Origin of the sequence: Microbacterium sp. (assembly GCF_044508325.1) — a bacterium.
Lineage (GTDB): Bacteria > Actinomycetota > Actinomycetes > Actinomycetales > Microbacteriaceae > Microbacterium.
On sequence record NZ_JBIQHX010000010.1, the window covers coordinates 55,149 to 103,676 of the forward strand.

At 71.8% G+C, this 48,528-nt stretch carries 58 protein-coding genes and 1 pseudogene (1 of these 59 cut by a window edge); 34 read left to right on the plus strand and 25 right to left on the minus strand.

Annotation, left to right across the window (positions count from 1 at the left end):
- The 3 genes from ACIWQI_RS09900 to ACIWQI_RS09910 all read right to left on the minus strand — a co-directional run.
- Window positions 1-783, minus strand: partial view of an NAD(P)/FAD-dependent oxidoreductase gene (locus tag ACIWQI_RS09900; RefSeq protein WP_396657056.1) — the 5' portion only. Its footprint begins 423 nt before the window's first position; 783 of the gene's 1,206 nt are visible here — the first part of the coding sequence; it begins with the start codon at window positions 781-783; its stop codon lies off the left edge, out of view.
- A gap of 35 nt (window positions 784-818) precedes the next feature.
- Window positions 819-1,391 carry an OsmC family protein gene (locus tag ACIWQI_RS09905; RefSeq protein WP_396657057.1) on the minus strand — a complete coding sequence of 191 codons (573 nt, stop codon included), beginning with the start codon at window positions 1,389-1,391 and terminating at the stop codon, window positions 819-821.
- A gap of 180 nt (window positions 1,392-1,571) precedes the next feature.
- A complete protein-coding gene (locus ACIWQI_RS09910) occupies window positions 1,572-2,204 on the minus strand; it encodes a LysE family translocator (RefSeq protein WP_396657059.1) in 633 nt (210 codons plus the stop codon).
- 75 nt (window positions 2,205-2,279) lie between these two features.
- Here ACIWQI_RS09910 and ACIWQI_RS09915 point away from each other — a divergent pair, with 75 nt between their 5' ends.
- The 5 genes from ACIWQI_RS09915 (at window position 2,280) to ACIWQI_RS09935 (ending at window position 5,334) form a co-directional block, all read left to right on the plus strand.
- Window positions 2,280-2,732, plus strand: coding sequence for an OsmC family protein (locus tag ACIWQI_RS09915; RefSeq protein WP_396657061.1), 453 nt, complete (start codon window positions 2,280-2,282; stop codon window positions 2,730-2,732).
- Complete coding sequence (locus ACIWQI_RS09920; protein ID WP_396657063.1) at window positions 2,729-3,088, plus strand: hypothetical protein; 360 nt, start codon at window positions 2,729-2,731, stop codon at window positions 3,086-3,088. The genes ACIWQI_RS09915 and ACIWQI_RS09920 overlap by 4 nt, the downstream gene beginning before the upstream one ends.
- Window positions 3,085-3,762, plus strand: coding sequence for an ArsR/SmtB family transcription factor (locus ACIWQI_RS09925; protein WP_396657065.1), 678 nt, complete (start codon window positions 3,085-3,087; stop codon window positions 3,760-3,762). The genes ACIWQI_RS09920 and ACIWQI_RS09925 overlap by 4 nt, the downstream gene beginning before the upstream one ends.
- Window positions 3,763-3,842: 80 nt before the next feature.
- On the plus strand, window positions 3,843-4,430 hold the full coding sequence (locus tag ACIWQI_RS09930; RefSeq protein WP_396657067.1) for a carboxymuconolactone decarboxylase family protein: 588 nt from the start codon (window positions 3,843-3,845) through the stop codon (window positions 4,428-4,430).
- Window positions 4,431-4,440: 10 nt separating this feature from the next.
- Window positions 4,441-5,334 (plus strand): RNA polymerase sigma-70 factor, encoded by an 894-nt coding sequence (locus tag ACIWQI_RS09935; protein WP_396657068.1) that lies wholly within the window; start codon window positions 4,441-4,443, stop codon window positions 5,332-5,334.
- On the opposite strand, the gene ACIWQI_RS09940 is transcribed toward ACIWQI_RS09935, so the two are convergent.
- Window positions 5,324-6,115: a hypothetical protein gene (locus ACIWQI_RS09940; RefSeq protein WP_396657070.1), complete on the minus strand. Its 792-nt coding sequence runs from the start codon at window positions 6,113-6,115 to the stop codon at window positions 5,324-5,326. The two genes, ACIWQI_RS09935 and ACIWQI_RS09940, sit on opposite strands and share 11 nt — an antisense overlap.
- A 73-nt stretch (window positions 6,116-6,188) precedes the next feature.
- Between ACIWQI_RS09940 and ACIWQI_RS09945 the strand changes: the two genes are divergently transcribed.
- Window positions 6,189-7,682, plus strand: coding sequence for an MFS transporter (locus tag ACIWQI_RS09945; RefSeq protein WP_396657072.1), 1,494 nt, complete (start codon window positions 6,189-6,191; stop codon window positions 7,680-7,682).
- On the opposite strand, the gene ACIWQI_RS09950 is transcribed toward ACIWQI_RS09945, so the two are convergent.
- Window positions 7,666-8,313 (minus strand): hypothetical protein, encoded by a 648-nt coding sequence (locus ACIWQI_RS09950; RefSeq protein WP_396657074.1) that lies wholly within the window; start codon window positions 8,311-8,313, stop codon window positions 7,666-7,668. The genes ACIWQI_RS09945 and ACIWQI_RS09950 overlap by 17 nt on opposite strands.
- A 71-nt stretch (window positions 8,314-8,384) precedes the next feature.
- Window positions 8,385-9,101 carry a thermonuclease family protein gene (locus ACIWQI_RS09955; RefSeq protein WP_396657075.1) on the minus strand — a complete coding sequence of 239 codons (717 nt, stop codon included), beginning with the start codon at window positions 9,099-9,101 and terminating at the stop codon, window positions 8,385-8,387.
- Window positions 9,102-9,221: 120 nt separating this feature from the next.
- Between ACIWQI_RS09955 and ACIWQI_RS09960 the strand changes: the two genes are divergently transcribed.
- The gene (locus tag ACIWQI_RS09960; RefSeq protein WP_396657077.1) at window positions 9,222-9,878 is read left to right on the plus strand and encodes a nucleotidyltransferase domain-containing protein; all 657 of its coding nucleotides are present in this window, start codon (window positions 9,222-9,224) and stop codon (window positions 9,876-9,878) included.
- 10 nt (window positions 9,879-9,888) lie between these two features.
- On the opposite strand, the gene ACIWQI_RS09965 is transcribed toward ACIWQI_RS09960, so the two are convergent.
- Complete coding sequence (locus tag ACIWQI_RS09965) at window positions 9,889-10,782, minus strand: LysR family transcriptional regulator (protein ID WP_396657079.1); 894 nt, start codon at window positions 10,780-10,782, stop codon at window positions 9,889-9,891.
- A 159-nt stretch (window positions 10,783-10,941) separates the two neighbouring features.
- On the opposite strand from ACIWQI_RS09965, the gene ACIWQI_RS09970 reads away from it, so the two are divergent.
- The 8 genes from ACIWQI_RS09970 to ACIWQI_RS10005 are packed head-to-tail and all read left to right on the plus strand — an operon-like array spanning window position 10,942 to window position 18,060.
- Window positions 10,942-11,979: an amidohydrolase family protein gene (locus tag ACIWQI_RS09970; protein ID WP_396657081.1), complete on the plus strand. Its 1,038-nt coding sequence runs from the start codon at window positions 10,942-10,944 to the stop codon at window positions 11,977-11,979.
- A 34-nt stretch (window positions 11,980-12,013) separates the two neighbouring features.
- The gene (ligK, locus tag ACIWQI_RS09975; RefSeq protein ID WP_396657083.1) at window positions 12,014-12,706 is read left to right on the plus strand and encodes a 4-carboxy-4-hydroxy-2-oxoadipate aldolase/oxaloacetate decarboxylase; all 693 of its coding nucleotides are present in this window, start codon (window positions 12,014-12,016) and stop codon (window positions 12,704-12,706) included.
- On the plus strand, window positions 12,706-13,662 hold the full coding sequence (locus ACIWQI_RS09980) for an amidohydrolase family protein (protein WP_396657085.1): 957 nt from the start codon (window positions 12,706-12,708) through the stop codon (window positions 13,660-13,662). Before ligK ends, ACIWQI_RS09980 begins: the two co-directional genes overlap by 1 nt.
- Window position 13,663: 1 nt before the next feature.
- Window positions 13,664-15,031: a protocatechuate 4,5-dioxygenase subunit alpha/beta gene (locus tag ACIWQI_RS09985; RefSeq protein WP_396657087.1), complete on the plus strand. Its 1,368-nt coding sequence runs from the start codon at window positions 13,664-13,666 to the stop codon at window positions 15,029-15,031.
- A gap of 50 nt (window positions 15,032-15,081) precedes the next feature.
- Window positions 15,082-16,038 carry a Gfo/Idh/MocA family oxidoreductase gene (locus ACIWQI_RS09990; RefSeq protein ID WP_396657089.1) on the plus strand — a complete coding sequence of 319 codons (957 nt, stop codon included), beginning with the start codon at window positions 15,082-15,084 and terminating at the stop codon, window positions 16,036-16,038.
- The gene (locus tag ACIWQI_RS09995; protein WP_396657091.1) at window positions 16,035-17,021 is read left to right on the plus strand and encodes an aldo/keto reductase; all 987 of its coding nucleotides are present in this window, start codon (window positions 16,035-16,037) and stop codon (window positions 17,019-17,021) included. The genes ACIWQI_RS09990 and ACIWQI_RS09995 overlap by 4 nt, the downstream gene beginning before the upstream one ends.
- The gene (locus ACIWQI_RS10000) at window positions 17,018-17,716 is read left to right on the plus strand and encodes a substrate-binding domain-containing protein (RefSeq protein ID WP_396657093.1); all 699 of its coding nucleotides are present in this window, start codon (window positions 17,018-17,020) and stop codon (window positions 17,714-17,716) included. Before ACIWQI_RS09995 ends, ACIWQI_RS10000 begins: the two co-directional genes overlap by 4 nt.
- Before the next feature lie 14 nt (window positions 17,717-17,730).
- A complete protein-coding gene (locus tag ACIWQI_RS10005; RefSeq protein WP_396657095.1) occupies window positions 17,731-18,060 on the plus strand; it encodes a DUF2249 domain-containing protein in 330 nt (109 codons plus the stop codon).
- 12 nt (window positions 18,061-18,072) lie between these two features.
- On the opposite strand, the gene ACIWQI_RS10010 is transcribed toward ACIWQI_RS10005, so the two are convergent.
- The gene (locus ACIWQI_RS10010; RefSeq protein ID WP_396657097.1) at window positions 18,073-19,221 is read right to left on the minus strand and encodes an NAD(P)-binding domain-containing protein; all 1,149 of its coding nucleotides are present in this window, start codon (window positions 19,219-19,221) and stop codon (window positions 18,073-18,075) included.
- A 72-nt stretch (window positions 19,222-19,293) separates the two neighbouring features.
- Here ACIWQI_RS10010 and ACIWQI_RS10015 point away from each other — a divergent pair, with 72 nt between their 5' ends.
- The gene (locus ACIWQI_RS10015) at window positions 19,294-19,704 is read left to right on the plus strand and encodes an MmcQ/YjbR family DNA-binding protein (protein ID WP_396657099.1); all 411 of its coding nucleotides are present in this window, start codon (window positions 19,294-19,296) and stop codon (window positions 19,702-19,704) included.
- A 4-nt stretch (window positions 19,705-19,708) separates the two neighbouring features.
- On the opposite strand, the gene ACIWQI_RS10020 is transcribed toward ACIWQI_RS10015, so the two are convergent.
- On the minus strand, window positions 19,709-20,938 hold the full coding sequence (locus ACIWQI_RS10020) for an MFS transporter (protein ID WP_396657101.1): 1,230 nt from the start codon (window positions 20,936-20,938) through the stop codon (window positions 19,709-19,711).
- Window positions 20,939-21,102: 164 nt separating this feature from the next.
- Here ACIWQI_RS10020 and ACIWQI_RS10025 point away from each other — a divergent pair, with 164 nt between their 5' ends.
- Both ACIWQI_RS10025 and ACIWQI_RS10030 read left to right on the plus strand, forming a co-directional pair.
- Complete coding sequence (locus ACIWQI_RS10025) at window positions 21,103-21,339, plus strand: hypothetical protein (RefSeq protein WP_396657103.1); 237 nt, start codon at window positions 21,103-21,105, stop codon at window positions 21,337-21,339.
- Window positions 21,326-21,940, plus strand: coding sequence for a cyclodeaminase/cyclohydrolase family protein (locus ACIWQI_RS10030; protein ID WP_396657105.1), 615 nt, complete (start codon window positions 21,326-21,328; stop codon window positions 21,938-21,940). The genes ACIWQI_RS10025 and ACIWQI_RS10030 overlap by 14 nt, the downstream gene beginning before the upstream one ends.
- A 25-nt stretch (window positions 21,941-21,965) precedes the next feature.
- Here the strand turns inward: ACIWQI_RS10030 and ACIWQI_RS10035 are convergent, their stop codons facing one another.
- The gene (locus tag ACIWQI_RS10035) at window positions 21,966-22,307 is read right to left on the minus strand and encodes a TfoX/Sxy family protein (RefSeq protein ID WP_396657169.1); all 342 of its coding nucleotides are present in this window, start codon (window positions 22,305-22,307) and stop codon (window positions 21,966-21,968) included.
- A 100-nt stretch (window positions 22,308-22,407) separates the two neighbouring features.
- Between ACIWQI_RS10035 and ACIWQI_RS10040 the strand changes: the two genes are divergently transcribed.
- Window positions 22,408-23,100, plus strand: a complete 693-nt coding sequence (locus ACIWQI_RS10040) for a lipoate--protein ligase family protein (protein ID WP_396657107.1) — start codon at window positions 22,408-22,410, stop codon at window positions 23,098-23,100.
- Here the strand turns inward: ACIWQI_RS10040 and ACIWQI_RS10045 are convergent.
- The gene (locus ACIWQI_RS10045; protein WP_396657109.1) at window positions 23,061-23,558 is read right to left on the minus strand and encodes a tetratricopeptide repeat protein; all 498 of its coding nucleotides are present in this window, start codon (window positions 23,556-23,558) and stop codon (window positions 23,061-23,063) included. The genes ACIWQI_RS10040 and ACIWQI_RS10045 overlap by 40 nt on opposite strands.
- A 51-nt stretch (window positions 23,559-23,609) precedes the next feature.
- Here ACIWQI_RS10045 and ACIWQI_RS10050 point away from each other — a divergent pair, with 51 nt between their 5' ends.
- Window positions 23,610-25,715 (plus strand): S9 family peptidase, encoded by a 2,106-nt coding sequence (locus ACIWQI_RS10050; protein ID WP_396657111.1) that lies wholly within the window; start codon window positions 23,610-23,612, stop codon window positions 25,713-25,715.
- Between the two features lie 21 nt (window positions 25,716-25,736).
- On the opposite strand, the gene ACIWQI_RS10055 is transcribed toward ACIWQI_RS10050, so the two are convergent.
- Window positions 25,737-26,342 (minus strand): TetR/AcrR family transcriptional regulator, encoded by a 606-nt coding sequence (locus tag ACIWQI_RS10055; RefSeq protein ID WP_396657113.1) that lies wholly within the window; start codon window positions 26,340-26,342, stop codon window positions 25,737-25,739.
- A 106-nt stretch (window positions 26,343-26,448) separates the two neighbouring features.
- Between ACIWQI_RS10055 and ACIWQI_RS10060 the strand changes: the two genes are divergently transcribed.
- The 3 genes from ACIWQI_RS10060 to ACIWQI_RS10070 are packed head-to-tail and all read left to right on the plus strand — an operon-like array spanning window position 26,449 to window position 29,221.
- Window positions 26,449-27,141, plus strand: coding sequence for a DUF899 domain-containing protein (locus tag ACIWQI_RS10060; protein ID WP_396657171.1), 693 nt, complete (start codon window positions 26,449-26,451; stop codon window positions 27,139-27,141).
- 3 nt (window positions 27,142-27,144) lie between these two features.
- Window positions 27,145-28,491 carry an MFS transporter gene (locus tag ACIWQI_RS10065; RefSeq protein ID WP_396657115.1) on the plus strand — a complete coding sequence of 449 codons (1,347 nt, stop codon included), beginning with the start codon at window positions 27,145-27,147 and terminating at the stop codon, window positions 28,489-28,491.
- 55 nt (window positions 28,492-28,546) lie between these two features.
- A complete protein-coding gene (locus ACIWQI_RS10070; RefSeq protein WP_396657117.1) occupies window positions 28,547-29,221 on the plus strand; it encodes a DUF1345 domain-containing protein in 675 nt (224 codons plus the stop codon).
- A 58-nt stretch (window positions 29,222-29,279) separates the two neighbouring features.
- On the opposite strand, the gene ACIWQI_RS10075 is transcribed toward ACIWQI_RS10070, so the two are convergent.
- Entirely contained in the window at window positions 29,280-29,453 is a 174-nt protein-coding gene (locus ACIWQI_RS10075; RefSeq protein WP_396657119.1) for a hypothetical protein, read from the minus strand.
- A 99-nt stretch (window positions 29,454-29,552) separates the two neighbouring features.
- On the opposite strand from ACIWQI_RS10075, the gene ACIWQI_RS10080 reads away from it, so the two are divergent.
- Window positions 29,553-30,386, plus strand: coding sequence for an aldo/keto reductase (locus ACIWQI_RS10080; RefSeq protein WP_396657121.1), 834 nt, complete (start codon window positions 29,553-29,555; stop codon window positions 30,384-30,386).
- Window positions 30,386-31,420, plus strand: a complete 1,035-nt coding sequence (locus tag ACIWQI_RS10085; protein WP_396657123.1) for an alcohol dehydrogenase catalytic domain-containing protein — start codon at window positions 30,386-30,388, stop codon at window positions 31,418-31,420. Before ACIWQI_RS10080 ends, ACIWQI_RS10085 begins: the two co-directional genes overlap by 1 nt.
- Window positions 31,421-31,436: 16 nt before the next feature.
- On the opposite strand, the gene ACIWQI_RS10090 is transcribed toward ACIWQI_RS10085, so the two are convergent.
- Window positions 31,437-32,132 (minus strand): VOC family protein, encoded by a 696-nt coding sequence (locus tag ACIWQI_RS10090; protein ID WP_396657125.1) that lies wholly within the window; start codon window positions 32,130-32,132, stop codon window positions 31,437-31,439.
- Between the two features lie 100 nt (window positions 32,133-32,232).
- Between ACIWQI_RS10090 and ACIWQI_RS10095 the strand changes: the two genes are divergently transcribed.
- Window positions 32,233-33,324, plus strand: a complete 1,092-nt coding sequence (locus ACIWQI_RS10095) for a DNA glycosylase AlkZ-like family protein (RefSeq protein ID WP_396657127.1) — start codon at window positions 32,233-32,235, stop codon at window positions 33,322-33,324.
- A gap of 7 nt (window positions 33,325-33,331) precedes the next feature.
- Here the strand turns inward: ACIWQI_RS10095 and ACIWQI_RS10100 are convergent, their stop codons facing one another.
- Genes ACIWQI_RS10100 through ACIWQI_RS10115 form a run of 4 tightly spaced genes read right to left on the minus strand, consistent with a single transcriptional unit; the run spans window position 33,332 to window position 36,141 of the window.
- Window positions 33,332-34,078 carry an SDR family oxidoreductase gene (locus ACIWQI_RS10100; RefSeq protein ID WP_396657129.1) on the minus strand — a complete coding sequence of 249 codons (747 nt, stop codon included), beginning with the start codon at window positions 34,076-34,078 and terminating at the stop codon, window positions 33,332-33,334.
- Between the two features lie 7 nt (window positions 34,079-34,085).
- Window positions 34,086-34,316: a hypothetical protein gene (locus ACIWQI_RS10105; protein WP_396657131.1), complete on the minus strand. Its 231-nt coding sequence runs from the start codon at window positions 34,314-34,316 to the stop codon at window positions 34,086-34,088.
- Between the two features lie 45 nt (window positions 34,317-34,361).
- Window positions 34,362-35,369 carry a DNA-3-methyladenine glycosylase family protein gene (locus tag ACIWQI_RS10110; protein WP_396657133.1) on the minus strand — a complete coding sequence of 336 codons (1,008 nt, stop codon included), beginning with the start codon at window positions 35,367-35,369 and terminating at the stop codon, window positions 34,362-34,364.
- A 25-nt stretch (window positions 35,370-35,394) separates the two neighbouring features.
- The gene (locus ACIWQI_RS10115) at window positions 35,395-36,141 is read right to left on the minus strand and encodes a winged helix-turn-helix domain-containing protein (protein ID WP_396657135.1); all 747 of its coding nucleotides are present in this window, start codon (window positions 36,139-36,141) and stop codon (window positions 35,395-35,397) included.
- Between the two features lie 425 nt (window positions 36,142-36,566).
- Between ACIWQI_RS10115 and ACIWQI_RS10120 the strand changes: the two genes are divergently transcribed.
- The 3 genes from ACIWQI_RS10120 (at window position 36,567) to ACIWQI_RS10130 (ending at window position 37,832) form a co-directional block, all read left to right on the plus strand.
- Window positions 36,567-36,866, plus strand: coding sequence for a GNAT family N-acetyltransferase (locus tag ACIWQI_RS10120; RefSeq protein ID WP_396657137.1), 300 nt, complete (start codon window positions 36,567-36,569; stop codon window positions 36,864-36,866).
- A gap of 27 nt (window positions 36,867-36,893) precedes the next feature.
- Entirely contained in the window at window positions 36,894-37,322 is a 429-nt protein-coding gene (locus ACIWQI_RS10125; RefSeq protein WP_396657139.1) for a DUF1622 domain-containing protein, read from the plus strand.
- 87 nt (window positions 37,323-37,409) lie between these two features.
- Complete coding sequence (locus ACIWQI_RS10130; RefSeq protein ID WP_396657141.1) at window positions 37,410-37,832, plus strand: hypothetical protein; 423 nt, start codon at window positions 37,410-37,412, stop codon at window positions 37,830-37,832.
- 6 nt (window positions 37,833-37,838) lie between these two features.
- Here the strand turns inward: ACIWQI_RS10130 and ACIWQI_RS10135 are convergent, their stop codons facing one another.
- The 3 genes from ACIWQI_RS10135 to ACIWQI_RS10145 all read right to left on the minus strand — a co-directional run bounded on the left by ACIWQI_RS10135 (window position 37,839) and on the right by ACIWQI_RS10145 (window position 39,231).
- Entirely contained in the window at window positions 37,839-38,021 is a 183-nt protein-coding gene (locus ACIWQI_RS10135; protein WP_396657143.1) for a hypothetical protein, read from the minus strand.
- A gap of 95 nt (window positions 38,022-38,116) precedes the next feature.
- On the minus strand, window positions 38,117-38,839 hold the full coding sequence (locus ACIWQI_RS10140) for an alpha/beta fold hydrolase (RefSeq protein WP_396657145.1): 723 nt from the start codon (window positions 38,837-38,839) through the stop codon (window positions 38,117-38,119).
- Window positions 38,836-39,231 carry a hypothetical protein gene (locus tag ACIWQI_RS10145; protein WP_396657147.1) on the minus strand — a complete coding sequence of 132 codons (396 nt, stop codon included), beginning with the start codon at window positions 39,229-39,231 and terminating at the stop codon, window positions 38,836-38,838. Before ACIWQI_RS10145 ends, ACIWQI_RS10140 begins: the two co-directional genes overlap by 4 nt.
- 166 nt (window positions 39,232-39,397) lie before the next feature.
- Here ACIWQI_RS10145 and rmuC point away from each other — a divergent pair, with 166 nt between their 5' ends.
- Window positions 39,398-40,792, plus strand: coding sequence for a DNA recombination protein RmuC (gene rmuC, locus ACIWQI_RS10150; protein WP_396657149.1), 1,395 nt, complete (start codon window positions 39,398-39,400; stop codon window positions 40,790-40,792).
- A 16-nt stretch (window positions 40,793-40,808) separates the two neighbouring features.
- Here the strand turns inward: rmuC and ACIWQI_RS10155 are convergent, their stop codons facing one another.
- Window positions 40,809-41,471, minus strand: a complete 663-nt coding sequence (locus ACIWQI_RS10155) for a response regulator transcription factor (protein ID WP_396657151.1) — start codon at window positions 41,469-41,471, stop codon at window positions 40,809-40,811.
- Entirely contained in the window at window positions 41,449-42,891 is a 1,443-nt protein-coding gene (locus ACIWQI_RS10160) for a sensor histidine kinase (RefSeq protein ID WP_396657153.1), read from the minus strand. The genes ACIWQI_RS10155 and ACIWQI_RS10160 overlap by 23 nt, the downstream gene beginning before the upstream one ends.
- A 121-nt stretch (window positions 42,892-43,012) precedes the next feature.
- On the opposite strand from ACIWQI_RS10160, the gene ACIWQI_RS10165 reads away from it, so the two are divergent.
- From ACIWQI_RS10165 to ACIWQI_RS10175, 3 genes are all read left to right on the plus strand, one after another.
- Window positions 43,013-44,170, plus strand: coding sequence for a hypothetical protein (locus ACIWQI_RS10165; protein WP_396657155.1), 1,158 nt, complete (start codon window positions 43,013-43,015; stop codon window positions 44,168-44,170).
- Between the two features lie 28 nt (window positions 44,171-44,198).
- Window positions 44,199-44,555: a hypothetical protein gene (locus ACIWQI_RS10170; RefSeq protein ID WP_396657157.1), complete on the plus strand. Its 357-nt coding sequence runs from the start codon at window positions 44,199-44,201 to the stop codon at window positions 44,553-44,555.
- A gap of 151 nt (window positions 44,556-44,706) precedes the next feature.
- Window positions 44,707-45,027, plus strand: a complete 321-nt coding sequence (locus ACIWQI_RS10175) for a hypothetical protein (RefSeq protein ID WP_396657159.1) — start codon at window positions 44,707-44,709, stop codon at window positions 45,025-45,027.
- A 73-nt stretch (window positions 45,028-45,100) separates the two neighbouring features.
- Here ACIWQI_RS10175 and ACIWQI_RS10180 read toward each other — a convergent pair whose 3' ends face one another.
- Both ACIWQI_RS10180 and ACIWQI_RS10185 read right to left on the minus strand, forming a co-directional pair.
- Window positions 45,101-45,832: a hypothetical protein gene (locus ACIWQI_RS10180; RefSeq protein ID WP_396657161.1), complete on the minus strand. Its 732-nt coding sequence runs from the start codon at window positions 45,830-45,832 to the stop codon at window positions 45,101-45,103.
- A gap of 70 nt (window positions 45,833-45,902) precedes the next feature.
- On the minus strand, window positions 45,903-48,005 hold the full coding sequence (locus ACIWQI_RS10185; protein WP_396657163.1) for an NAD(+) synthase: 2,103 nt from the start codon (window positions 48,003-48,005) through the stop codon (window positions 45,903-45,905).
- Between the two features lie 82 nt (window positions 48,006-48,087).
- On the opposite strand from ACIWQI_RS10185, the pseudogene ACIWQI_RS10190 reads away from it, so the two are divergent.
- Window positions 48,088-48,528 (plus strand): annotated as a pseudogene (locus ACIWQI_RS10190) (DNA helicase); the annotation flags it as partial.

The following is a 48,528-nucleotide window of genomic DNA, read 5'->3' on the forward strand; positions in this document are numbered from 1 at the left end:
GGGCCCTTCTCCGGCCTGCACGCGCTCAGAGAGCGTCGGCGAGACCCGGCGCAGGAGCGCTGAGAACGCGGCATCCGGCCCGTCTCGTCGCAGTCGGCGCATCGCACCGGACGTCGTCGCGACGAAGACGCAGGTCTGGCCGTCGTTGGTGGGGATCAGACCGGCTGCCGCACCGGTGCCGTAGGCCCACTCGTATCCTTCGGCCGGCACCGCGAAGTGTCCGTACAGGACGGCACTGGCGTGGCGTCCGCGTCGCAGCGTCTCGGCGCCGCACTCGCGCGCGACCAGTGAAGCGAATCCGTCCGCGCCGATCGTGAGGGCGGCGCGCAGGGTCCGCTCCGGGCCGGAGCGCGCCGCCAGCGTGACGCCGGCGACGCGCCCCTCCTCCCGGATGAGGCTGCGCACCGCCGTCTCGGGCAGCACGACGGCCCCGGCATCCTCGGCGGCATCCAGAAGCAGTCCGTCGATGACGCGGCGGCGAGGTGCGTACAGAGCCGGCACCCCGAGTGAGGGACGGATGGTGACGTGCACCGGCGCGGTGTCCGGATAGTGGAACACGGTCGTGTGCACCGGTGGCGCGCCGGTCGCGGCGACGGCTCCGAGCAGCCCCCATCGATGCAGCTGCAGAACCCCCGCTCGCATCAGGCCGTGCGTCGAGACGGTGTCGCTGCCGCGAGCACTGCGCTCGACGACGGCGACACGCAGTCCCGCGCGTGCCAGCAGCAGGGCGGTGGATGCTCCGGCGATCCTGCCGCCCACGACGATGACGTCGAAGTCCGTCATGACGTGCCTCCCGTCTGGTCCGGCCGGCCGCGGTGCTACGCGACGCGCACGTCGACGTCGACCGCCGTGCCGTTGGTGAGCACGTCGTAGACCGCCGAGCGACGCTGCGACTGGGCGACGAGCTCGCGCACGGTCTGCTCGTCGGCATCCGCGTCGATCTCGAAGACCACGCGCAGGCTCTCGTAGCCGTTGCGCACCTCGCCGCCGCCGAGTCCCAGGATGCCGAGCAGGTCGATGTTCCCCTCGACCCGTGAGGTCACCGAGCGCAGCGTCACCGTGCGCGCCGCAGCGATGTTGGCGATGCCGGCGGTGAGGCACGCGGCGATCGCGTGCAGCAGGTACTCCACCGGCGTGGGTCCGTTGTCGGCGCCGACCAGCACCGTGGGGTGATCGGAGTCGACGACGGTGACGTGACGGTGCTCCAGCTCCTGCGTGGCGCCGTAGAAATCGGCGAACGACGAGCGGCTGTGCGTGCCGGTGACCCAGCTGTTGGTGGCGCGGAACGTGAACTTCGCGATCTCGGGCTGGGACTTGACCGCGTCGAGCGTGGCGAACAGGGTGGCGGTGTCGACGCCGTTGCGGTGCGTGTTCTCGGTTGCGATGGACATGTGTGCTGCTCTCCTTCATCGGTCGCCGGTGGCGACAGGTCTGCGGACCACGGGCGTGGTCGCTGCAGAGCACCGTGTCAGCCCGGTCTTCCCGCCGCCTTCCCCGCGTCGTCCGGGCAGGGATGCCGGGCGCGCCCGCGGGAAGCGGCGCGGAAGCCGCAGCGCAACGCCGTGGGCGTCCTAGCTCTGGGCTCCGGTGAGGGTGAGGGCGCCGCCCAGGCCGATCATCATGACGCCGCCGGTTCCGGCGAGGGTGGCCGTGCGCCGCGGCGAGCGGGCGAACCAGGTGCGGGCCGTCCCGGCCGCGAGCGCCCACACGCTGTCGCACGCGAGGGCCAGCGCCTGGAAGACGAGTCCGAGCGCGAGCAGCTGCGCCCAGGCGGGGCCGGTGGAGGGGTCGACGAACTGCGGCAGGACGGCGACGAAGAACGCCAGGGTCTTCGGATTGGTGAGACCGACGATGAACCCCTGCCGCAGCAGCGTCCACGGCGAGGCGGGGGCGCGGGAGGCGGCGCGCCGGCCGTCGTGGCGGTGCCGGATGGCCTGGATGCCCAGCCACACCAGGTACAGGCCGCCGAGGATCTTCATCACGGTGAACGCGACCACGGAGGATGCCACGATCGCCCCCACGCCGAAGGCCACCGCGACGATGGCGGGCACGGTGCCGAGGGCGTTCCCGACCACGCTGAGCACCCCCGCCCGTCGCCCGAGCGCGATGGAGCGCCCGATCACGAACAGCACGCTCGGGCCCGGGATCACGATGAGGACCACGGAGACGACCGCGAACGCGACGAGGTTCTCCACCGGGATCATGAGGGCACGATACCGCCGGCAGGTTACCCCGATGTTTCGGTGCCGGCCGAAAGATCCCGCTTCTACGCTGGCGACATGACCGACCACCACTACGCGACGAGCCTCGCCTGGACCGGCAGCACCTCATCCGGCTACGCCGCCTACGGCCGTGCCCACGACGTCCGGTTCTCGGAGGACGTGCTGACCCTGAGCGCCGATGAGGCCTTCCGCGGCGATCCGGCGCTGCCCAATCCAGAGCAGCTGCTGCTCGCCGCGGTGAGCTCGTGCCAGCTGCTGTCATTCCTCGCGCTGGCGGCGCTGGAACGCGTCGATGTGGTGTCGTATCGCGACGACGCCGCAGCGGTCATGCCCGCCGGCGCCGAGCCGATGCGGATCACCCGGATCGACCTGGCCCCGCGTGTCCAGGTCCGCGGCGCCGATCGCGACGAGGTCGTGCGCCTGATCCACCGCGCGCACGACACATGCTATGTCGCCAACTCGCTGTCGGCGGAGGTCGTCGTGGCCCCGTCGATCGAGGTGCTCCCATGAACGATCTGTCGATTCCGGTGACCGACATCGCCGCCGACGTCGCGCGCATCGGAGCGGTGCTGGGCGCCGCCGGCCTGGGGCTGGAAGGAGGAGGGGTGTGGGGTGCGCACGCCCACTATCTCGTCGAGGACGGGCCGTCGGCCGTCGCGGCCCTCGAGGCGGCGGGCATCGGCGGCGCGGTGTCCGCGCCGGCCCTGATCGCGCCGCTGCGGGCGGACGTGCCCGGCGAGCTCGGTCGCATGATGATCGCGCTGGCATCCGCCGGTGTGCAGATCAGCGCGCAGTACAGTGATCACCACAACCGGAAGGTGTTCGTCACGGCTGATCTCCGACGTGCGCGGGAGGCGCTGCGATGACCGAGCCTGGCGTGTCGGTCGAGGCGCTCGGGAAGGCGATCTCGGAGCCGCGCCGGCTGCGGATGCTGCAGGAGCTCCTGGGCGGCGTGCCGCTGCCGGCGGGGGCTCTCGCCGCGCGGATCGGCGTCGCGCCGTCGACGGCGACAGGGCATCTCGCGCGTCTGCAGGAGGCGGGACTGGTCCGGATCGAGCAGCGCGGTCGCACCCGGCTGGCGAGCCTGGCCGACCCGAGCGTCGCCGAGGCGGTCGAGGCCCTCCTGCGGATGAGCGCCGAACCGCCCGTCTCGTCGTGGTCGGCAAGCGATCGTCGTCACGCGATGCGCCGGGCGCGCTCGTGCTACGACCATCTGGCGGGCGATCTCGGCGTGGCCCTCACCGACCACCTCGTCGCCCGGGGCTGGGTGGATGCGGATGTCGGTGCGGCCTTGGCCGGTGCGGACCGGATCGGCGAGGGACTCGGGGTGGACCTCGAGGTCGGCTCGTCGCGGCGCCCGCTCGTGCGCGGATGCGTCGACTGGACCGCTCGTCGCGCGCATCTGGCCGGACGGCTCGGTGCCGCCGTGCTCACGGCGCTGATCGCGGACGGGTGGCTCGAGCGCCGTCGCCACGACCGCGCGCTGCGCGTCACCTCGCGCGGTGCCGACCGGTTCGCGGCGCTGGGCATCGCGGCCTGACCAGCCTCCGGCCGAGCACCTGTCACATCCTGCCGGCGGGCGGTGTCTCATGGTCGACAGCAGTTCACTGAGGAGGAGAAATGGCTGACACCACCCGCATCCCGCCCACCGAGGTCACCGGAGCGTACGGCGCGATCGTGAAGTTCGCCGCGCGGAAGATGACCGGTAAGGTGCCCGACTCCGTCGGCGTCCTGTGGCACCACCGCGCGGTGATGAAGGATGCGATGGGCATCGGCGGCAAGGTCGAGAAGTGGCACGAGCTGGACCCCGACCTTGCGACGTTCGCCGGGATGGCTGCGGCGGCGACCGTGGGCTGCAGCTTCTGCCTCGATCTCAACTACTTCACGGCGCACAACCGCGGCGTGGACGACGCGAAGGTGCGCGAGGTGCCGCGGTGGCGCGAGGCATCCGTCTTCACCGAACTGGAGCGCCAGGTGATGGAGTACGCCGAAGCGGCGAGTCAGACGCCGCCCGCGGTGACCGACGAGCTGTCGGATGCGCTGCTCGCGCAGCTGGGCCCGGCGGCTCTGATCGAGCTGGCCGCGCGCGTCGCGTTCATGAACATGTCCGCCCGCATGAACGTGGCCCTCGGCATCCGGTCGGAGCATTTCGCGGACTCGTGCGACCTGCCTCCGCTGCCGGCGCCGAGCGTCGCCGCGACTGCGTAGGCTCGACGGCATGAGCGGGCATGCGCGCTCCGATGACGACCCGTTCGTCGTGCACCGGCGGCTGCTGTTCACGGTGGCCTACGAGCTGCTGGGATCGGCGGAGGACGCGGAGGACGTCCTGCAGGAGTCGTGGATCCGGTGGGCGGCGGTCGATCGGGCCGCCGTCCGCGAGCCGCGCGCCTATCTGGTGCGGATCGTGACCCGGCAGGCGCTCAACCATCTTCGCTCGACGTCCCGGCGACGCGAGGACTACGTGGGCGAGTGGCTGCCCGAGCCGCTGCTGACCAGTCCCGACGTCGCCGAGGACGTCGAACTCGCCGACAGCCTGTCGATCGCGATGCTGCTGGTGCTGGAGACCCTGGGCCCGGCCGAGCGCGCGGTGTTCGTGCTGCGCGAGGTGTTCGACGTGCCGTACGAGGAGATCGCGGATGCCGTGGGCAAGACGCCGTCGGCGGTCCGGCAGATCGCGCACCGGGCCAAGAGTCATGTCGCGGCGCGCCGACCGCGGGTGCACGTCGTCCGCTCGGAGCATGAGGAGGCGGTCGGCCGCCTGGTGGCCGCGATGAACACGGGCGACCTCCAGGGGCTCATGGACGTGCTCGCCCCGGACGTCGTGGCGATCGCAGACGGCGGCGGCAAGGTCCGCGGCGCGGCGCTGCGGCCGATCGTGGGCGCGCAGCGCCTGGCGCGGTACCTCGTCGGCGGGATCGCCAAGGCCGGCGGCCGGGTCGTGGCCGCCGAGGAGTGGGTCAACGGCCAGCCCGGCATGCGCGTGGAGCTGGACGGCGTCCTCGTGGGCGCGGTCAGCGTGACCGTGGAGAACGGCCGGATCACCCGCATCTACTCGATCGCCAACCCCGACAAGCTCGACCGGTTCGACGAGGCGGTCGCCCTCACCCGGTGACGCCCTCGTTCGTGCCGGTCCAGCCGCGCACGGAGTGGATCACCGCGGTCTTGGGGTACCGCCCGCGCGGCGGACCGAGCTCGAACAGGTCGATCATGAGGAACACCGGGTAGTCCGGCGCCTGCCGCAGACGCTGCACGACGCGGCCGCCGCACCCGAGGACCGTCTCGCCATCGCCCCAGATGGCCGTCCACGTGTGCGGGCGGCTCGCGTCGACGTCGAGCGGCGTCTCCCGCATGTCGGTGACCAGCCGGTCGTCGTGGTGGGCCTTGATGCCGCTGCGCGCGGTCCACCCGGTCGGGCCGGGCCGGGCGTCGATCTCGAAGATGCACACCTCGCCCGCGTCGCGGGGCGAGGTGTGCTCGGTGCCCACGAGCCACGCCGCGAGCATGCAGTCGGGGTCGCGGCTCGCGCTGACGGTGATGTCGACGCGGCCGCTGCGCGGCGCCCACAGGAGCTTCGTCGGCACGGGGGTGCGCACCGTCAGCGCGTCGGGCCGGTGCCGATGTGTTCCGCGGATGGAGCCGATCGGTCCGCCGAAGGAGCCCGTCTGCAGATTCGACACGCGCAGCGGCGCATCTTCCGGTCGCCAGTCCGGCTGGTCCGCGTCGATGCGCAGGATGAGGCCGTCGCGGCTGCGGGCGAAGCGGGCCGCGGCACGCTCCGGTGTCGTCCAGTGCTCCAGGTAGCCCGTGACCCAGAACGCGGGATCGGGGCCGCGCGAGAAGTCGTCGGCGAGGTCGGGATCGCGTGCAGGCGGCGCCGGCAGCGGGCTCGTCATGGTCCAATGATGCCTCGTTCGATCGGGACTATAGGCTCGATCTGCTGCCGTGCACGGGAAGGTGCGAGAGTTCATGTCCACACCGCCACCGCCGACGCGGTCGATTCCGCTCAGCGAGCCGCAGCGCTGGCGGGCGTTCTGGGTGTGCGTCGCCGTGGCCGCGCTCACGATCCTCGATCTGTCGAAGGTCAACGTCGCCCTGCCGTCGATCGAGGTGGCGCTGGGTTCGACGTCGACCGATCTGCAGCTCATCGTCTCGGGCTATGTGCTCACCTTCGGGCTGGTGCTGGTGCCGATGGGCCGCATCGGCGACCAGCGGTCGCGACGGCTGCTGTTCCTCGTCGGCCTCGCGCTGTTCACGGCCACGAGCCTGATGTGCGCGGTCGCCGTCAGCAGCGAGATGCTCCTCGTCGGGCGTCTGCTGCAGGGCGTTGCCGCCGGCATCCAGATGCCCCAGGTGATCGGTCTCATCCAGGAGCTGTTCCACGGGGCGGCGCGCGGCCGTGCGTTCGGCATGTTCGGGGCGATCATCGGGATCTCGACGGCGTTCGGGCCGACCCTCGGCGGGCTGCTGATCGAGCTGGGCGGTGCCGCCGACGGATGGCGCTGGATCTTCTGGATGAACATCCCCCTCTGCCTGGTCGCGATCGCGCTGGCGGCGTTCCTGCTGCCGGCGACCCGGCATCCGTCCACCACGCGGCTCGAGCTCGACCCGGTCGGAGTGCTGCTGTTCGGGCTCGCGGTCGTCGCCCTCATGTGGCCGTTCCTGTTCACCACCGGCTCGCCCGACGACGATCCGCGCCGCTGGTGGCTGCTGGTGGTGTTCGTCGTCTGTGCGGCCGCGTTCATCGCGTGGGAGCGGCGCTACGAGTCGCGCGGACGCGCTCCGCTCATCCCGCTGCGCCTGTTCCGCGTCTCGTCGTACCGCAACGGCACGCTCATCATGACCGCGTACCTCACGGCGCTGCCGCCGGTGTTCCTGCTCACCACCCTCTTCCTGCAGATCGGCCTCGGCATGTCGGCGCTGTACGCCGGCATGGTGACGATCGGGTTCGCGCTGGCGAGCTCTGTCGCCTCGTGGATCAGCGGGCACCTCGTGGCCCGCTACGGGCGCGCTCTCGTGGTGTGGGGTCTGGTCGGGGTGCTCGTGAGCATCGTCGCACTGACCGCGGCCGCCCTCTACGTGCCGGCCGACGGCGTCGGCTGGGTCATGGCCGGCATCATGGCCGTCGCGGGCTTCGCCGGAGGGGTCGTGATCTCGCCGAATCAGACTCTCACCCTCGAGGAGATCCCGGTCAGACGCGGCGGGCTGGCCGGATCGGTGGGCCAGCTCGGCCAACGGGTGGGCACGTCCATCGGCACGGCGGTCGCGCTGTCGCTGTTCTACGCGACGATCTACCGCGAGGAGCAGGGCACGGCATCCGCCCACGTCATCTACCACGACGCCTACGCGTACGGGATGGTCGCGTGCGCCCTGTTCGTCGCGCTGGCGTTCCTGCTCGGTCTGCTCGATCTCACCGCGCGGCGGCGGCGTCGTCCGACCGGCGAGGTCACCGACCAGGGATGACGGGCGCCTGCGCCAGCCGATCGGTGGCGGCGACCTGGCGGCGCAGCTCCGACACGAGCGCCTCGACCGCGACGTTGAAGCGTCCGATCTCGGCGTTGAGCTCGGCGACCTGCACGGGTGATCCCGCCGTCTCGGCCTCGAGCGCGGCATCCCGGATCAGATCGAGGCGTTCGGCGATCTCGGCGGCCTGATCGAGCACCTCGGTCGCGTCGGCGCTCGAGGCGAGGAAGGTCGACCACAGCGCGATCGCGCCGGCGAGCAGCCGTCGCTCGTCGACGATCGCGTGGCGCAGTGCGGTCAGCGACTCGGCGGAGGCGTGGGGCCCGATGGGCTCGATGAGCCGGGGCACGATCCTGCCGCGGGCGACCTCGCTCGCGTCGTCGTCGGCGAGGGCGTGCAGCATGTCGGTGAGAGCGAGCCGCGTGACCGGCGCCCAGCGCCGGTGGGTCGACCGGGCGATGACGCGGTCGACGATGAGGGCGGTCAGGATGAAGGTGACCACGCCGGCGGCGAGCCCGGACAGGATCACGTAGTCCTTCCACAGCCCGGTCGCGATGTCGATCCAGAGGATCACCGCGACCAGCGCCAGGGCGGCGATCACAGAGAGCTGACGGACGACGGCCCAGCGCATGGCATGCCTCCTGATCGTGCGCGAGAGCGCCCGCCGGGTGATCCCGTCGAACGCTCGCGGTCACCATACCGCTATTCGCAGGCGAGGCCGTCGTCGTCGCCGTCGCCGTTGTTCCCGGTGCCCGACGCGAACCAGTCGTAGATGTCGGCCTGGGATGGATCGTCCTTGCGGAAGGGCCCGGTGGGATCGCCCACCGTGTTCTTCTTGAGCTTCGAGCACGAGGAGTAGCTCATCCACCACGGGTCTTCGTCCGGGGCGGTCGTGCCGGGGGCCGCCGTCCGGCACGAGGTCGTCACGACCGAGCCGTCGGGTCCGGAGGTCGCGGTCTGCGCCGCGTGATACGCCTGCTCGCGGGGGTGCGCGGGGTAGCCGTCGGTGGAGTCGTACCTGGCCACGGCATTCCCCGACTCCAGCTGCATGAGTCCGAGGTCGACCCCCGCGGGCGTGGTGACGTAGCGGAGCAGCCGCCCGTGCCGGTCGCGATCGTTCTGGCCGGCCGGCAGCTCCAGGGAGACGGGATCGCCGGCGGCGAGCAGGCGCGAGATTGCGGCGGATGCCTCCCCGTCGCCGCACTCGCCGCGCTCGGGGGTGTCGATCCCGATGAGTCGGACCGTGCCCGCACTGGTCTCGACCGTGTCGCCGTCGACGACGGGGACGAACGCGACGCCCTCCGCATCGGTCGGGGAGGGAGCCGCTGGCGGCGTCGCCGTGCCGGATGCGCAGCCCGCCATCGCGACGGCGATCACTGTCGCCACGGCTGCCGATCGCAGCAGGCGCACGAAAGTCACGGGTGCTTCCCCTGTCCCGTCCCGAACCCCAGTTCCGGGACCTGCTCAGACTGTAGCGCGCCGGGGCGGCGGCCGGCCGCGCGGAAGGGGACCCACCCGCGCGCGGGGTAGCCTCGTCTCATGCCCTCCTCCGCTCCGACCAGTGCGACCCGCTGGGAGCCGCTCGACCCCGAGGGGGTCGCAGAGCTGCTGGCGGGGACGTCCGCTCGCTGGTGGCTGTCCGGCGGCGTCGCGCTCGAGCGGTGGCTGGGCCGTGCCATCCGCGAGCACCCGAACACCGACGTCAGCACGACCGCCGCCGACCTGGCCGCGCTGGTCGAGAGCCTGCCTGCCGGGTACAGCGCCTGGGCTCCCGACGGCGACGGAGTGATCGCCTGGGCCAGCGCGTCCCCCGACGCGGATCTGCAGCCGGTGCGGATCCACGACGACGCGGCCGGTGCCTGGGTGCTGCAGGTGAACGTCGAGGACGGCACCGACCGGGTGTGGCTGTACCGCCGGGACCCGCGGCTGCAGCTGCCCTGGGACCGCGCCGTGCTCGACGTCGACGGCATCCCCACCGGCGCGCCCGAGGTGCAGCTGGTCTTCAAGGCGCTGCGCCCGCGACCGGAGGACGACCTCGACAAGGACGCGGTGCTCCCGGAGCTGCCCGACCAGGCGCGGGCCTGGTACGAGCGGGCGATCCTCTCGATCCACCCGCACTCGTCGTGGTCGATCCACGTCCGCAGTCCGTTCGCGCCGGCCAAGGCGAGCTGGAACCGCCGGCGCAGCCAGGAGTAGGTGCGACCGCCTAATCGGTGGGCAGGGCGTCGAGCACGACAGAGCGGAACCAGCGCTGGGCCGGCGAGAGACTGGCCTCGCGGCGCGTGTAGAGAGCGACCGGCGTGCTGTGGCCGGGCCACGGCAGCTCGGCGATGCGCAGTCCGGGGAACCAGCCGCCGAACACCTCTGCGACATGCCGCGGCAGGAGCACCACCAGATCGGTCGCCTCGAGCACGGCCGGGACGGTCGCGTACTCCTCGACGGTGAGCGCGACCTGCGGCATGAGCCCGTGCTCGACGAGGGCCTGAAGCGGGTACACATGCCCGCCTCGCGAGGAGACCCGCACGAAGCGACGCCCGTCGAACATCCGGGGCCCCGTCCGCGGAAGCGGGTGCGCGCCGGAGGAGAGGGCCACGTACTCGACCCCGCGCACCCGCGTGCGCCACAGGCGCGGCGACTCCAGCACCGACACCGTGATGGCGAGGTCGATCGCGCCTCGCACGAGGCCGTCCTCGACCTGGTCCGCGTCCAGACGCTCCACCTGCAGATGCGGGACGGCTCCCTCGCGCGCGAGCGCGGCCATGATCGAGGGGAGGAAGGTCTGCTCGCCGATCGAGGTGAGCCCCAGGGTCAGCTCGCCGCTGAAGCTCCCCGGGTCGAACGCGTCGGGTGTGCTCACCGTCGCGTCGATCTGGGCGAGCGCCTCATGGAGGGGGCCGAACAGCTGCGTGGCCTTGGAGGTGGGCACCATGACGTGGCCTTCGCGGCGGAACAGCTCGTCGCCGAAGCGCTCCCGCAGCCGGGCGAGCGTGTAGCTCACGGTCGGCTGCGTCACCTGCAGGCGCTCGGCGGCGGCGGTCACGCTGCGCACCTCGTAGAGCACGACGAAGGTGCGCAGCTGATTCAGGTCGGCCAGCGGCATCCATCGATCCCATCTATCGAGAACGCATCGTACATCTATTGGACCACACCCGCGGGGCGGCTTAGAGTTCAAGCGACGACATCCGGCGCGGGCGCCCATTCGGGCGAAGCAGGAGTGCGCCGATGCACCCGAGAGAGCCCCGAGGGACAAGGACTCGCGATGATCATCGACATCCACGGCCACTACACGACCGCCCCTGCGCCGCTGGGGGCGTGGCGCGACCTTCAGATCGCTGCGGCGAACGGGCAGGGCGAAGCACCCGACCCCGCGACGCTGCAGATCAGCGACGACGAGATCCGCGAGAGCATCGAGGCGAACCAGCTCCGGCTCATGAACGACCGCGGCAGCGACGTCACCGTCTTCAGTCCGCGTGCCTCGTTCATGGCGCACCACATCGGCGACCTCGCCGTCAGCCAGACGTGGGCGCGCATCTGCAACGACCTGTGCGCCCGCGTCAGCGAGCTGTTCCCCGACCGCTTCCTGATGGGCGCCATGCTGCCCCAGTCGCCGGGCGCCGATCCCGCCACGAGCGTCGACGAGCTGACCCGCGCCGTCGAAGAGCTGGGTGCGGTCACCGTGAACCTGAACCCCGACCCGTCCGCGGGCAGGTGGACGGCGCCACCGATCACCGACCGCGCGTGGTACCCGATCTACGAGAAGCTCGTCGAGTACGAGATCCCCGCGATGGTGCACGTGTCCACGACGTGCCTGCCCGAGGTCATGCACACGACCGGAGACCACTACCTCAACGCCGACACCACCGCGTTCATGCAGCTGATCCGCGGGGGCGACACCCTGTTCGCCGACTTCCCCGACCTCAAGCTCGTCATCCCGCACGGCGGCGGCGCGATCCCCTACCACTGGGGCCGGTTCCGGGGTCTGGCCATGGCGCTGGGCAAGCCGGAGCTGGAGGAGTACCTCCTCGGCAACGTGTACGTCGACACGTGCGTCTACCACCAGGCGGGCATCGACCTGCTCACCGAGATCGTGCCGGCGGAGAACATCCTGTTCGCCAGCGAGATGATCGGCGCGGTCCGCAGCGTCGACCCGCGCGCCGGCCACTACTTCGACGACACCAAGCGCTACGTCGACGCCACGCCCAACCTCGACGACGCGCAGCGAGCCCAGGTCTTCGAGGGGAACGCGCGTCGCGTCTACCCGCGCCTGGATCGCGCGCTCGCCGCCCGAGGTCTCTGAGACCGGCACCCGAACCACCCACGAGGAGAAGAGAATGCGCCTGAACAACCTCGGGATCGTCCGCACCCGCATCGAGCGGCCCGACCCGGCCGATGTCGCCGAGCTCTCGAAGTACGGCGTCGCCACCATCCACGAGGCGATGGGCCGCGTCGGCCTCATGCGCCCGTACATCCGGCCCGTCTACACCGGGGCGAAGCTGTGCGGACCGGCTGTCACCGTGCTGCTGCAGCCCGGAGACAACTGGATGCTGCACGTCGCCGCCGAGCAGGTGCAGGACGGCGACGTGCTCGTCGCCGGCTGCACGACCGAGAGCGAGGACGGCTTCTTCGGCGAGCTGCTGGCCACCTCGCTCACCGCCCGCGGCTGCCGCGGCCTGGTCATCGACGGCGGTGTGCGCGACGTGGCCGACCTCGAGAAGATGGACTTCCCGGTCTTCTCACGGGCGATCAACGCCAAGGGGACCGTGAAGGCGACGATCGGCTCGGTGAACGTCCCGGTGGTGGTCGCCAACGCCCTCGTCAACCCCGGCGACGTCGTCGTCGCGGACGTGGACGGCGTGGTCGTCGTCCCCGGCGAGCTGGTCGCGCGGGTGGCCGAGGCATCCCGCACCCGGGAGGAGAACGAAGAGGCCAAGCGGCAGAAGTTCCGCGAGGGAGTGCTCGGCCTCGACATCTACGGCATGCGCGAGCCCCTGGCCGCGGCGGGCCTGGAGTACGTGGAGGACTGATGGCGCACGGAGACCCCTCGACCGGCTCGGGGACCGTAACCGGTGGATTCGAGAAGACGCCTGGCTGGCTGGACTGGTACGACGGGCCGAGCACGCCCACCTTCCGGCTGCCCGAGGGCGCCGTCGACGCGCACTGCCACGTGTTCGGGCCCGGGGCGCAGTTCCCCTATGCCCCGGAGCGCAAGTACACCCCGTGCGACGCGTCGGCCGCGCAGCTCTTCGCGCTGCGCGACCACCTCGGCTTCGACCGCAACGTCATCGTGCAGGCCACCTGCCACGGCGCGGACAACCGGGCGCTCGTCGATGCGCTGCAGCGCAGCGACGGGCGGGCGCGCGGCGTGGCCACCGTCCGCCGCGATGTCACCGAGGAGCAGCTGCGCGAGTTGCACGAGGCCGGGGTGCGCGCAGTCCGGTTCAACTTCGTCAAGCGCCTCGTGGACCGGGTCCCCACCGACTCCCTCGACGAGATCGTCGCCAAGATCGCCCCGCTCGGGTGGCACGTCGTCATCTACTTCGAGGCCGAGGATCTGCCCGAGCTGTACGACTTCTTCTCGGCGATCCCCACCGACGTGGTCGTGGACCACATGGGCCGGCCCGATGTCACCAAGGACCCGGACGGACCCGAGTTCGGGCTCTTCCTGCGGTTCCTGCGGGAGAACCCGAATGTGTGGTGCAAGGTGTCGTGCCCCGAACGACTCTCAGTCACCGGTCCTCGCGCCCTGAACGGCGAGCAGCGCGCTTACACTGACGTCGTCCCGTTCGCGCGACGCGTCGTCGAGGAGTTCCCCGACCGGGTGCTGTGGGGCACGGATTGGCCGCACCCCAACCTCAAGGACCACATGCCGGACGACGGGCTGCTGGTCGACTACATCCCCCACATCGCACAGACACCCGAACTGCAGCGGAAGCTGCTCGTGGACAACCCTCGACGCCTCTACTGGCAAGAAGGAGCATGACATGGCACTCGACAAGCCGTACAAGGACATCCCCGGCACGATCATCTTCGATGCCGAGCAGGCCCGCAAGGGCTACCACCTCAACCAGTTCTGCATGTCGTTCATGAAGCCCGAGAACCGTGAGCGGTACCTCGCGGACCGCGAGGCGTACCTCGAGGAGTGGCCGCTCAGCGACGCGCAGAAGCAGGCGGTGCTCGACCTCGACCTCAATGCCTGCATGCGCGAGGGCGGCAACATCTACTTCCTCGCCAAGCTCGGCGCCACCCACGGGCTCAGCTTCCAGCAGATGGCGGGCTCGATGACCGGTATGTCGGAGGCGGCATACCGGGACATGATGGTCAACGGCGGTCGCAGCCCGAAGGGGAACCGCCTCAAGGACCTCGACGGCTGGACGCCCCCGGAGCCGGGCGAGAAGGCCGAGACCATGCGCGAGAACCCTCCCGCGAGGTTCACCTCGGCGCTGTTCACCTCGCACGTGCCGGCGATCGGCGCGGCGATGGACCTGGGCAAGACCGAGGAGCCGTACTGGAAGAAGGTCTTCGACGGCTACACCTGGACCCGCAAGTGGATGAAGGAGAACACGCCTGACGTCATCATCCTCGTCTACAACGACCACGCCACGGCGTTCGACTCCAACATCATCCCGACGTTCGTGCTGGGAACGGGGGAGTACTACCCGGTGGCCGACGAGGGCTACGGCCCCCGTCCGGTGCCCGACGTCCGCGGCTACCCGGAGCTGGCGGCGCACATCGCCCAGTCGGTCATCCAGGACGACTTCGACCTGACCCTCGTCAACGAGATGGTCGTCGACCACGGCCTCACCGTGCCGCTGTCGCTCGCGTTCGGCGAGCTCCCGGCGGACGGAGAATGGCCGTGCCGCGTCATTCCGCTGCCGGTCAACGTCGTGCAGTACCCGGTGCCGTCCGGCCGTCGCTGCTACGAGCTGGGCAAGGCGATCCGCCGCGCCCTCGACAAGTGGGACGGCCCCGAGCTCAACGTGCAGATCTGGGGCACCGGCGGCATGAGCCACCAGCTCCAGGGTCCGCGCGCCGGCCTGATCAACGAGGAGTGGGACAACGCGTTCCTCGACCACCTCATCGCCGACCCGCTGGGCCTGACCGAGTGGCCCCACCTCGAGTACGTCGACGAGGCGGGCTCGGAGGGCATCGAGCTCGTCGACTGGCTCATCGCCCGCGGCGCGATGGACGACCAGTTCGGCGGCGGCGCCCCGGTGGTCGACCACCGCTTCTACCACGTGCCGGCGTCGAACACCGCGGTCGGGCACCTCGTGATCTCGAACCCGGTCGCTGTGCCCGGCCAGGATGCGCAGCCCGCGAGCGAGGACGTCCCGGAGCCCGCCCACGTCTGAGCCGGCCTCCTGATGAGCCGAGAGCAGCAATCGACCCACAAGGAGACAGAATGACGAACGACAGGGTTCGGGTCGCCGTCGTCGGCGCCACCGGCGCCTTCGGCAGGAAGCACCTCGAAGGACTCGCCGAGATCCCCGAAGCCGAGGTGACGGTCGTCACCGGCACCTCGACCGAGAAGGCGCAGGCCGTCGCCGATGAGTTCGGCGTCCCGAACGCCGTCGTCGGGTTCGAGCCCGTGCTCGAGCGCGACGACGTCGACGCGGTGATCCTCGCCACACCGACCCAGCAGCACGCCGCCCAGACCCGCGCCGTGCTGGCCGCGGGCAAGCACGTCGAGGTCGAGATCCCGCTGGCGGACTCGCTGGCCGACGCCGAGGCGACGCTGGCCGCCGCCGAGGCGTCGGACCGCGTCGCCATGGTCGGCCACACCCGCCGGTTCAACCCCTCGCACCAGTGGGTGCACAACCGGGTCGTCAGCGGCGAGTTCGCGGTGCAGCAGATGGACGTGCAGACGTACTTCTTCCGCCGCACGAACACCAACGCCAAGGGTGAGCCCCGTTCGTGGACCGATCACCTGCTGTGGCACCACGCCGCCCACACCGTCGACCTGTTCGCCTATCAGGCGGGCCGGATCGTCGAGGCGAAGGCGATGCAGGGGCCGATCCACCCGGACCTGGGGATCGCCATGGACATGGGGATCCTGCTCAGGAGCGAGTCGGGCGCGATCTGCACCCTGTCCCTGTCGTTCAACAACGAGGGCCCGTTCGGGACCTTCTTCCGCTACATCGGCGACACCGGCACCTATCTCGCCCGCTACGACGACCTGTACACCGGTCATGACGAGCAGATCGACGTGTCGCAGGTCGCGGTGAGCATGAACGGCATCGAACTGCAGGACCGCGAGTTCATCGCCGCGATCCGCGAGGGCCGCGAGCCGAACTCGTCGATCCGCCAGGTCATCGACTGCTACCGCGTGCTCGGCGCACTCGAGGATCAGCTGGCGTGAGGCTGCCGCGCATCGGCCTCGGCTGCATGTCGCTGAGCCACGCCTACGGGGTCCCCCCGTCGCCGGAAGACGGCCTGGCCGTGCTGCGCGATGCCCTCGATGCAGGGGTGCGCATGCTCGACACGGCGACGCTCTACGGCGGCGGCCGCAATGAGGAGCTCGTCGGACGCGCCCTCGCCGCGGTCGGACCCGCACGCCGCGACGAGATCGTCCTCGCCAGCAAGGGGGGCATGGCACCGGTCGACGGGGTCAAGACGATCGACGGCCGCCCCCAGACGCTTCGCGCGCAGGTGGATGCCTCGCTGCAGCGGCTCGGCGTCGACCACATCGACCTCTACTACCTGCACCGCTGGGACCGCCGCGTGCCCATCGGCGAGAGCGTCGGAGCCCTCGCTGAAGCCGTCGCCGCCGGCAAGATCGGCGCGATCGGCCTGTCGGAGGTGTCGGTCGCGCGCCTGCATGAGGCGCAGGAGGTCGCCCCGATCGCGGCGGTGCAGAACGAGTACTCGCTGTGGAGCCGCAATCCGGAGCTCGGGATGCTGGAGGCTACCCGCGAGACCGGCGTCACCCTGGTCGCGTTCTCACCGGTCGCGCGCGGCTTCCTCGCCGACGGGGTCGGCGACCCGGACCGGTTCGCCCCGAAGGACATCCGCCGGAACATGCCCCGGTTCCAGCCGGAGCACTGGCCGGCCAACGCCGCACTCCTGCCTCCGTGGCGGGCCCTCGCGGCAGAGGCCGGCTGCACCCCCGCCCAGCTCGCCCTGGCCTGGGTGCTCTCCCGCGGCGACCACGTCGTCGCGATCCCGGGCACCACCGACGCCGGCCACGTGCGCGAGAACCTGGCCGCGGCAGACCTCGTCGTCGATCCGGCGATCCTGCAGCGGGCGGGCGAGCTCATCGACACCCCGACCGTGTCGGGTCCGCGCTACAACGCGGCAAGCTCCGCCGAGGTCGACGCCGAGACCTTCGACGAGGCGGCATGAAGGCCATCTCGTCCATGGCCACCCGCCATGTGCTCGCAGATCTGGCCGCGGCGGCGGCCGAGGCGGGGCTGCCCGAGGTGCGCTTCGAATCGGTCGGGGGAGTGGATGCCGCGCGGCGCGTGGCGGCCGGCGAGCGGTTCGACCTCGTGTTCCTGGCCGCCGGCGCCCTCGAGCGACTCGGCGCCGACGGTCACGTGGACGCCGCCACGGTCACGCCGCTGCTGCTGTCGCAGGTCGCGGTCGCCGTGCCCTCCGGCTCCGACCAGCCCGCGACGCGTCCCGCCGGCGCGGCCTTCGCGGACGCCGAGGGAGTGCGCACCGCGCTGCGCGCGGCCTCCCGCATCGGCTACTCCACCGGACCCAGCGGCACCGCGCTGGTGCGCATGGTCGACGACTGGGGGATGGCCGACGAGGTCGGCGACCGGCTCGTCCAGGCGCGCCCCGGCATCCCGGTCGCCAAGCTCCTCGCCGACGGCGAGGTCGATCTGGGCTTCCAGCAGCTCAGCGAGCTGGTCGGCCAGCCGGGCGTGCGCATCCTCGGGGTGATGCCCGGCGATTGCGCCATCGACACCGTCTTCTCCGGCGCCGTCGCCACGGCTGCCGCAGACGCGGCGGCTGCCCGCGGCATCCTGACTCTCTTCGCGTCCGATTCCGTCGCGCCCGTCAAGGCCGCGCACAGCTTCGGCACCCCCTGAGAGGAAGGAGCAGCATGTCCGGTATCGAGATCCACCGCTCGCGCGAGGAGGCCGTCGACCAGCGCGTCGACTCCCACAGGCCCGGGCACGCGTGCGCGTGCGGCGAGCACGACGAGGGTGTCCCCGAGCTCGATGTGCAGACGATCCCGCACGCGATCCGGCATGCGGCGATCTTCGGCGCGCTCGAGTCGCTGATCCCCGGGGGTGCGCTGATCATCTCCGCCACGCACGACCCGGTGCCGCTGCTGACGCAGCTGGAGGCGCGTCACGGCGATGCCTTCGCGGCCGAGTACCGTCAGCGCGGACCGGAGCGCTGGCGCATCCTCATCCGCCGCACGGCCTGACCCGCGTCCCCGTCACGCGGCGATTCCCACGGTGGGAAGCGGCGGCTTCCGGTGCGGGCGCCCCGTCGTCTGCGACGCAGCCGGCTCGGCGACGATCGCGCGCACCGCGTCACGCCCGGCGCGGTTGGCGCCCACCGTGGACTGCGACGGCCCGTAGCCGATGACGAACAGGCGCGGCTCGTCGAGGGACCTGCCGTTGCGCACGCGCAGACCGCCCTGCGGCGTCCGCAGGCGCAACGGGGCGAGGTGGGCGAGCTCGGCGCGGAAGCCCGTCGCCCAGAGGATGACGTCGGCGCGCTCGAACGAGCCGTCGGGCATGCGCACGCCGTGCTCCTCGATCGCGGTGAACATGGGATGCCGCACCAGCACGCCCCGCTCCTCGGCCCGCCGCACCCACGGAGCCCGATGCATTCCGGTCACCCGCACGACGCTCTGCGCCGGGAGCCCCTGGCGGACGCGCTCCTCGACGCGCGCCACCGCAGCGGCGAGGTGATCGGGCGGGAGGTCGTCGAGCCAGACCGGCTCGCGGCGGGTCACCCAGAAGGTGTCGGCCACCCGCGAGATCTCCTCGAGGAGCTGGGTCGCCGAGATCCCCGCGCCGACGACGACGACCCGCTTGCCGGCGAACTCCTCCGCCGACACGTAGTCCTTCACGTGGACATGCCGTCCACGGAATGTCTCCATGCCGGGGTAGTGCGGGAGGAACGGGCGCGTCCAGGTGCCGGTGGCGTTGATGACGTGACCGGCCGACCAGGTGCCGGCATCCGTCTCCACGATAAGGGAGTCCCGCACGGCCTCGCCGTCGCCGGCCTCGGGGCGCCGCACCGCGTGTACGCGGACCGGGCGCTGGACGGCGAGTCCGAACCGCTCCTCGTAGGCGGCGAAGTACGCGGGCAGCACGTCGCGGCTCGATGCGGCAGGGTCGGCGGCGGGCACCTCGAAGCCGGGCAGCTCGTAGATGCCGTTGATCGTGCCCATCTTCAGCGACTGCCAGCGGTGCTGCCACGCTCCGCCGGGAGCCCGCTCCGCGTCGAGCACGACGAACGTGCGGTCGCCGGCCTCTGCGCGGGGCACCGGCACGAACCCCCGGCGCTGCAGATGGTGCGCTGCCGACAGACCCGCCTGCCCCGCGCCGATCGCGAGGACGTCGACGGGCTGCATGATGGGTGCAACGCCTGCGCAGGGGCGGGGATTCCGGCGCGGACAGGCGGTCGCGAACGCTAGCCTGTCGGAATGTCGCATCCGATCATGTTCGACGACGATGATCCGATGCTCGCCCGCGTGCGCGACCTCGCTCTCGCGCTGCCGGAGGCGGCCGTGAAGGTCAGCCATGGCCGGCCGGCGTTCTTCACGCAGAAGGTGTTCTGCTACTACGGCGGGATGCCGCGGCGCGAGAGCGAGGACGAGGGCGAAGGCGAGCCGCGTCGGCATGATCACGCGATCATCGTGAAGCCCGACCCGGACGACGAGCCCGCGCTGCGGCAGGACCGTCGGTTCTGGGTGCCGAAGTACCTCGGACCCGCTGGCTGGCTCGGCATCGACCTGGGCGACGACACCGACTGGGCCGAGGTCGCGGAACTGCTCGACGCGTCGTATCGCGCCACCGCGCCTCGCCGGCTCGTCCGCATGCTCGACGCGCGGTAGCCCTTCACGCCCGGGCGCGGCGCAGCGGCGTGAGTGCGCCGATCAGCAGTGCGGCCGCGAACAGCGCGATCACCGCGACCAGCGCGACGCCCTCACCCGCCCAGGCGGCCAGCGCTCCTCCGCCGAGGGCCCCGACGACCGCCATCGTGCGGTTGGCCGAGCGCATCGTGGCACTGACCCGGCCGAGCAGCTCGTCGCCGGTCACGAGCTGGCGGTAGCTCAGCTCGTTCGCGTTCTCGAAGCCGCCCGCCAGCCCGTGCAGCGCCAGCGCCGCGAACACGACGGCGATGCCGAACGGGCGATCGAGCGCCGGTGCGATCGCCACGAGCGTCCATGCCACCGGGTATGCGGCACGCGCCGCGACGATGACCGGACCCTGTCCGAAGCGGATGCCCGCCCGTGCCGCAAGCGTCGCGCCGATCAGCGCGGTGACGCCCGCGACGGTGAACAGCAGCCCGTAGAGGAGGGGATCGAACGCCATCGTCCGCAGCGCGAGCACCGCCAGGATCGTGAGCGCTGCCGCATTGGCGACGAACCAGACGTGCGTCGAGACGGCGAGCGGTCCGAGCGAAGGATGCCGGTAGGTGGCGCGCAGCCCCTCGGCCGCTTCGGCCGCGATCCGCCGCCGCCGTCGCGGCCTCCGTTCCTCGTTCGTGCGGATCGTCGCCACCAGGAGCGCGTCGACGACGTAGGTGACCGCGTCGACGAGGATCGTGACGGGCGCTCCGAGCCAGCCCACCAGCGCCCCACCGAGCGTCGGGCCGCCCGTCTGCGCCGCGGCCTCGCCCTGGTCGAGTCGCGCGTTGGCGGCCAGCAGTGCCGTGCGCGGCACGATGCGGGGCAGCAGCGACTGCGATGCGGCGAAGCCGAAGACCGAGAAGCCGCCGAACACGAGCATGAGCGCGGCGAGGCTCCACACCTCGAGGACGCCGAGCGCCCACAGCACCGGGATGGCTCCCAGGGAGGCGGCGCGTCCGAGGCTGGCGATCACGAGCGTCGGCCGGCGACGCCACCGGTCGACCCACACGCCGGCGAGCAGCCCGAGGGCGGCGTACGGTGCGAACTGCGCGGCGTTGACGATGCCCACCTGCAGGGTGTCGGCGGCGAGGTCGTCGACCAGCAGGACGGGGAGGGCCACCGCGGTCAGTGCGGTGCCCAGGGCGCTGAGGGTGCCCGCGCTCCAGAATCGACCGAACCCGGTGCCGGTGGGCTCGGCCGTCGGGTTGTCGGTCACCCCCCGATGCTCGCACACGGGGTGCGCTCGACGTCGGCCGTGGCTCGCCGCTACCGTGCGCGGCCGGGCGGTGCAAGCCCATTCCCGCGACTGCCGACCGTACGTACTGTGCCTGCAGGAGCGCCTCGCGGCCCAGCCGCGGCGGCCCGGCACGAGGAGGCCCCATGTCGAACCCCCCAGGACCCCTGGTCCCGCCGCTCGAGGGCGACGACGCGTACGACGACGATGCGTACGACGGCGAGATCGACCGCGATCCACGCGAAGACACCGAGCTCGACGTCGACGGCGACGACGACGAGCGGCCGCTCGACCCCGATCTGGACGATCGTCTGATCGACAGCGCCGCCGCCGACGAGCAGGCGGCGCGCGAAGGCACGATGGACGACGATGGCGACGGGTGAGAAACCGCCGCTGTCGATGCCCCTGGATGCGTGGCTCGATCGTCTCGCGCAGCCGACCGGTGCACCGGGTGGCGGAGCCGCCTGCGGCGTGATCATCGCCATGGGCGCGTCGCTGCTGCACATGGTGACCGCCTACACGCCCGACGATGAGCGAGCCCAGGAGGCGGGCCACCGCGTGCTGGCGCGACGGGCACGGGCGCTCGCCGCGGCGGAGGTCGACGGCATCCGCTCGTCCGAGCTCGGGGCCGCTCTCGCTGAGCCCGAGCATCCCGGGCGCAGTGCCCGCGTGCGCGCGGCGGCGATCGCGGCGGCCGGAACATCGGTCGAGCTCGCCGACGTCGGGGCGGCGCTGCGGGCCGAGCTGCGCGTGGTCGAAGCCGTCGGCAACCCGAATCTCGCCGCCGACACGGCGGTCGCCGCCGCCGCGGTGGCGGCCGGCATCCGCGGAGCCCTGGTGAATCTGCGGGCGGACATCGAACTCGCCCAGGCGCACCGCGAGGCCGGCGACGGGAGCGAGGAGGCGCTCGCGGCGCTGGCCGCCGTCGGCGACGAGTTCGAGCGGGGTGCCGGAGCGGAGGGTGCCGGATCCTCGAGGCCGTGATGGCGGGCTCGAGTCCGGACGCGGGTCAGGGCTGCTGCGCGGCGTTGAACTCGCGCGCGATGTCGATCCACTCCAGCAGGGCCGCGTCGTCGGCGATCGCCGACGCGGCGACGGCGAGCCATCCCGGGCCCATGCTCATGCGCTGGGCGCCCATCTCGGCGGGGCGGACTCCGTCGCGCAGCTGAAGGTCGGCGCTGCGGCCCGGGTCGACGCGCACGAGCAGGTCGCCGTCCCCCCAGGTGCCCACCAGGATCCGCCCGTTGACCAGGAACGCGATGCTGCCGAACATGCGCTTCTGAACGCACGTCGGCTCGTCGGCCAGCAGCGCGCGGACGCGGTCGGCCAGCTCGGCGCGCTTCTCGTCCATGGCCACCCCGTGATCCTCGCAGGCCGACTCGCCGGACCCGCTGAAGGGACGATACCCCCCGCGCCGCCTGTCGCGCACGCGCACCGGTACGCTCGGGGCCATGCCCCCGGCCGACGACCTGTTCGCGCACGTGCGGCCCACCCTCGACGGGCTGCGCGAGGCGGCCCGCCCGGGTCGGAGGCTTCGGATCGCCCGCCCGCCCCGCGCCATCGCGTTCAGCCGCCGCGATGAGCGCCTGGCCGGGTTCACTCGCGCCGTGGCGGTGGCTCGCGCGCACGGCTTCGCCGCCGCCGTGCGCCCCGTCGGCGGCACGTTCGCCCCGCTGCATGAGGGGAGCCTCGTCGTCGACGAGTTCGGCTGGTCACCGGGCGGCGAGTGGCCCGGCGAACGGTTCGACCGCCACGCGGCGATGCTCGCCGAGGTGTTCGCGTCGTGCGGCATCGACGCGCGCCTCGGCGAGGTGGCGGGCGAGTACTGCCCCGGTGCGCACAGCGTGAACCGGGCCGGGCAGGTCAAGCTCAGCGGCACCGCGCAGCGCGTCGCGCGCGGTGCGTGGCTGGTGAGCTCGGTGGTCCAGGTCGGCCCCGTCGCGGCGCTGCGCGACGTGACGGCGCGGGTGGCCGACGCGCTCGGTCAGATCGTGGACGTCTCCACGATCGGCGCCCTCGCCGACACCGTGCCCGGGCTCACCGCGGCCGAGGTCGCGTCGCGCATCGCAGAGCGCTTCGCCGCGGACGGCGTCGTCGACGTCGACTACGTCTCTCTTCCGCCCGACGGCAGCTCGGCGGCGTAGCCGGCGAGCGACCTGCGGTAGCCGTCGAGGGTGGGGATGAGCGCCAGCAGGGCGGTGCGCAGCGCATCCCCGTACCGTCCCTCGTCGAACAGCGCCAGCGCGAGGATGGCCTGCCGCGCATCGTCGTCCGCGCCCCCGGCCGGCATCGCCTCGAGGATCGAGACGGCCTCGGCGGCGGCGCCGACGTTTCGCAGCGTGCTGGCCAGCTGGATGTGCACGCGGGTCGCGCGCTCACCCTCGAGCCCCGCCGAGATCGCCCGCCGATAATGGTCGATCGCCTCGTGCTCGAGCCCCAGCGCATCGTGCACGCCACCCAGCTCGAACAGCGCGGCCGCGTCGCCGTCCGGTCTCTCCGCGACGAGGGCTCGCATCCGGGCGATGGCCGCCGCCGGATCGGTCTCGTCGAACTCGTGCGCGTAGAAATCGTCGATCCTCTGATCCCAGTCGTCGGTGCTCACACTCTCAGTGTGACAGCAGGTTCACGACCGCCGACCGCGTAGCGTTGACCCATGCCATCCCCTGACTCGCTCGACGAGTACATCGCCCTTCCTCGCATCGAAGCCCTCGCGCTCTCGCCCGACGGCACCCGCGTGGTGCTGACCGTCGCCGCGCTCAAGAAGGACAAGACCGCCTACGAGCGCTCGCTGTGGGAGGTCGCCGCCGACGGCTCCGGAGCGCCGCGGCGCCTCACCCGGTCGGCCAAGGGCGAGGCCGGCGCGGCGTTCCTGCCCGGCGGCGACGTCCTGTTCGTCAGCGCCCGCCCGGACAGCGATGCCGAGGAAGACGACGAGTCGGGTCAGCTCTGGGTGCTGCCCGCCGCCGGCGGCGAAGCCCGCCCGGCGACGCGGCTGGCCGGCGGCGTCTCGGGCATCGCGGCGACGGCCGAGGCATCCGATCGCATCGTCGTGGCGGCCGACCTGCTGCCCTCGGCGGACAGCATCGAGGCGGACGCGAAGCTGCGCGCCGCCCGCAAGAAGCTCAAGGTGTCGGCGATCCTGCACGAGGGCTACCCGGTGCGGTTCTGGGATCACGACCTCGGGCCGGCCGAGCCGCACCTGCTCACCCTCGAACTCGACGGGCTCGCCGACACGATCGCGGCGGTCGCCGTCGAGGACGAAGCCGGCGCCGACGGTGACGAGGACGGCGACGAGAAGGACGAGGATGCCCCCGCCCCCTACCCTGCGACTCTTCCCCGCCCCACCGACCTCACGCCGAAGCCGGGGCGGTCGGCCGACATCGCCGGTGCCGCGCTGACCCCCGACGGCGCGATCCTCATCGCATCGCTGCGCGTTCCGCAGGGCCGCGACGCCCGGTACAGCCTCGTCGCGATCGACACCGCCGACGGCACGCGCACGACCCTCTTCGACGAGCCCAGCACCTATTTCGAAGCTCCCGTCATCAGCCACGACGGCGCGCTCGTCGCGTACGTGCGTGCGGGCTTCGGCTCCCCCGCCGCTCCGGCCGACATCGAGCTGTGGGTCGCGGGCGTCGACGGGGCGGATCCGCGCCGCGTCGCCGAGGGGTGGGACCGCTGGCCGACCGGCCTCGCCTTCGACGCCGACGACACCGCGCTCATCGTGACCGCCGATCAGGACGGCCGGGGGCCGGTCTTCCGCATCCCGCTCGACGGCGCACCCGTCGAGCAGCTCACCCACGACGACTTCACCTACACCGACGTGCACGTCGACCGTGCGACCGGCGAACTCGTGGCGCTGCGCTCGTCGTGGGTCGTCCCGCCGCACCCGGTGCGCATCGCCCGCGACGGCGCCGTCTCGCCGCTGGCGAATCCGACGGCGCTGCCCGAGACGCCCGGCACGATCACCGAGGTCGAGACCACCGCCGAGGACGGCGTGCGCGTGCGCGGCTGGCTGCTGCTGCCGGACGGCGCCTCGGCCGACGACCCCGCACCGCTGCTGCTGTGGATCCACGGCGGTCCGCTCAATTCGTGGAACGCGTGGAGCTGGCGGTGGAACCCGAACCTCGCCGTCGCCCGCGGCTATGCCGTGCTGCTTCCCGACCCTGCGCTGTCCACGGGATACGGGCTGGACTTCATCGCCCGCGGCTGGAACAGCTGGGGCGGCAAGCCCTACACCGACCTCATGGCGATCACGGACGCCGTCGAGGCGCGCGACGACATCGACCAGACCCGTACCGCCGCCATGGGCGGGTCGTTCGGCGGGTACATGGCGAACTGGATCGCCGGACACACCGACCGGTTCCGTGCGATCGTCACGCACGCCAGCCTGTGGGCGCTCGACCAGTTCTCGGGAACCACCGACAGCTCGTCGTACTGGCAGCGCGTCTTCACACCCGAGGGCATGGTCGAGAACGATCCGCACCGCTTCGTGCGAGACATCCGCACTCCGCTGCTGGTGATCCACGGCGATCGTGACTACCGGGTGCCGATCGGGGAGAGCCTGCGGCTGTGGTCCGAGCTCAACGAGCACTTCGCCGCCGAGGACGGCTCGATCGTGCACCGGTTCCTGTACTTCCCCGACGAGAACCACTGGGTGCTCAAGCCCCAGCACGCCGTCGTCTGGTACCAGACGGTGTTCGGGTTCCTCGGCCGGCATGTGCGGGGCGAGGAGTGGGAGCGCCCGGAGGCGCTGGGCTGACGCGCGGCGCCGGCCGCCGGCTCAGGCGACCGGCACGCGGGCGAGGAGCCCCGCGATGACGTCGTCGACGGTGCGCTCGGCGGCGGCCCGCAGGGCCTCGGGCTCGAGGCCGCGCAGCGGACCCTGCAGCGCGAGCAGCGCGAAGCCGTGCACGGCCGACCAGCACGGCCATTCGGCACCCTCGCGCACCGCCAGCTCGCCGGAGGCGTCGAGCTGGTCGAGGGCGGCGACCAGCAGCTGCAGGGGCGGGGGAGGGGATGCCTCTGCGTCGTCGCCCCAGTGCGGCTCGATCGTCGAGAAGGCCACCTCGAACCAGCCGGGCTCGGCCAGCGCGAAGCCGATGTAGCCCAGGCCCACGGCACGCAGCAGCGCCCGCGGAGACGGGTCGGCGGGCTCGAGGGCGTGCATCCGGTCGGCCATGCCCTGGCGGATGCGATCGGCGATCGCCTCGAGCAGCGCATCGCGGTCGGCGAAGTGCCGGTACGCGGCGGTGGCCGACACACCGACGCGGCCGGTGACATCCCGCATGACGAGGGCACGCTCGCCGCCGGAACGGGTGAGCTCCAGCCCGGCCTCGACGAGCGCCTCGCGCAGATTGCCGTGATGATACGGCTGACCCACAGGCATCCGTCCCCAGCCTCTCCCGCGCCCCCTTGACGGCGGCCGCTCAATGTGTACGATGTCAACATACCATGTGAACACTGTGCACATCATCGACGCGACCTGGAGCGACATGAACGTCACTGCGCTTCCCCCTGTCACCGACCATGAGACCTGGCAGCGCGAGCTCGACGCGCTGCGGGTGCGTGAGAAGGCCGCCACCCGCGAGCTCGACGCGGTCGCCGCGCAGCGCCGGCGCCTGCCGATGGTCGAGCTGCCCGAGTACACGCTCACCGGCGCCGAGGGACCGGTCCGCCTGGCCGACGTGTTCCAGGGGCGGTCGCAGCTGATCACGTACCACCACATGTGGTTCGAGGGGAAGCAGTGGCACTGCCCGGGGTGCACGGGGTGGACGTCGCAGTTCACGCGGCTCGAATTCCTCGACGACTATGACGCCCGGTTCGTGATCGTGACCCAGGGTCCGATCGACGAGGCGCTCGCGTACCGCGCGAAGGTGGGCAACCGGATGGAGTGGTACTCCACCGCCGGCGGCCCGTTCGGCGCCGACATGGGCGCCCCGCCCGCCGCAGGCTTCGCCGTGAACGTGTTCCTGCGGGACGGCGACACCGTGTACCGCACCTGGCACACCGACGGCCGCGGCACCGAGCAGCTCGGCCACTTCCACGGGCTCATCGACGTGCTCCCGTTCGGCCGGCAGGAGGACTGGCAGGACGTCCCGGACGGGTGGCCGCAGCGCCCGACCTACGGGCACGGCAACGGCCCCGAGGAGATCGCGCGCCTGTACGGGCCCCCGAACGGCGGGTGACGGATGCCGTCAGCCGCCACGATGCGCAGCTTCCACCAGGTTCTGGTCAACACCCTCGTCGCGAACGTCACCACCAGCTACCTGTGGTTCGCGCTGACCTTCTGGGCGTATCTGGAGACGCGATCGGTCATGGCCACGGCCATCATCGGCGGGTCGTACATGCTGCTGGTCGCGCTGCTCGGCGTGGTGTTCGGCGCGATCGTCGACCACATGAAGAAGAAGGCCGTGATGGTGCTCTCGAGCGTCATCACCCTGTCGACGTACCTGCTGGCCGGCGCCCTCTACCTCGCCTTCGACGAGTCGGTGCTCATCGACTGGGGCGGCCCGTGGTTCTGGATCTTCGCCGCGGTCATCCTCGTCGGCGGCGTCGTCGAGAACCTGCGCAACATCGCACTGTCGACCACGGTCACCCTGCTCGTCCCCGCTGACCGGCGCGACCGCGCGAACGGCCTCGTCGGCACCGTGCAGGGCATCGCCTTCCTCGTCACGAGCGTCTTCTCCGGGCTCTCGGTGGGGCTGCTCGGGATGGGCTGGACGGTCGCGATCGCCACGGTGGCGACCGCGCTGGCGCTCCTGCACCTGCTGTTCGTGTCGATCCCGGAAGCCGGCATCGCGCAGGATCCGGATGCGCCGGCGCGCCGATTCACCTTCCGCGGGGTGCTGCCGGCCATCCGGTCGGTGCCCGGGCTCATGGCCCTCATCCTCTTCACGACGTTCAACAACCTCGTCGGCGGCATCTTCGTCGCGCTCATGGACCCGTACGGGCTCACCCTCTTCAGCGTCGAGATGTGGGGGGTCGTGCTCGGGGTGACGAGCGTCGGCTTCATCGTCGGCGGCGGACTCGTCGCGAAGTTCGGCCTCGGCCGCAATCCGGTGCGCACCCTGCTGCTGGTGAACCTCGGCGTGGCCCTGCTGGGCATGACCTTCGCGCTGCGCGAGCTGTGGTGGCTCTACGCCGCCGGGATCTTCCTGTTCATGCTGATCATGCCGATCGCCGAGGCGGCCGAGCAGACGATCATCCAACGGGTGGTGCCCTACGAGACCCAGGGGCGCGTGTTCGGCTTCGCCGCGAGCGTCGAAGCGGGCGCCTCGCCGATCGCAGCCTACGTGATCGGTCCGATCGCCCAGTTCTGGCTCATCCCGTTCATGGAGAGCGATGCCGGGCAGTCGGCGTTCGGCTGGCTGCTCGGCGACGGCGAGGCCCGCGGCATGGCGCTCGCCTTCGTCGCGGCGAGCTTCGTGATGCTCGTCGCCGTGCTGGTCGCCTTCGCCTCGCGCCCGTACCGGCGTCTGTCCGCCGCCTATGCCGAGTCCGTGCCGCCCGAACCGGCTCTGGTGCCCGAGCCGTAGACCTTCCGGCCCGCGGCGATCGGGCGGCGGTGCGCCGGTGCCCTAGCATGTGGCCATGGTGACGCGGCGGCGGGTGTGGGCGGTGGTCGCGACCGTCTTCAGCATGCTCGTCCAGGCCGCGCTCATCGCGATCGGGCTCGAGATCGTGCTCATCGACGCCACCGAGGTGGAGATCTTCGACCTGCTCGCGATCTGGTGCGGCATCGGCGTCCTGTACACGATCGTCGTGCTGATCGTGCTCGGGCGGATCGCCAAGCGGCGAGCGCAGGCTGCGCACGGGCCGGCGGGCTTCGAGGTCGGCCCTCTCGTGCGCATCGTCTCGATCGTCGCCACGATCGTGCCGAGCCTGATCGGGCTCATCGCCGCGGTCATGGTCGCGACCACCGACGCGCCCGACGACTTCGGCGTCTACGCCGACTTCGTAGGCGTCTCAGCGGCGCTGGTCGCGTGGGGCCTCATGCACTGGGGATTCGCCCAGATCTACTACCAGCGCTTCCACCACGCGATGCGCACCGGCTCCGGCCGCACGATCAGCTTTCCCGGCACCGATCACCCCGGGATCGTCGAGTTCGTGTACTTCGCGTTCACCGTCGGGGCGACCTTCGCGACCTCGGATGCGACCGTGCTCACCACGCGCGCGCGATGGCTGGTCACCTGGCACACCGTGATCAGCTTCTTCTTCAACGGGCTGATCATCGTGTTCGCGCTGACCACGATCATGAGCCGCTGACGCCTGCTCCGCATGGTCGCGCAGCGTCGTGGCGCCGAGAGCGCGCGCGGCGGGCGGGTCAGCCCTGATGGTTCTCGCGCGCCCAGCCGCCGAAGTGGATCGGCAGCGCGATCGCGAGCGACACCGCCAGCAGGCCCCCGATGAAGACGAGGGCCTCGATGCCCACCAGCGAGAAGGAGATCCCCATGGCGAAGATGCCGCCCACGAACAGGATGAGCGCGATCACGAACATGCGGAACCTCCAGAAGCAGTCTCGGCGTCCAGCCTATCGTGCCGCCGATCCCGGCACACGCACGTGGAGACCCGGCCCAGCCCGAGGCAGGATGGGACCATGATCTCGATTCCGACGGTGACGCTCGGCGACGGCACGATCTTCCCGCAGCTCGGCTTCGGCACCTACCGGCTGCGCGGCGCGGCAGGCGTCGACGCGATCGTCTCGGCGATCGACCTCGGCTACCGGCTGCTGGACACCGCGGTGGGCTACGAGAACGAGGCCGAGGTGGGTGAGGCGATCCGCCGCGCCGGGGTCGACCGCGACGAGCTGATCGTGACGACGAAGATCCCGGGCCGCGACCACGGGTACGACGAGGCGATCGCCAGCGCCCGCGGGTCGCTCGACCGCCTCGGTCTCGACCGCATCGACCTGCTGCTGATCCATTGGCCCAATCCCCGCATCGGCCGCTACATCGACACCTTCCGCGCGATGGTCGACCTGCGCGAGCGGGGCCTCGTGCGCTCGGTGGGAGTCTCGAACTTCACCGAGCCGATGCTGCAGGAGCTCATCGACGCCGCCGGGGTCACCCCGGCGGTGAACCAGGTCGAGCTGCACCCCTACTTCCCGCAGGCGGCCCTGCGCGCCTTCCACGCGGCGCACGGGATCCGCACCGAGAGCTGGAGCCCGCTGGCGCGGCGCAGCGACCTGCAGGGGGAGAGGCTCATCGGCGACATCGCGTCCGCGCACGGCGTGACGCCGGCGCAGGCGGTGCTGCGCTGGCATGTGCAGCTGGGCTCGACCCCGATCCCCAAGTCCGCCCACGTCGGCCGTCAGCGCGAGAACGCCGACGTGTTCGGGTTCTCGCTCACCGGCGACGAGGTCGCCGCGATCTCGGGTCTGGAGCGCGGGCGTCTGTGGGACGGGGATCCCGACACGCACGAGGAGATGTGATGCGCGCCGCCTTCCTGTTCGGCGCGGGCGATGTGCGCGTCGTCGACGCGCCGGAGCCCGCCATCCTCCAGCCCACCGACGCCATCGTGCGGGTCACCGCGTCGTGCGTATGCGGCAGCGACCTCCATCCCTACCGCCGCGCGACCCCGATGCCCGAGGGCGCGGCGATGGGCCACGAGTTCGTCGGCGTCGTGGAGGAGGTCGGGCCGGAGGTCGCGGACGTCCGCCCCGGCGACCTCGTCATCGCCCCCTTCGCCTGGTCGGACGGAACCTGCGACTTCTGCCGGGAGGGCCTCCAGACCTCGTGCCGGAACGGGGGATTCTGGGGATCGGCGGACGTGCCGGGCGGGCAGGGTGAGCGTGTGCGCGTGCCCTTCGCCGACGGCACCCTCGCCGTCGTGCCTCCCGGCGCGGACGAGGCGCTCCTTCCGGATCTGCTCACCCTCTCGGACGTCTACGGGACCGGATGGCACGCGGCGGTGCGGGGCGGGGTGCGCACCGGGATCGACGTCACCGTGATCGGCGACGGCGCGGTCGGGCTGCTCGCCGTGCTCTCGGCGAAGCAGCTGGGCGCAGAGCGCATCATCCTGATGGGCCGTCACGCCGCGCGCACCGACCTCGGTGTCGAGTTCGGTGCGACCGACGTCGTGGTCGAGCGCGGGGCGGATGGCGTCGATCACGTGAAGGAGCTCACCGGCGGCGACGGCACGCGGGTGGTGCTCGAGGCGGTCGGGCACCTGGATGCCTTCGAGCAGGCGCTCGGTGTCGTCCGCGCCGGCGGCACCGTCAGCAGGGTGGGCGTCCCGCAGTACCGCGAGGGCCCGATCGGGCGTGCCCAGTTCGGCCGCAATGTGACCATCACGGGAGGAGTGGCCCCGGTGCGCGCCTACATCGGCGAACTGCTGCCGGGCGTGCTCGCCGGTGACGTGCACCCGGGACGGGTGTTCGACCGCGTGCTGCCGCTGGAGGAGACCCCCGAGGCCTATCGGCTCATGGAGAGCCGCGAGGCGCTGAAGGTCATGCTGCGGCCCTGACCGGCCGCCGCCCCCGTCACTGGTCGATGAAGTCGTCGCCGTAGAAGTCCGGCCAGGCGGCGATGTCGATGCCATGGTTGTCGGGCGACGCGATCGTCCACGATTCCGGCGCGTTCGAGCGCACCAGCCGGCCCCCGGCCGCCAGCGCCGCGTCCACCCGCGCCTGCGCCTGGTCGGCGGGCACCGACACGTCGATGTGGGTGCGGCCCCGCCCCGGCCGGGGCGGATCGATGTCGTGGAACCACAGGTGCGGCCCGCGCCGCTGCGGATCCAGGGCGTCTTCCGGACCGAGCGGGTCGTAGCCCAGGGCCGCGGTCCAGAACGGCCGCACGTCCTTGCCGGGCTCCTGCGCGACCGCGATCCCCACGATCACGAGCTGCGCCGGGTCGGCCGTGTATCCGAGTTCGTGCGCGACGCGTGAGATCGCCTGGGCGAGCTCGACGTCCTTCCGGCTGAGCGCACCGTCCGGTCGCGAACACGTGCGGATCGTCACCCCGTGCGGGCGCACGTCGAGGTCGGGCTCGTGGCCGACCTCGGCGACGACCTCGGCGATCGCGTCGACGAGGCGCACGGCGTCGGCGAACGAGTCCGTGACGTAGTGGGCGTGCGCGCCCCAGAACAGCCCGCGCCAGTCGTCGACGCCGCCGGCGTCGTGAAAGGTCTGCGCCCCGATGAACCGGGGCTCGGCGTTCGTCTGCGTGTCGTCGGTCATTCTCGAGTCCTCTCCCGCCCGTGTCGGACGGTCGCGATACGATCCCTCCCGCGGGGGCGACGATACGCGTCGGCTCCGACAGGCGACAGAGCGGAAGAGGATGCTGCAGCTCAGCGCGCAGGACGCCCGCCGCATCGCCGTGCGCGCGCAGCTGCTCGACGCGCGGCGGCCTGCCGACGTCGTCGAGGTCGCCGAACAGCTGACGCAGCTGAACATCGACCCCACCAACGCGATCATGCCCAGCGAGCACCACCTGCTGTGGAGCCGCATCGGCGAAGCCTACGAGCCGGGCTGGCTGAGCCGGGCGTTCGAGGCGGACCGGGTCCTGTTCGAGTTCAACGGCGCGTATCGCCCGATGAGCGACCTCGAGCTGTTCCTGCCCCGCATGCGCATCGCGCCCGCGTACGAGAAGACGCGGCAGTGGCTCGATGCGAACTCGGGATTCCGCAGCGACATCCTCGATCGGCTGCGCGCCGAGGGGCCGACGGCGACCGGCGGCATCCCCGATACGAGCGCCGTGCCGTGGCCGTCGACCGGATGGAACAACGACCGCAACGTCACGATGATGCTCGAGATCCTCCTCGCCCGCGGCGAGGTCGCGGTGGCGGCGCGCGAGGGCAGGGAGCGCCGCTGGGACCTCGCCGAGCGCGTCTATCCGCAGGGCCTGGTCGAGCTGACGGTCGAGGAGGCCGACGCCGCGCAGCACGAGCGCTACCTGCAGGCCATGGGCGTCGCCCCGGTGAAGGCGACGGCCGTGCCCACCGAGACCCGCGCGCTCGGCGGCGCCGGCGAGCCCGTCGAGATCGAGGGTGCCGCGGGGGATTGGCGGGTCGACCCGGCGGCGCTCGGCGCTCTCGACGAGCCGTTCGCCGGGCGCACGGCGCTGCTGTCGCCGTTCGACCGGCTCGTGTTCGACCGTGAGCGCGCGCTCGCGCTGTTCGGCTTCGAGTACATCCTCGAGATGTACAAGCCCGCCGCGAAGCGCCGCTGGGGCTACTTCGCGCTCCCGATCCTGCACGGCGATCGCCTGGTGGGAAAGCTCGACGCGAAAGCGGATCGCAAGGCGGGGATGCTGCGGGTCGCCGCCATCCACGAGGACACGCCGTTCGACACGGGCACGGCCGAGGCCGTGCACGCCGAGATCCGCGCGCTCGCCGCGTACCTGGGCCTGGAGGTCGCCGGGCTGCCCTGACGCCGGCTCAGCGACGCACCGTCTCCAGCCACTCGTCGAACGTCTGCGCGCCGAGGACCGCGTCGGCACCGGGCAGGTTGAGCCCCGCGCGCATGCCGGCGAACTGCTTGTTCGGCAGGTTCACCGCAAGAACCGGTCCGCGGTACCCGATGGCGCGGGCATACCGCTTCGTCATGTCGGCCAGCTGCTCCTCGCGCGGGCCGGCGAGATCGGTGGCGCGCCCTTGCGCGGGCTGCTCGGCCAGCTGCACGAGGTGCTCGCCGACCTCCCGGGCTGCCACCGGCTGGGTGCGTGCCCGGGGCGCGAGATGGAGCGGACCGATCTTCACCCCGGCGAACATCAGGGTCGCGAACTCGTGGAACTGCGTCGCGCGCAGGATCGTCCAGGGCACGTCGGAGGCGGTGTACACCTCTTCCTGAGCGAGCTTGGCCGCATAGTACCCGTGCGGGTTGAGATCGATGCCGACGATCGACAGCGAGACGACATGGCCGACGCCGGCGGCACCCGCGGTGCGCACCAGGTTCCCGCAGGCGGTGCGGAAGAAGTCCGCTGCGACGGAGGCCTTCACGGTGCCGACATTGAGAGTGTCGATGGCGGCATCCACTCCATCCCATGCACCGTCGAGGCCCTCGCCCGTGATGAGGTCGATGCCCGTGCCGCGGGTCAGCAGCACCACCTCGTGCCCGCGCTCGCGAGCGACGTCGACGACGTGCCTGCCGACCATGCCGGTTCCCCCGGCCACCGCGATCCTCATCGGCGCATCACACGCGGGCGCCGTCGTCGTCGGGATCGTCGAGTTTGCCCGCGCGACCGCCGCGCCACGACTCGTACGCGATCATCCAGCCGATCGAGACGAGCACCGCCAGCAGCAGGCCGAGCCAGACGCTGCCGAGCACCTGCCCGACGATGACGCCCAGCACCAGCAGGATGACGGTCCCTGCGATCCAGCCGAATCGTCCGCGCGGCCAGCCCGTGCCCGAGGAGGATGCCATGCCTCCAGCGTACGGCGTCCCCGCCGGTGCGGGCCCGGCACGCCGTCACCGGTCGCGGTGGTCTTCGGGGTGCAGCCGCGGCGCGCGGCGCGGTTCGCGCACGCCGCTGAGGCCGATGAGGCGGATCACGCGCTGGCGGTGACCGGGCCACGCGGCAAGCAGCCTCAGCATCCCGTCGTCGTCCGTGCGCGTTCCGGTGAGCGCGAACCCGACCTCGTGGGCGAGGTGGAAATCGCCGACGCTCACCGCGTCCGGGTCGCCGAGTGCGCGGATGCGGGTCTCGGCGGCGGTCCACGGGCCGACGCCGCGCAGTGCCGTCAGCACCCGGTCGCGCGCTGCGCCGTCCGCCGCCGCCGCGACCGCGCGCGCGATCGCGGGCCCGCGCCGCGCCGCCTCCACGATGGTGCGCGCCTGCGGCGGCTCGAGCCCCGCGCGGTGCCACGCCCACGAGGGCACGTGCCGCCAGCCGTCGATGGGCGGCGGGGCGAACAGCGGCCGGGGTGTGGGCCCGGGGGCGCGCTGTCCGTACCAGGTGACGATCCGCCGCCAGGCGGCGAACGCCTGCATCCCGGTGACCTTCTGCTCGATGATCGCGCCGGCCAGCGCGTCGAAGACGAGGTCGGTGCGACTCAGCCGCAGACCCGGGTTGCGCCGGTGCGCCTCGGCGACGAGAGGATGCCGGGCCGCGTCGAATCCGGACGGGTCGTCGTGTGCGCCGCACAGTGCGGGGACCTGCTCCAGCGCCCAGGCGGCGCCCTCGCCCCACGCCGCGGCGCGGATGACGCCGTGACCGGTCTCGCGCAGCGCCAGCGTGGCGACGCCGCCGGGGGTGCGGCTCGCGCGCCAGATCACCCCACCGTCGGCGACCATCGTCGGGTCCCCTGCGCCGCGCCGCTGAGCCAGCACGGTGCGCCGCAGATCCAGCGGATGCCGCGGTCGGTAGACCGTCTCCAGCGGCGGGCCGGCCGGCGGGCGCGGATCGCGGCTGCGGGCGGCATCGGCGTGCCCCGCGGCATCCCGCTGCCGGGGGATGCGGGTGAGCGAGGTCGTCATGCGCACACCCTACGCCGGGAGACCGTCAGAAGCGGTCGGGCGAGGGTGTGCCGTGGCCGTACCGGATCGAGACGTCGGCGTGTCGGTCGAACCGGTAGCCGACGCCGCGCACGGTGCGCACGATGTCTTCGTAGCGGCCGAGCTTGGCGCGCAGACGCCGCACGTGCACGTCGATCGTGCGCTCGCCCGGCGCCTCGCCGTCGGAGACGCCCTGCCACAGTGACTCGACGAGCTCGCTGCGCTCGATGGTGCGCCCCTCGCGCAGCACGAGGTACTGCAGCAGTTCGAACTCCTTGAACGTGAACGCCGCGGACTCGCCTTCGATGAGCACGCGCTTGCGCGAGATGTCGACGACGACGCCGCCGGAGGCGACCTCCTCGTCGTCCGGGTCGGGCTGGGTGCGGGCGATGGCGCTGGGCTCGTGCAGCGCGAGCCGCACGACGTCGACGTCGCGACCGCCCGCGGCGATCGGCGACAGGGCGACGGTCGCGTACGTCTCGGCGGCGGGGGCCAGTTCGGCGAGGGTGCGGCGGAGGGCGTCGACCAGGATGCCGAGGCTGACGCCGGAGGCGGCGGCCTTCTGCTCGTCGATGCCCACGTACAGGGCGAATCCGCGGGGCTCGGTCCCGGGCGGCAGGGCACGCGCCGGAGCGGCAGGAGCTGCCGGCGTGACCGCGGGGGCCACGGTCCGCGACGGCGGGTTCAGCGGTCGCAGGGAGGGGCGGCGGGGGGCGGTGGTGGTGGGTCGTTCGAGAAGGGCGGTGTTCGACATGGGAGTGTCCTCGGGCGAGGGAACCCGGTGGCGGGTTCGGAATGTGCGTCGTGGCCAGGCCCGCAGGGGGCCGGGTGCGGAGCGGCCGTCACATTGAGGGTGCGGTGCTCGGGGCTCGAAGCGGCCGAACTCGAGAGGTTCAGAGGCGCTGTGCGAGCCGGGCGGGTATCACCGGTTCAGCGGCACATTCGACAACACATCACGACGCGGCCGGCCATCATGGTGCCGGCAGTCCCGTTCGCCTCCCAGGCGGACAGAGAGCGTGCGTCGTTCGTCATGCGCCTGATTATGACGGATTGCGACGGATCGCGTCAAATCGCACGGATGCGACACCTGCATCATGAAGAAATGTTGCAGATTGCCCAATTCTGACCGTCGCCGCAAGGGCTGTCCGCCGCGCGCGCGACCAGCGTAGCCTGGCGGACATGGGTGCACTCGAGTTCACGCATGAGCCGGACGCTTCACGCTGGGCCCTGCGCAAGGGCGGACAGCTGGTGAGCGTGCTGGAGTATCGCGACGACGGACAGACCGTGGCGATGGTGCGCGCGTACACCGTGCCGACCTTCCGCGGACACGGCTATGCGGCCGAGGTCGTCGGCCGCGCCGTCGCCGAGCTGGAGGAGCGGGGCGACCGCACCGTCCAGCCGGTGTGCTGGTACGTCGCGGACTGGTTCGACGACCATCCCGAGCGCGCCGGCATCCTCAAGCGGCGCCGCATCGCGTAGATCCGGCGCACGCACTAGCCTGCCGACATGCGGTTCGAGCAGGTGTTCACCGGGGTCGCCGTCGTGTTCGAGGCCCTCGGCGCGTTCGCGATGTGCGTCGGCTTCGTCGTCGCGGTGATCCTCGGCATCCGCGCGATGCGCCGCGGCGAAGGAGGCGCGGCCTCCTTCCAGGTGCTGCGCACGACCCTCGGATCTGCGATCCTGCTGGGCCTGGAGGTGCTGGTGGCCGCAGACCTCATCCGGACGATCACCTCGAACCCGTCGCTCGAGGAGGCGGCGATCCTCGGGCTCATCGTGCTCATCCGCACGGTGCTGTCGATCTCGATCCAGATCGAGATCGAGGGAGTGCTGCCGTGGCGACGGGCCCTGCTCACCAGCGGCGGACAGCTCATGGGCAGGGCGATCGCGCGCGACCGGGATGCCGCCAGGGCGGCGCGCGGCGACGTGACGCCCTGACGGCGTAGCCGCGGCATCCCCCTTCGTCAACCCCTCCGCGGACTCCAGGACGGTGCGCGACCCTGGGGTCCGAGGTGAGGAGTCGTGATGTCGAACACAGGCAACGAGTACGAGCAGCCGGGGATCAACTATCCCGATCGCGAGGACATCGAGGGCGTCGAGCCGGCAGAGGGCGAGCCGATGCGCGATGACGAGGCCGCCCAGCGGCCGGCCGGTGTGGACGCGGATCATCACGGGCAGGACGGCGGGCGGGACACGCTCACCGTCGGCGAGGCCCAGCGCACCGGCGGACTGGGCGCCGGCGACACGCAGGATCTCCCCGCCATGTCGCAGAACAACGCGACGGCCGAGGAGAAGATCGCCGGCATCATCGTCCAGGCGCGTCAGGATGTCGCGGCCGGAACCCGCGAGCCGGTCGAGGACATGATGCGCGAACGCCTGAGCCAGGCAGGTCTCGACGTGTCGGACGAGCTGGTGGCCGAGCTCGCCGAGCGCGTCAGGGCGAGCTGAGACCGCTCACGCCGGGCAGGGCGCTGCGGCGACCGAACGCGGCCGCCGGGGGCGGCGACGCGGCGTGCGGTGCGTCGTGCGGGCGCCCGCGTCGCGCTGGCGGATCGACTCGATCAGGTGCTGCTCGCGGTCGCGCTCGGCGGTGTCGAAGCGGAACTGCGTCTCGGCGGAGATGACGGTTGAGAGCATGATTCCTCCGGTTGTCGATGACCTGAACCTACGCGGGGGGTCCGACATTCCGAGGGTTGCGCCGATGGCGGGAATCGTGCGTTCGATGACCGTTCTCACAGGGCCGCGAGGATCGCCCGCGCGGCGGGCGCGGCATCCCGGATCATCGTCTCGTGGCCGTGTCCCTCCACCTCCGCGTAGGTGGCGTCCGGCAGCAGCCGCACGACCTCCTCGGCCCAATCGCGCGGGACGACCCGATCGTGCTCGCCGCGCAGCACGAGCGCGGGCACGCGGACCTCGGGGTAGGTGGCCTCGGGGCGGTGGACGAGCATGGCGCGCAGCTTGCTGCGCAGACGTGGTCCGGCACGAAGATACTCGCGCGCGCCCGCCACGATCACGCGCGGGCTCTCGATCAGCAGATCCTGACCGAGTCGCGCGAGCTGGCGCAGCGCCGTGCGCTCGGCGGGGTTGACGGTCGGTCCGATGAGCACGACGGCGCCCGCCGCGCCGGGGTGCCGGGCGGCGACCTCGACGGCGACCTGGGTGCCCATCGAGTGGCCGATCAGGACCGGCCGGTCGGCTCCGCGGCGGTGCAGGAAGGCGGCCACCAGGTCGGCGTTGCGCTCCATGGTCGGGGTGCGCGGGGGCTCGGGCGCCTCGCCGTAGCCGGGCAGGTCCACGGCGACGACCGTCCCGTGCGGGGCGAGCTGCTCGATGAGATCCGCGAACACGGTGCGACCCATCCCGATGCCGTGGATCAGCACGAAGGAGCGTCGACCCGAGCCATGCTGCTCGGCGACCAGCGTGGCGCCGTCGTGGTCGAAACGCCGGACGGTCACGGCGCGCGCTTCGCGAGGCCGATCCACAGGAACAGTGCGCAGACGACGACGCGCACCACGAGGTTGATCACGAGCACCGGGGTCGCCGCCTGCATCGCGATGTAGACGATCTCGAGCGCGGCGGTCGCCCCGTGGAAGGCGGCGAAGCTCAGCGCGATGAGCCGCACGGAGTACACGTCGTCCAGGCGCGCGGCGCCGATCGACAGCAGGCCGATGCTCAGCTCGGCCGCGGCGAGGAAGTACGACATGAGGTTGTCGACCGGGTCCATCGCGATGCCCACCGTCGCCGGGATCACACCCGGGAGGACCGCCAGCAGCACCGCGGCCGCGATCGTGACGACACCGTGCACGATGAAGACGATGCGCTCGGCGAGGCGCGGGAGTGCGGGCACCTCGGCACCGTACGACGCGGCCGCGCCGCCGGTCAAGCCGCCGTGCTGCAAGGCGGGGGATGCCCGGGTCCCGGAGTGCCGGACCGGCGATGTCCGAAGTGCCGCCTAGCGTGGTCGCAGAAGTGCTCGCGGTCATGGCAACGGCCGCTCACGGGATGGAGGGATCATGGAGATCGCACTGCTGCTTCTCCTCGCGCTGAACCTGCTGCTCGGCATCGGCATGCTGAGCGTGCTTCTGCTGCGCGGTCGCGGTGAGGCGATCCTCCCGGAGCTGCGTCTGGCGCTGCAGCAGCAGCGCGCCGAGCTGCAGCAGACCGTCTCCGGCGGTCAGCAGCGCACGGACGCCCACCTGCGAGAGCTGCGGACCACGCTGGAGCAGCGCTTCGACGTGCTGCGCGGCGAGAACGAAGCCAAGCTCGAGCAGATGCGCGTCGCCGTGGACGACAAGCTGCAGCACACCCTCAAGACCTCGCTCGACGCGAACGCCGAGCGGATCCGCGAGCTCACGGAGCTCAATGCGCAGAAGCAGCTCGACCTGCGCATCACCCTCACCGACGAGCTGGAGAAGCTGCGGAAGGAGAACGAGGCGAAGCTGGAGCAGATGCGGGTCACCGTCGACGAGAAGCTGCAGGGCACGCTGGAGAAGCGCCTCGGAGAATCGTTCGCGCTCGTCAGCGACCGGTTGGAGCAGGTTCAGAAGGGTCTCGGCGAGATGCAGACGCTTGCATCCGACGTCGGTGGTCTCAAGCGCGTCCTCACCAACGTGAAGTCGCGCGGCGGCTGGGGCGAGGTGCAGCTGGCCAGGCAGCTGGAGGACGTGCTCACGCGTGATCAGTACGCCGAGAACGTCGCCGTGCTCCCGGACTCGAATGACCGCGTCGAGTTCGCGGTCAAGCTGCCGGGCAACGGCGAGGGCGAGAAGCCGGTCTGGCTGCCGATCGATTCGAAGTTCCCCCAGGAGGACTACGAGCGCCTCCTCACGGCCCAGGAGGCGGGCGACTCCGCGGCCATCGAGGCGGCGGGCAAGGACATCGAGCGTGCGATCGTCACGCAGGCCAAGCTCATCGCCTCGAAGTACATCGGGCCGCCGCACACGACGGACTTCGGAATCATGTATCTGCCCACGGAGGGTCTGTTCGCCGAACTCATGCGGCGTCCCGGCGTCGTCGCGAAGCTGCACAACGAGTTCCGTGTCGCCGTCGCCGGCCCCACGACGCTCATGTCGCTGCTGAACAGCCTGCAGATGGGCTTCCGGACGCTCGCGATCGAGAAGCGCTCCAGCGAGGTCTGGAAGGTGCTCAGCGCTGCGAAGACCGAGTTCCACAAGTACGGGCAGGTCTGGGAGAAGCTCGGCAAGCAGCTGCAGACGGCGCAGAACACCGTGACCGAGGCCGGGCGGCGCACCCGCGCGGTGGAGCGCAAGCTCCGCGGGGTCGAGTCCCTCGACGCCGGCGAGACCGTCCACGGCGCTCTCGACGAGGTGCTCGCCGACGGTGCGCTGTTCGCCGGTGACGACGACGGACTGAGCGCCGTCCGCCGGAGGATCGAGGCCACGCCCTGACGGCCAGGGATCAGACTCAGCGCAGCCGGTACCCGACCCCCCGCACCGTCTCGATGCGATCGGCGCCGAGCTTCTGCCGCAGGTAGCCCACGTAGACGTCGGCGACGTTGGAACCGGGATCGAAGTCGTAGCCCCACACCCGGCTGAGCAGCTGCTCGCGGCTGAGCACCTGGCCGGCGTGGCGCACGAGCTCCTCGGCGAGGGCGAACTCCCGCGCTGAGAGCTCGATCGTGACCCCGCCGACCTGGGCGGTGCGGGTGCGGATGTCGAGGCTCAGATCGCGGTGGCTCAGCTCGACGGGGGCGACCGCGTCGTCATCGTCCCGGCGCATGCGCAGCCGGATCCTGGCGAGAAGCTCGTCGAACCGGAAGGGCTTGCCGAGGTAGTCGTCGGCGCCGCCCTCCAGGCCCGCCACGGTGTCGTGCAGTTCGACCCGGGCGGTGAGCATGATGACCGGCATCTTCGAGCCGGACCCGCGCAGTCGCTCGAGCACCTCGAAGCCGTCCATCCCGGGCATGTTGATGTCGAGCACCAGCAGGTCGAACTCGCCGGTGAGCGCCAGTTCGAGCGCGTCTGTTCCCGTGGTCGCGACCCGGGTGGCGAACCCCGCCGAGCGCAGGCCCTTCTCGATGAAGCCCGAGATGCGCGCCTCGTCGTCAGCGATGAGCACGGATGCCATCGTCCACCCCCTTCGCAGCGTCGCCGGCCGCCGGCCGCGACGGAACCGTGATCGTGAACACCGCACCGCCGCCGTCGGCGTCGCGCACGGCGGCTCCTCCCCCGTGAGCCTGGGCGATGAGACGGACGATCGCCAGGCCCAGCCCGCTTCCGCGCTGCCCGCGGGCCTCATCGCCCCCGCGCACGAAGCGGTCGAAGGCCGACTCGCGCAGCTCGGTCGGCACGCCCGGCCCATGGTCCCGCACCGAGAACTCCAGGTCCTCGCCGACCACGCGGCATCCGATCTCCATGCGCCCGCCGCCGTGGGTGACGGCGTTCTGGGCGAGCTGCAGCATCGCCTGGGTGATGCGGGCCGGGTCGAGCCGCACCGCCACCTCCGCGACGGCGCCGACCGTGACCTGCGCGCCCTCGATGGCCGCGGCCTTGCGCGCGATCTGCCGCACCAGGTCGGCGGCGTCGATCGGCTGCCGCGCGATCGGCGCCGGGCCGTAGAGGGATGCCGCACCGGCCAGATCCTGCACGAGGCCGCCCATGCGGTCGAGCTCGTCGATCGCCAGCCCCTGGGTCTCGCGCACATCCGCGGGGTCGACCGGGTCCATGACCTCGACGTACCCCCGCACGATCGTGATCGGGGTCTTCAACTCATGCCCGACATCGCTGAGCAGCCGCCGCTGCGAGTCGAGCGCGTCGGAGAGCCGGTCGAGCATGTCGTTCATGGTCTCGGCGAGCTCCGAGACGTCGTCGCGTCCATGGATGGGGAGGCGCTCGCTGAGCGACTGCGCCGATACCCGCTGCGCCGTCTCCCGCATCTCGCGCAGCGGTCGCAGCAGGCGGGTCGCCACCACGAACGACAGCCCCGCGATGACGAACAGCGCGACGGTGGTCACGAGCGTGTACAGACGCGCCGACCGGTTCAGCGCCTCGAGCTCGGCGTCGAGGTCGTACGCCATGGCGAACACGACGGTCTCGGGCGCGGGGGAGCCGGGGACGCTGATCGGCACCGCGAGGTAGCGCCACGTGGCGGCGTCCGCGGCGAACGCGCTGATCACGACGTCGCCGTCGCCGACGGCGCTCACGACCTCGTCGATGAACTCCGACCGCTGCAGGTCCACATCGAGGGGCACCCCGGGCACGAGCGCCGCCTCTCCGGCCACGATGCCGATCGCGCCGGTGTTGTCATCGGGGCTCATCCGCTGGACGACCGCTCGCAGGGCGTCCGAGGACGACGCCCAGCCCCCGGTGCGGGGATCGCCGGAGTCGACGAGGAAGCGCGCGGACTCCAGATTGGCGTGGAGCCGGTCGTCGGTCTGCTGGAGCACGTCGGCACGGTCGATGAAGTACACGACGACCCCCACCGAGGCCATGGCGAGGCCCGCGATGATCGTGATGACGGCGACGATGCGCGTGCGCACCGACGGCACCGGTCGTCTCCGAGTCTGCGAAGCCCCCACGCCCCCAGTATGACGACAGGCCCGCAGCGGACCACCGGACCATAAGAGAGCTCTCATCCGGTGTCGGCATCATCGAAGCGAGGAGGCGATCGTGACCGACGAGGACGCAGAGCTCGTGGCGGACGCGCTGGAGGTGCCGCCGGCATCCCTGCGACTGCTCAGTCGAGAGCCGCTGGGCGACGGATCGGTCACCGGCTTCCTCGTCCGCGAGACCGAGACCATCGCCTACCTGGACAGCTCGCTCCAGACGGTCGCCGCCGAGACCGGATTCGCCCGCGAGGACGGCCTGCGGATCTGGCTGCATCCGGCCGACCCGCATCTTCCCGCGCTCGCCCCCGTCGCGTATCAGGGCGGAGCGGGCGCCCTTGTGGAGCGACTCGGACTCGGTCCGCTGCGCAGCGTCGGGATGATCGCCTACCGCCCCGGCCGCCGTGCGATCCTGCGCGTCGACACCGACGCGCAGGACCCGGTCTGGGTGAAGGTCGTGCGGCCTTCCCGGGTCGACCGCATCGTCGATGCGCACCGAGCGCTCCTTGCCGGCGGGCTGCCCGTGCCCGACGTGCTCGGCTGGTCGCCGGATGGGCTGCTCGTGCTCTCCCACGCCGTGGGCGAACCCGCCACGGAGGTGGACTGGGACGCCGTGGCGCTCCTGGACGCGGTCGACGCCCTGCGCGCGCGGCTCGCGGCGGCGTCGCTGGATCAGCCCGCCCGCTCGTCGCTGTCAGGCCGGCTGAACTGGTACGTCACGCGCCTGCGCGCCGCGCTTGCGACCGACCCGCGCGTGGACGAGATCGCTCGCGCGGCCGAGCGGATGCTGGAGGCCACCCAGCCCGAACCGGTGACCGTGCACGGCGACCTGCACCTCGGCCAGCTGTTCCTGAGCGGTTCCGCACACACCATCACCGGGCTCGTCGACGTCGACACCGCCGGTCGCGGGGATGCCGCCGACGACGCGGCGGCATTCCTCGCCCACGCCGTCACCAGCGCCATCGGCACCGAGCCGTCTCCGGCGGCCGACCGCGTGTGGGCGCTGGCGGTCGCGGCGGCACAGCGGTGGGGGGACGAGCGGGTCACGGCGCTGACGCAGGTGCACCTGCTCGGACATGCGCTCGGGGCGGCCGAGCGCGCCGGGGGCGATCCCGCCGTGGCGGAGCGGCTGCTGAGGATCGCCGTCGGGCTGCGTCCGCGGATGCCTAAGAGCGATCTCATCGAGGTTTTCGAGAGGGCTTACCCGCGATCGCCAGGCTGATGTCACGACTTCGGAAGGAGAAGGTGACATGGACAGGAAGAAGTGGATCACGTACGGGGTGACCGGGATCGTGGGCCTGGGCATCATCGGCGGCGGTGCCGCCGCGGCCGCGCAGACGATGGATCTGCGCACGATCGACGACCAGCGCATCTCGAGCGGGGCGGTGCTCGACTCGGGTCCGGCCACGGTGACGCCGTCGCCGACCGCCGACCCCAGCGCCCCCTCCGCGGCATCGGCGCCGAGCGCGGCGTCGGCACCCAGCGCGGCGTCGCAGCCGTCCCCGGCGTCGCAGCCTTCTCCGCCGTCGATCCCGTCGCCGGCCTCCATCCCGTCGCCGGCGTCGATCCCGTCGCCGGCGTCGGTCGCCTCGGCTCCGTCGATCTGACCGAGGCGGTCCCCCTGAGGAGCCCGCCGGAGCGATCCGGCGGGCTCCTCGGCGTGCACGGTGGATTCTAAGAAGCGTCTCATGAAGATTTTCGAGAGGCCTTACGCGCGATCGCCACACTGGAAGTCAGCACTTCAGAGGAGACGGCCAGATGAAGAGGAAGTGGGTCGCCTACGGCGTGACCGGCGTCGTCGGTCTCGGCCTCATCGCAGGCGGCGCCGCGGCTGCGGCGCAGTCGATGGATCTGCGCACGATCGACGACGAGCGCATCTCGAGCGGCACCATCAGCGGCACCCTCTCCACAGACCTTCCGACGGTGGAGCCCACGCCGAGCGCAGATCCGCTCGCGCCGAGCGCTGCGACCCCGCCGTCGGCGACCTCCGCACCGACCTCCGCGACCAGTGCCGCGTCGCAGCCGTCGCCCGTGACCCCTCCATCCCCAGTGTCGGTCAACTCGTCCCCATCGAATTGACCGACGACAGCACTGCCCCCACAGTGCGACAAGGGGCCCGCCGCAACGGCGGGCCCCTTGCTCATCCTCGGAGTCAGTTCACGAGGTGACGGTCGGCGGCGCCGATGAGCACGTCGAACAGCTGCCCCGCGGTCTCCTCCGTGAGGATGCCGCCGCTGCTTTCCACGCCGGCCGTGATGAACGCCTGGCGCTGCGCGTCGCGCTGGTCGGCCGGGATCGACGCGAGCTGCTCGCCGGAGGCGATGAGATCGTCGTCCGAGTAGAACTGGTCGAGCTGCTCGGCGGTGATGCTCGGTTCGATCGTCTGCATGATGGCGAGCACGGCGGGCTTGACCTCGTCGAGGTACGCCTGCTCCTGTGCGGAGGCGGCTCCGTCGGCATCCGTGTCGGTCTCGCCCGGCTCCACCGTCGCCGTCACCGCCGGCGTCGGCGGAGACGTGCCCTCGGTGTCGGCGGCGGCCAGCCCGATCCACACGACGGCGGCGACGATCGCGAAGGCCCAGAGCACTCCGCCGACGACCGAGACGACGATGGCGGCAATGCCCAGCCCCTTGCCTCCCTGTCTCGAGGAGGCCAGGGCGACGATGCCGACCACGAGCGCCGCCAGCAGCAGCAGCCCGCCGACCGCGGCGAGCACGAGCGAGATCCACGCCATCGGGACGAATCCGCCGAGGGAGATGACCAGGCCGATGATCGCGAGGATGAGCGCGGTCAGACCCAGGGTGTTCGGGCGGCTCTCCGGCGCGGGCGCCGTGGCGTACGGCGGCGGCGGGGGATAGCCGGCGGGCTGCGTGGGGTCTGACAAGAGATTCCTCCAGGTGTTCTCGGTGCCCGTCGAGCCTATGCGACGATGCGACCCCGCCGGACACGGTCGGTCAGCCGGACCCGGCGGCGTCCCGCGGCGCGGCGCCCAGGGCGGCATCCAGCTCCGCCAGCCACGCGCGCGCGTTCCCGTCGGACGGTGCGCGCCAGTCGCCGCGCGGCGACAGCGACCCGGCCGCCGCCACCTTCGGTCCGTTCGGGATCGCCGAGCGCTTGAACTGCGCGAACGCGAAGTAGCGCTGCAGGAAGACCCGCAGCCAGCGCACGATCGTCGCCCGATCGTACGCGTACCGGTCACCGGCGGGGAAGCCGGGCGGCCAGGCGCCCGCCTCGGCATCGCGCCACGCGTGCTCCGCGAGGAACGCGATCTTCGACGGCCGCAGCCCGTAGCGCAGCACGTGCCAGAGCGTGAAGTCGTGCAGCGCGTACGGGCCGATGAGGTCTTCGGTCGACTGCACGTTCCCCTCGGCGTCCGGCGGCACCAGCTCGGGGCTGATCTCGGTGTCGAGCACCGATTGCAGCACGGCGGCGGTGGCGGCGTCCACGCCTTCGCCGGCGGCGATGACCCACCGGATCACGTGCTGGATCAGGGTCTTGGGCACGCCGGCGTTCACGGCGTAGTGGCTCATGTGGTCGCCCACGCCGTAGGTGGCCCAGCCCAGGGCGAGTTCGGACAGGTCGGAGGTGCCCACGACGAACCCGCCGTTCTGGTTGGCCAGCCGGAACAGGTAGTCGGTGCGCAGCCCGGCCTGCACGTTCTCGAAGGTCACGTCGTGCACGGGCTCCCCGTCGGCGAAGGGATGCCCGATCCGCTCGAGCATCTCGGTCGCGGCGGGCCGGATGTCGATCGTCTCGATGGTCGCCCCGATCGCCTCGGAGAGGGCGATGGCATTCGACTTGGTGCGGTCGCTGGTGGCGAAGCCCGGCATCGTGTAGGCGAGGATGTCGGAGCGGGGGCGCCCGAGCCGATCCATCGCGCGGGCGATGACCAGAAGCGCATGCGTCGAGTCGATCCCGCCGGAGACGCCGATGACCGGCCGGGGCATGCCGATCGCCCGCATCCGCTGCTCGAGACCCGAGACCTGGATGTTGAACGCCTCGTAGCAGTCCTGCGCCAGCCGGGCCGGATCGTCCGGCACGAACGGGAACCGGTCCAGCGGCCGAGCCAGGCCGATGTCGCGCGCGGGCGGCTCGAGGGAGGTCTCGATGACGAGGAAGGAGTCCTGACCGCTGAGGACGGACCGGTCCCGGACGGTGCTGAGACGGTTGTCGTCGAAGGTGCCCTGGCGGATCCGGTCCTGACGGATCCGATCGAGGTCGACGTCGGCGACCGACCGGCGCGGCCCGTCCGGAAAGCGCTCCGTCTCGGCCAGCAGCAGACCGCTCTCGTAGATCATCGTCTGGCCGTCCCACGACACGTCGTTCGTGGACTCTCCCATGCCCGCCGCGGAATAGGCGTAGGCGGCGAGGCAGCGCAGCGACTGGGACTGACACAGGCTCCGGCGGTCGTCCGCCCGCGCGATGGTGATGGGGCTGCCGCTCAGGTTCACCAGCACCGTCGCCCCGTTCAGGGCAGCGAGCGACGAGGGCGGCACCGGAACCCACATGTCCTCGCAGACCTCGGCGTGCAGGACCAGGCCCGGGACGTCCTGCACGTCGAAGAGCAGGTTGGTGCCGAACACGACCTGTTCGCCGGCGACGGTGATCGGCTCGCCGGACCAGGGCTCGCCGGCGGCGTACCAGCGGCGCTCGTAGAACTCGCGGTAGGTGGGCAGGTGCGCTTTGGGGGCGACGCCGAGCACGGCGCCGCGGTGGATCACCACAGCGCAGTTGTAGAGCCGGCTGCGGTGCCGCAGCGGAGCCCCCACGACGAGGATCGGCATGAGGTCGGCGGATGCCTCCACGATCTGCGCGACGGCGTCGTCGACGGCGTCGCGCACGGCATCCTGCATCACGAGGTCCTCGATCGAGTACCCGGTGAGGCAGAGCTCGGGGAAGACCGCCACCGCGACGGCATCCTCATCGCACTCCCGAGCCGTCGCGAGGACCGACTGCGCGTTGGCGGCCGGATCGGCGATCGCGATCGGGATCGTGCACGCGGCGATGCGCGCGAAGCCGTGCCGGTAGGCGCTCTCGAAGGGGAGGCTGGTGCTCACGGTCCCAGTCTGACAGGTGCGGGTCTTCGCCCGCAGGCGCCTGTCGCACCCCGCCGATACTGTCGAGGGGAAGGGGTGGGGAATGCGCTACATACCCGATGAGGGCCGGATCGTCTGGAGCGCGAGCGATCTGAAGGCCGCGGCCGAGTGCGAGTTCGCATGGCTGCGGGCGATCGACGCCAAGCTCGGCCGGGTGCCGGAGGTCGTCGACCCGGCGGACGCCACGCTCGAGCGTGCGGGCCGGCTGGGCGAGGTGCACGAGCAGCGGGTGCTCGCGCAGTACCGCGCCGAGTTCGGCGACGCCGTGCGCGAGATCGCGCACGTGTCGTCGGCGGATGCCGCGGGCCTGGCCGCGGCGGTCGAAGCCACGGTGGCGGCACTCTCGGATCCGACCGCGGAGGTCGTCTACCAGGCGGCGTTCGCCACGGGTGAGTTCGTCGGCTTCGCGGACTTCCTGGTGCGCCCCTCGACAGGCTCGGGGACCGGGACAGGCTCGGGGAGCGCGACAGGCTCGGGGACCGGG

Coding starts and splice junctions, on each gene's coding strand:
- ACIWQI_RS09905 (WP_396657057.1), bottom strand. CDS start 1,391: ATGTCCATCGCAACCGAGAACACGCACCGCAACGGCGTCGACACCGCC.
- ACIWQI_RS09910 (WP_396657059.1), bottom strand. CDS start 2,204: ATGATCCCGGTGGAGAACCTCGTCGCGTTCGCGGTCGTCTCCGTGGTC.
- ACIWQI_RS09915 (WP_396657061.1), top strand. CDS start 2,280: ATGACCGACCACCACTACGCGACGAGCCTCGCCTGGACCGGCAGCACC.
- ACIWQI_RS09920 (WP_396657063.1), top strand. CDS start 2,729: ATGAACGATCTGTCGATTCCGGTGACCGACATCGCCGCCGACGTCGCG.
- ACIWQI_RS09925 (WP_396657065.1), top strand. CDS start 3,085: ATGACCGAGCCTGGCGTGTCGGTCGAGGCGCTCGGGAAGGCGATCTCG.
- ACIWQI_RS09930 (WP_396657067.1), top strand. CDS start 3,843: ATGGCTGACACCACCCGCATCCCGCCCACCGAGGTCACCGGAGCGTAC.
- ACIWQI_RS09935 (WP_396657068.1), top strand. CDS start 4,441: ATGAGCGGGCATGCGCGCTCCGATGACGACCCGTTCGTCGTGCACCGG.
- ACIWQI_RS09940 (WP_396657070.1), bottom strand. CDS start 6,115: ATGACGAGCCCGCTGCCGGCGCCGCCTGCACGCGATCCCGACCTCGCC.
- ACIWQI_RS09945 (WP_396657072.1), top strand. CDS start 6,189: ATGTCCACACCGCCACCGCCGACGCGGTCGATTCCGCTCAGCGAGCCG.
- ACIWQI_RS09950 (WP_396657074.1), bottom strand. CDS start 8,313: ATGCGCTGGGCCGTCGTCCGTCAGCTCTCTGTGATCGCCGCCCTGGCG.
- ACIWQI_RS09960 (WP_396657077.1), top strand. CDS start 9,222: ATGCCCTCCTCCGCTCCGACCAGTGCGACCCGCTGGGAGCCGCTCGAC.
- ACIWQI_RS09965 (WP_396657079.1), bottom strand. CDS start 10,782: ATGCCGCTGGCCGACCTGAATCAGCTGCGCACCTTCGTCGTGCTCTAC.
- ACIWQI_RS09970 (WP_396657081.1), top strand. CDS start 10,942: ATGATCATCGACATCCACGGCCACTACACGACCGCCCCTGCGCCGCTG.
- ligK (WP_396657083.1), top strand. CDS start 12,014: ATGCGCCTGAACAACCTCGGGATCGTCCGCACCCGCATCGAGCGGCCC.
- ACIWQI_RS09980 (WP_396657085.1), top strand. CDS start 12,706: ATGGCGCACGGAGACCCCTCGACCGGCTCGGGGACCGTAACCGGTGGA.
- ACIWQI_RS09985 (WP_396657087.1), top strand. CDS start 13,664: ATGGCACTCGACAAGCCGTACAAGGACATCCCCGGCACGATCATCTTC.
- ACIWQI_RS09990 (WP_396657089.1), top strand. CDS start 15,082: ATGACGAACGACAGGGTTCGGGTCGCCGTCGTCGGCGCCACCGGCGCC.
- ACIWQI_RS10000 (WP_396657093.1), top strand. CDS start 17,018: ATGAAGGCCATCTCGTCCATGGCCACCCGCCATGTGCTCGCAGATCTG.
- ACIWQI_RS10005 (WP_396657095.1), top strand. CDS start 17,731: ATGTCCGGTATCGAGATCCACCGCTCGCGCGAGGAGGCCGTCGACCAG.
- ACIWQI_RS10010 (WP_396657097.1), bottom strand. CDS start 19,221: ATGCAGCCCGTCGACGTCCTCGCGATCGGCGCGGGGCAGGCGGGTCTG.
- ACIWQI_RS10015 (WP_396657099.1), top strand. CDS start 19,294: ATGTCGCATCCGATCATGTTCGACGACGATGATCCGATGCTCGCCCGC.
- ACIWQI_RS10025 (WP_396657103.1), top strand. CDS start 21,103: ATGTCGAACCCCCCAGGACCCCTGGTCCCGCCGCTCGAGGGCGACGAC.
- ACIWQI_RS10030 (WP_396657105.1), top strand. CDS start 21,326: ATGGCGACGGGTGAGAAACCGCCGCTGTCGATGCCCCTGGATGCGTGG.
- ACIWQI_RS10035 (WP_396657169.1), bottom strand. CDS start 22,307: ATGGACGAGAAGCGCGCCGAGCTGGCCGACCGCGTCCGCGCGCTGCTG.
- ACIWQI_RS10040 (WP_396657107.1), top strand. CDS start 22,408: ATGCCCCCGGCCGACGACCTGTTCGCGCACGTGCGGCCCACCCTCGAC.
- ACIWQI_RS10050 (WP_396657111.1), top strand. CDS start 23,610: ATGCCATCCCCTGACTCGCTCGACGAGTACATCGCCCTTCCTCGCATC.
- ACIWQI_RS10055 (WP_396657113.1), bottom strand. CDS start 26,342: ATGCCTGTGGGTCAGCCGTATCATCACGGCAATCTGCGCGAGGCGCTC.
- ACIWQI_RS10060 (WP_396657171.1), top strand. CDS start 26,449: ATGAACGTCACTGCGCTTCCCCCTGTCACCGACCATGAGACCTGGCAG.
- ACIWQI_RS10065 (WP_396657115.1), top strand. CDS start 27,145: ATGCCGTCAGCCGCCACGATGCGCAGCTTCCACCAGGTTCTGGTCAAC.
- ACIWQI_RS10070 (WP_396657117.1), top strand. CDS start 28,547: ATGGTGACGCGGCGGCGGGTGTGGGCGGTGGTCGCGACCGTCTTCAGC.
- ACIWQI_RS10075 (WP_396657119.1), bottom strand. CDS start 29,453: ATGTTCGTGATCGCGCTCATCCTGTTCGTGGGCGGCATCTTCGCCATG.
- ACIWQI_RS10080 (WP_396657121.1), top strand. CDS start 29,553: ATGATCTCGATTCCGACGGTGACGCTCGGCGACGGCACGATCTTCCCG.
- ACIWQI_RS10085 (WP_396657123.1), top strand. CDS start 30,386: ATGCGCGCCGCCTTCCTGTTCGGCGCGGGCGATGTGCGCGTCGTCGAC.
- ACIWQI_RS10090 (WP_396657125.1), bottom strand. CDS start 32,132: ATGACCGACGACACGCAGACGAACGCCGAGCCCCGGTTCATCGGGGCG.
- ACIWQI_RS10095 (WP_396657127.1), top strand. CDS start 32,233: ATGCTGCAGCTCAGCGCGCAGGACGCCCGCCGCATCGCCGTGCGCGCG.
- ACIWQI_RS10100 (WP_396657129.1), bottom strand. CDS start 34,078: ATGAGGATCGCGGTGGCCGGGGGAACCGGCATGGTCGGCAGGCACGTC.
- ACIWQI_RS10105 (WP_396657131.1), bottom strand. CDS start 34,316: ATGGCATCCTCCTCGGGCACGGGCTGGCCGCGCGGACGATTCGGCTGG.
- ACIWQI_RS10110 (WP_396657133.1), bottom strand. CDS start 35,369: ATGACGACCTCGCTCACCCGCATCCCCCGGCAGCGGGATGCCGCGGGG.
- ACIWQI_RS10115 (WP_396657135.1), bottom strand. CDS start 36,141: ATGTCGAACACCGCCCTTCTCGAACGACCCACCACCACCGCCCCCCGC.
- ACIWQI_RS10120 (WP_396657137.1), top strand. CDS start 36,567: ATGGGTGCACTCGAGTTCACGCATGAGCCGGACGCTTCACGCTGGGCC.
- ACIWQI_RS10125 (WP_396657139.1), top strand. CDS start 36,894: ATGCGGTTCGAGCAGGTGTTCACCGGGGTCGCCGTCGTGTTCGAGGCC.
- ACIWQI_RS10130 (WP_396657141.1), top strand. CDS start 37,410: ATGTCGAACACAGGCAACGAGTACGAGCAGCCGGGGATCAACTATCCC.
- ACIWQI_RS10135 (WP_396657143.1), bottom strand. CDS start 38,021: ATGCTCTCAACCGTCATCTCCGCCGAGACGCAGTTCCGCTTCGACACC.
- rmuC (WP_396657149.1), top strand. CDS start 39,398: ATGGAGATCGCACTGCTGCTTCTCCTCGCGCTGAACCTGCTGCTCGGC.
- ACIWQI_RS10155 (WP_396657151.1), bottom strand. CDS start 41,471: ATGGCATCCGTGCTCATCGCTGACGACGAGGCGCGCATCTCGGGCTTC.
- ACIWQI_RS10170 (WP_396657157.1), top strand. CDS start 44,199: ATGGACAGGAAGAAGTGGATCACGTACGGGGTGACCGGGATCGTGGGC.
- ACIWQI_RS10175 (WP_396657159.1), top strand. CDS start 44,707: ATGAAGAGGAAGTGGGTCGCCTACGGCGTGACCGGCGTCGTCGGTCTC.